Source organism: Variovorax sp. Soil_C_33, from assembly GCF_057656935.1.
In genome coordinates this window covers 55929-112212 of record NZ_JBDGJK010000008.1, presented here as the reverse complement: position 1 = coordinate 112212, position 56284 = coordinate 55929, and the positions used below count along the sequence as shown (strand labels likewise).

Sequence of the window (56284 nt, the reverse complement as noted above, 5' to 3'; positions counted from 1 at the left end):
GTGCGCGCCGCGTCATCAAGGACCGGCTCGGTCGCGTGGTCGAGGGCGTGGGCGAGCAGATCCCGCCGGTCGACGGCCGCGACATCCAGCTCAGCGTCGACAGCAAGGTGCAGTTCTTCGCCTACCAGAAGCTGCGCGACGCCGTCACGGCCAACAAGGCCAAGGCCGGCAGCGTGGTGGTGCTCGATGCCGTCACCGGCGAAGTGCTGGCGTTGGCCAACTACCCGAGCTACGTGCCCGACAAGCGGCAGAACCTCACCGGCGAGCAGCTGCGCAACCGCGCCCTCACCGACACCTTCGAGCCCGGCTCGACGATGAAGCCGATCACCGTCGCGATGGCGCTCGAGGCCGGCCGCATCAAGCCGCAGACGCTGATCGAAACCGGGCCCGGGCGCTTCAGCATCGGCGGCTTCACCATCAGCGACACCCACAACTACGGCACGCTCACGGTCGAGGGCGTGATCCAGAAGTCGAGCAACGTCGGCGCGCTGAAGATCGCGCAGAAGATGAGCCCGCACGAGATGTGGGACACCTACACGGCGCTCGGCTATGGCCAGAAGCCGCAGTTGCAGTTTCCGGGCGCGGTGACGGGGCGCCTGCGGCCCTGGAAGAGCTGGCGTCCCGTAGAGCAGGCCACCATGTCCTACGGCTACGGCCTGTCGGCCTCGCTGTTCCAGATGGCGCATTCGTACACCTCCTTCGCGCACGACGGGCAGCTCATTCCGGCGACCATCCTCAAGAGCCCCGATCCGGCGGTGGGCGTGAAGGTGTTCTCGCCGCAGAACGCGCTCGCGGTGCGCAAGATGCTGCAGATGGCGGCCGGCCCCGGCGGCACCGGCCAGCGCGCGCAGACCATCGGCTACTCGGTGGGCGGCAAGTCCGGCACCGCGCACAAGCAGGTCGGCAAGGGTTATGCGAGCAACAAGTACCGCTCGTGGTTCACCGGCATGGCGCCGATCGAGAAGCCGCGCATCATCGTGGCGGTGATGATCGACGAGCCGAGCGCCGGCCAGTATTTCGGCGGCCTGGTGGCGGCGCCGGTGTTCAGCGAGGTCGTCCAGCAGACGCTGCGCATGATGAACGTCCCGCCCGACATGGCAGTCAAACCGCTGGTCGTGACCAACGGCGTGGAAGAGAGCTTCTGATGCTGACGCTCCATACCCCCCTCGAAGCCGCGGACTGGCTCAAGGCCCGCGTGCGCGGCGCGCTGCATGCCGACAGCCGGCCGATCGGCGCGGGCGACGGGTTCGTCGCCTGGCCCGGCGCGGCCACCGACGGCCGGCACCATGTCGCGGCCGCGCTGGCGCAGGGCGCCGCGGCCTGCCTGGTCGAGGCCGAGGGCGTCGAGGTCTTCGGCTTCGAAGGCGATGCCATCGCGCTCTACGCCGGCCTCAAGGCTGCGACCGGACCGATCGCGGCGGCCTATCACGACGATCCTTCGACGCGGCTCGACGTGCTCGCGGTCACCGGCACCAACGGCAAGACCTCCACCGCCTGGTGGCTGGCGCAGGCGCTCGCGGGGCGCTCGCCCTGCGCCGTGATGGGCACCCTCGGCATCGGCGTGCCGCCGGACCTGAGCTACACCGGTCTGACCACGCCCGACCCGGTGATGCTGCAGCGCGAGCTGCGCAACTACGCGGACCGCGGCTTCGGCGCCTGCGCGATCGAGGCCTCCTCGATCGGCATCGCGGAACGCCGGCTCGACGGCACCCGGATCGCTGTCGCGGTGTTCACCAACTTCACGCAGGACCATCTCGACTACCACGGCAGCATGGACGCCTACTGGCAGGCCAAGGCCGAGCTGTTCCGCTGGCCCGGCCTGCGAGCCGCGGTGGTCAACATCGACGACGTGCACGGCGCCAGCCTGGTCGCGAACCTGGTCGAGCGCGGCGTCGGCGCGCTGGACGTGTGGACCGTGTCGGCCGCCGGCGCGCCGGCTCGCCTGCGGGCCACGGAGATCGGCTACGACGCGCAGGGCCTGCAGTTCTCGGTGTTCGAGCAAGGCGTGCCGGCCGAACACCTGAAGACGCAGCTGATCGGCCAGTACAACGTCGCGAACCTGCTGGGCGTGCTGGGAACGCTGCGCGCACTCGGGCTGTCGCTGAAGGAGGCGGTGGCGGCCTGCGCGCGGCTCGACAGCGTGCCGGGCCGCATGGAGCGCGTCGCCGTCGACGGCCAGCCGCTGGCGGTGGTCGACTACGCGCACACGCCCGACGCGCTCGACAAGGCGCTCGCCGGCCTGCGCCCGCTGGCGCGGCAGCGCGGCGGGCAGCTCTGGTGCATGTTCGGGTGCGGCGGCGATCGCGACACCGCCAAGCGGCCCATGATGGCCGCGGTGGCCGAGAAGCAGGCCGACCGCGTGGTCGTGACCAGCGACAACCCGCGCAGCGAGAAGCCCAGCGCCATCATCAGCCAGATCCTGCTGGGCCTGGCGCGTCCCGAGGCGGCCCAGGTCGAGCCCGACCGCGCGAAGGCGATCCGGGAGACGCTGGCCCAGGCCGCGCCTGACGACGTGGTGCTCTTGGCCGGCCGCGGCCACGAGGCCTGGCAGGAGATCGCGGGCGAGCGCATAGCGTTTTCCGATCGAGCGCATGCGATCGATGCCTTGACGTTGAGGAGTGGCGCATGAGCGAGTCTCATCAGCCGGGAGCACCCATGATGTCCCTTGGCCAGGCGCAGGCCTGGATTCCGGGCGCGCGCCTGGTCGGCGATCCCGCCACGCCCATCTCGCGCGTGCACACCGATACGCGCACGCTGGCGGCCGGCGACCTGTTCGTCGCGCTGAAAGGCGAGCGCTTCGATGCCAACGATTTCCTGGCCGATGCGCGTGCGCGCGGCGCTGCCGCGGCGATCGCGCACCGCGGACTCGCGGCCGCCGGGCTGCCGGGGCTCGAGGTGCCCGACACGCTGGCCGCGCTCGGCGCCCTGGCCGCGGGCTGGCGTGCGCAGTTCGAGCTGCCGCTGATTGCGGTCACCGGCAGCAACGGCAAGACCACCGTCACGCAGATGATCGCGTCGATCCTGCGCGCCACCGGCGAAGGGCGCGCGCTCGCCACCGCCGGCAACTACAACAACGAGATCGGCGTGCCGCTGACGCTGCTGCGCCTGCGCGAACAGCACCAGCTCGCGGTGGTTGAGCTCGGCATGAATCATCCGGGCGAGATCGCTCGGCTGGCCGCGATCGCGCGCCCCACCATCGCGCTGGTCAACAACGCGCAGCGCGAGCACCTGGAATTCATGGCCAGCGTCGACGCGGTGGCGCGCGAGAACGGCGCCGCGATCAGCGCGCTGCCGGACAGCGGCACCGCCGTGTTCCCCTACGGCGACGCCTTCACCGCGCTGTGGAACGAAATGGCGCACGAGGGTGCCTCGCGCCGCTGCCTGAGCTTCGGCGAGCGCGCCGATGCGGACATCGCGCTGGCCGACGCGCAATGGCAGGGCGGTGCCTGGCGCTTCGAGGCGCGCACGCCGCTCGGCGACGTCAAGTCCACGTTGCGGATCGCCGGCCGGCACAACGTGGTGAACGCGCTGGCCGCAGTGGCCTGCTCGCTCGCCAGCGGCGTGTCGCTCGAGAAGATCGCCGAGGGGCTGGCCGCGTTCGAGCCGGTCAAGGGACGCTCGAAGGCCGCCGAACTGCGCTTTGCGGGCCGGCACGCGCTCACGCTGGTCGACGACAGCTACAACGCCAACCCCGACTCGGTGCGCGCCGCGATCGATGTGCTCGGCGGCCTGCCGGGCCCGCGGCTGCTGGTTCTGGGCGACATGGGCGAGGTCGGCGACCAGGGACCGCAGTTCCACGCCGAGGTCGGTGCCTGGGCGAGCCAGCGCGGCATCGAGACTTTTTTTGCGCTCGGCCGCGAATCGGCGCACGGCGTCGCGGCCTTCAAGGCCGCCGGCGGCGCCGAGGCCCGGCATTTCGACGACATCGCAGCCCTCAACGCGGCGGTGCTGGCGCGGTTGCCGCACACGGCCAGCGTGCTGGTCAAGGGTTCGCGCTTCATGAAGATGGAACGCGTGGTGCAGGCCGTCGCGGCGGCTGCCGAAGAACAACAAGACAAGGAGGGCAGCCAATGAACGCGGCCTGCACATCATGCTAGTGAGCCTCGCCCTGTGGCTGCAGACGCTCTCGCCGGAGTTCGGCTTCCTGCGCGTCTTCCAGTACCTGACCTTCCGCGCGCTGATGGCGGCGCTGACCGCGCTGCTGGTCGGCCTGTTGGCCGGGCCCTACGTGATCCGCCGCCTTGCCGCGCTCAAGATCGGCCAGCCGATACGCGGTTACGGCATGGAGACGCACCTGACCAAGAGCGGCACGCCCACCATGGGCGGCGTGCTGGTGCTGTTCTCGATCGCCCTCGCGACGCTGCTGTGGTTCGACCCGTCGAACCGCTTCGTCTGGATCGTGCTGTGGGTCACGCTGGGCTTTGGCGCCATCGGCTGGGTCGACGACTGGCGCAAGGTGGTGCGCAAGGACCCGGAAGGCATGCGTTCGCGCGAGAAGTACTTCTGGCAATCGGTGGTCGGGCTGGTCGCGGGCTTCTACCTGCTGTTCAGCATCTCCGAAAGCTCCAACTGGCGCGTGCTCGAACTGTTCTACAGCTGGGTCGGTTCGGGCTTCGATCTCGACTTCCCGCCCAAGATCAATCTGCTGGTGCCCTTCTTCAAGGAAGTGAGCTACCCGCTCGGTGGCATCGGCTTCGTGATCCTGACCTACCTCGTCATCGTCGGCGCCAGCAATGCGGTGAACCTGACCGACGGCCTCGACGGCCTGGCCATCATGCCGGTGGTGATGGTCGGCTCCGCGCTGGGCGTGTTCGCCTACGTGACCGGCAGCGCGGTCTATTCCAAGTACCTGCTGTTCCCGCACATCCCGGGCTCGGGCGAACTGCTGGTGTTCTGCTCGGCCATGGCCGGCGCCGGGCTCGCCTTCCTCTGGTTCAACACCCACCCGGCGCAGGTCTTCATGGGCGACGTGGGCGCGCTGGCGCTGGGCGGCGCGCTCGGCACCATCGCGGTCATCGTGCGCCAGGAGATCGTGTTCTTCGTCATGGGCGGCATCTTCGTGGTCGAGGCGATCTCGGTGATGGCGCAGGTGACCTACTTCAAGTACACCAAGAAGCGCTTCGGCGAGGGCCGCCGCGTGCTCAAGATGGCGCCCTTGCACCACCACTTCGAGAAGAGCGGCTGGCGCGAGACGCAGGTCGTGGTGCGTTTCTGGATCATCACCATGCTGTTGTGCCTGGTGGGCCTTTCCACATTGAAGCTGCGGTAGGACACATGCGGCATCTTCAAGACCAACACGTGCTGATCCTGGGCCTGGGCGCCTCGGGCCTGGCGATGGCGCGCTGGTGCGCGCGCCACGGCGCGACGGTCACCGTGGCCGACACGCGCGAGGTGCCGCCGCAGCGCGATGCGCTGCTTGCCGAACTGCCCGAGGCGGTTTTCGTCGGCGGCCCGTTCTCGGCCGCGTTGGTCGAGGGAACCTCGGTGCGTGCGGTCTACCGCTCGCCGGGGCTGTCGCCGGCCTCGATCGCGGTGGTGGTCGACGCGGCGCGCGCCATGGGCCTGCCCGTGGGCGGCGAGCTCGATCTGTTCGCGCGCGCGCTGGCAGACCTGCGCGCGGTCGAGACCGTCGAAGAAGTCGTCGACATGCCGGTCGAGGGGGCGGCGTCCCAGGACGTGCAGCCGGTCGACGAGGCGCCATCCGCTCCCATCGAGGAGGACGACGACGACGCCGAAGCGCCCACCCCCATCCTCGTGCCTGTCCCGCCGGCGCCCAAGGGCTACACCCCGGCGCTGCTGGCCGTGACCGGCACCAACGGCAAGACCACGGTCACCGCGCTCGCGGGCCAACTGGTGGAACGCGCCGGCAAGACGGTCGCGGTGGCCGGCAACATCGGCCCGACCCTGCTCGACACGCTGGCCGCGCACATCGACGCCGGCACGCTGCCCGAGGTGTGGGTGCTCGAGCTCTCGAGCTTCCAGCTCGACGGCGTGCAGGGCTTCGAGCCGACCGCGGCCGCGGTGCTCAACCTGACGCAGGACCACCTCGACTGGCATGGCGACATGGCTTCTTACGCCGCGGCCAAGGCGCGCATCTTCGGCACCAGCGGCACGATGGTGCTCAACCGCGAGGATGACGCGGTGATGGCGATGCGGCCGGCGCCGGTCAAGCTGGCCAAGGGGCAGGCGCCGCGCAGCATCGTCACCTTCGGCGCCGGCATGCCGCTGCGTCCCGGCGACTACGGGCTCGAACGGTTGAATGGAATGCCCTGGCTGGTGCGCGCGCTGGAAGCCGACGAGACGCAGAAGCGCAAGCGCGGCGCCGCGGCTGAAGAGGAAGAGATCCATATCCAGCGCCTGATGCCGGCCGATGCGCTGCGCATCCGCGGCCGGCACAACGCCCTCAACGCGCTGGCGGCGCTCGCGCTCGCCACCGCGGCCGGCTGCCAGCTCGCGCCCATGCTCTACGGCCTGCGCGAATACCGCGGCGAGCCGCACCGGGTCGAGCCGGTTGCGATCGTCGACGAGGTCGAGTACTTCGACGACAGCAAGGGCACCAACGTGGGCGCGACGGTCGCGGCCCTGATCGGGCTGGGCGAAGAGCGCCGTCTGGTCGTGATCCTCGGCGGCGAGGGCAAGGGCCAGGACTTCACGCCGCTCGCGGCGCCGGTGCGCCAGTACGCGCGCGCCGTGGTGCTGATCGGCCGCGACGCGCCGCTGATCGAAGCCGCGCTGGGATCGACCGGCGTGCCGCTGCTCGCGGCCGCCTCGCTGCCCGAAGCCGTGACGCTGGCTGCGGGCCGCGCGCACCCCGGCGATGCTGTGCTGCTGTCGCCGGCCTGTGCGAGCTTCGACATGTTCAAGGACTATGCGCACCGCGCGGCGGTGTTCTGCGACGCGGTGCAGGAGCTCGCCGAGTCGCCGCGCAGCGCGGAGGGCACGGAATGAGCACGTCCGCCGCAGCCACGCCGAACAAGACCAGCCGCTTCGCCGGCTGGTTCGGCCGCGCCACGAGCGGCGTCGACGCGCTGCCCATGCACCTGCCGGTGCGCCTCGGCAATGCCGGCATGACACAGACCAAGGCGGCGCCGGTGCGCGTGCTGGGCTTCGACCAGGCGCTGGTCTGGGTCACGGTCGCATTGCTGGCCTGGGGCCTGGTGATGGTCTACTCGGCCTCGATCGCGCTGCCGGACAACCCGCGCTTCGCGCGCCAGGGCTACGGGCCGGCCTTCTTCCTCACGCGCCATGCGGCTTCGGTGGCGATCGCCTTCATCGCCGCACTGCTGGCCTTCCAGATCCCGATGGCGGCCTGGGAGCGCGCGGCGCCCTGGCTCTTCGTGGCCTCGCTGCTGCTGCTGGTGGCGGTGCTGATTCCGCACATCGGCATCAACGTCAACGGCGCGCGCCGCTGGCTGCCGATGGGCTTCATGCGCTTCCAGCCCTCGGAGCTGGCCAAGCTCGCGATGATCCTCTACGCCGCCAGCTACATGGTGCGCAAGATGGAGATCAAGGAACGCTTCTTCCGCGCCGTGCTGCCGATGGGCATCGCGGTGGTGGTGGTCGGCATGCTGGTGATGGCGGAGCCCGACATGGGCGCTTTCATGGTGATCGCGGTGATCGCGATGGGCATCCTGTTCCTCGGCGGCGTCAACGCGCGCATGTTCTTCGTGATCGCCGCGCTGGTGGTGGTCGCCTTCGGCGCCATCGTGGCCACCAGTCCGTGGCGGCGCGAGCGCATCTTCGCCTACCTCGATCCATGGAGCGAAGAGCACGCGCTGGGCAAGGGCTACCAGCTGTCGCACTCGCTGATCGCGATCGGGCGCGGCGAGATCTTCGGCGTCGGCCTGGGCGGCAGCGTCGAGAAGCTGCACTGGCTGCCCGAGGCGCACACCGACTTCCTGCTTGCGGTGATCGGCGAGGAGTTCGGCCTGGTCGGCGTCCTGCTGGCGATCGGCCTCTTCCTCTGGCTGACGCGTCGCATCATGCACATCGGCCGCCAGGCGATCGCGCTCGACCGCGTGTTCTCCGGCCTGGTGGCGCAGGGCGTCGGCATCTGGATCGGCTTCCAGGCCTTCATCAACATGGGCGTGAACCTCGGCGCGCTGCCGACCAAGGGACTGACCTTGCCGCTGATGAGCTTCGGCGGCTCGGCCATCCTGATGAACGTGGTCGCGCTCGCGATCGTGCTGCGCATCGACTACGAGAACAGAGTTCTCATGCGCGGAGGCCGCGTATGAGCCGCACCGCGCTCGTGATGGCCGGCGGCACCGGCGGGCACATCTTCCCGGGGCTGGCCGTCGCCGAAGCCCTGCGCGATCGCGGCTGGCGCGTGCACTGGCTGGGCGCGCCCGGCAGCATGGAAGAGAAGCTCGTGCCGCCGCGCGGCTTCGCCTTCGAGCCGGTGCAGTTCGGCGGCGTGCGCGGCAAGGGGCCGGTCACGCTGTTCCTGCTGCCGATGCGCCTCTTGCGCGCCTTCCTGCAGAGCATCGCCGTCGTTCGCCGCGTCAAGCCCGATGTGGTCGTCGGCCTCGGCGGCTACATCACCTTTCCCGGCGGCATGATGAGCGTGCTGCTCAACAAGCCGCTGGTGCTGCACGAGCAGAACTCGGTCGCCGGGCTTGCCAACAAGGTGCTTGCCAGCGTGGCGGACCGCGTCTTCACCGCTTTCCCGAACGTGATGAAGAAGGCCCAGTGGATCGGCAACCCGCTGCGCGCGGCCTTCACCTCGCAGCCGCATCCGGCCGTGCGCTTCAACGGGCGCAGCGGTCCGCTCAAGCTGCTGGTGGTCGGCGGCAGCCTGGGCGCGAAGGCGCTCAACGCCGTGGTGCCGAAGGCGCTTGCGCGCATCGCAGCCGAGCAGCGCCCGACGGTCACGCACCAGAGCGGCGCCAAGCAGATCGACGAACTGCGCGCCAACTATGCGGCCGCCGGCGTCGAGGGCGAGCTCACCCCTTTCATCGAAGACACCGCCAGCGCCTACGCCGATGCCGACCTGATCGTCGCGCGCGCCGGCGCGAGCACCGTCACCGAAATCGCGGCCGTCGGCGCAGCTGCGCTGTTCGTGCCTTTCCCATCCGCCGTGGACGACCACCAGACCACCAATGCCCGCTTCCTTGTCGACGCGGGCGGCGGCTGGCTCGTTCAACAAACCGAATTGACTCCCGAATTGCTGGCCGATTTGCTACAGAAAACCGGGCGCCCTGCGCTCATGGAACGCGCCGTGAAGGCCAAGACGATGCAGAAAACCGAGGCGGTCGACGTGCTCGTGCAGGCCTGTGAGGAGCTTGTCAAATGAAGCACGCGATCCGTCATATCCACTTCGTCGGTATCGGCGGCTCGGGCATGAGCGGCATCGCCGAGGTGCTGTTCAATCTGGGCTACAGGATCACCGGTTCCGACCTGGCCGACAGCGCGACGCTCAAGCGGCTCGCGGGCCTGGGCATCGCCACCTTCGTGGGCCACGACGCGGCGAACATCGCGGGCGCCGACGCGGTCGTGACTTCCACCGCCGTGCATGCCGACAACCCCGAGGTCGTCGCCGCGCGCGAGAAGCGCATCCCGGTGGTGCCGCGCGCGCTGATGCTGGCCGAGCTGATGCGGCTCAAGCAGGGCATCGCGATCGCCGGCACGCACGGCAAGACCACGACCACCAGCCTGGTCGCCAGCGTGCTCGCGGCAGCCGGGCTCGACCCCACCTTCGTCATCGGCGGCCGGCTCAACAGCGCCGGCGCCAATGCGCAGCTCGGCAGTGGCGACTACATCGTGGTGGAGGCCGACGAGTCGGACGCCTCCTTCCTGAACCTGCTGCCGGTGATGGCGGTGGTCACGAACATCGATGCCGACCACATGGAGACCTACGGGCACGATTTCGCGAAGCTCAAGAAGGCCTTCGTCGATTTCCTGCACCGCATGCCTTTCTACGGCACGGCGATCCTCTGCACCGACGATCCGGCGGTGCGCGAGATCGTGACCGAGGTGTCCTGCCCGGTCACCAGCTACGGCTTCGGCGAGGACGCCCAGGTGCGCGCGGTCAACGTGCGCGCGGTCGGCGCGCAGATGCACTTCACCGCGCAGCGGCGCAACGGCGTCACCTTACCGGACCTGGACATCGTGCTGAACCTGCCCGGCGAGCACAACGTGCGCAATGCGCTCGCGGTGATCGCGGTCGCGGTCGAGCTCAACGTGCCCGACGAGGCGGTGCAGCGCGGCCTGGCCGACTTCAAGGGCGTGGGCCGGCGCTTCCAGCGCTACGGCGAGGTCAAGCTGCCGCGCGCGCACGGGCCGGGCAGCTTCACGCTGATCGACGACTACGGCCACCACCCGGTCGAGATGGCGGCCACCATCGCCGCCGCGCGCGGCGCCTTTCCGGCGCGGCGCCTGGTGCTGGCTTTCCAGCCGCACCGCTTCACCCGCACGCGCGACTGCTTCGAGGATTTCATCAAGGTCATCGGTGCGGCAGACGCGGTGCTGCTGGGCGAGGTCTATGCGGCCGGCGAAGCGCCGATCGTGGCCGCCGACGGCCGCTCGCTGGCACGCGCGCTGCGCGTGGCGGGCAAGGTGGAGCCGGTGTTCGTCGACGAGATCGCCGCGATGCCGCAGGCGATCCTCGACAACGCGCGCGAGGGCGACGTGGTGATCTGCATGGGCGCGGGCTCGATCGGCGCCGTGCCCGCCAAGGTGGTCGAGCTCGGCGGCGCGGCCTCTTCCAAAAAATCGGAGCGCTTCACGCGCGAAGGGAGGGCACTGTGAACCCGCAAGACTTCGGCAAGGTGGCCGTGCTTTTCGGCGGCACGTCGGCCGAACGCGAAATTTCCATCATGTCGGGCACCGGCGTGCTGGAGGCGCTGCGCTCGCGCGGCGTCGACGCCCATGCCTTCGATCCGGCCGAGCGCGAGCTGGTCGAGCTCAAGCACGAAGGCTTCGCGCGCTGCTTCGTCGTGCTGCACGGCCGCCACGGCGAAGACGGCACGGTGCAGGGCGCGCTGGAGCTGCTGGGCATTCCCTACACCGGCTCGGGCGTGATGGCCTCGAGCGTGGCAATGGACAAGGTCATGACCAAGCGCATCTGGCAGGCCGACGGCCTGCCGACGCCGCGCTATGTGCGCCTGGCCTTCGACCAGCAGAGCCGCGAACAGGTGCTGGCCGTGCCCGACGTGCTGGGCCTGCCGCTGATCGTGAAGCCGCCGCGCGAGGGCTCCTCCATCGGCGTGACCAAGGTCGAGGGCTACTCGCAGATGCAGGACGCCGTGACGCTGGCCGTCGGCTACGACACCGACGTGCTCTGCGAGGAGTTCATCGAGGGCGAGGAAGTCACCTGCGCCGTGCTCGGCGGCGGCCTCGGCGCCGAGGCGCTGCCGGTGGTGCGCATCGCCGCGCCCGAAGGCGCCTACGACTACCAGAACAAGTACTTCACCGACGACGTGAAGTACCACTGCCCGAGCGGCCTGCCCGATGCGGAAGAGCAGGAGATCCGGCGCATCACGCTGGCGGCCTACCACCAGCTCGGCTGCCGCGGCTGGGGCCGCGCCGACCTGATGATCCGCGCCAGCGATCGCAAGCCCTTCCTGCTCGAGATGAACACCTCGCCGGGCATGACCAGCCATTCGCTGGTGCCCATGTCGGCGCGCGCGGCCGGCATCTCCTACGAAGACCTGTGCCTGCGCGTGCTGGCATCGGCCACCCTCGACTCGAAGGCGGAGATGTGATGAGCACTGCATGGCCGCCCGAAAGTGCTCGTCCCCTCGCTTGCGAGGGGGGTGGCGAATCCGCGCAGCGGCGCAGCCTGGGGGAGATCTAAATGGCCACCAGCAGCATTCCCGTGCCCTTCGACGTCAAGCTCATGAACGTGACCGCGACCCTGGTGTACGCGTTGTTCGCGCTCGTGCTGCTGGCGGCGGGCGCATGGTGGGTGCTGCGCCAACCCTTCTTCCCGCTGGCCGGCATCAAGGTCGACGGCGAGGTCACGCACAACAACGCGGTCACGCTGCGCGCCAACGTCGCACCCCAGCTCGCGGGCAACTTCTTCACGGTCGACCTGGCGCGTGCGCGTGCCGCCTTCGAGGCCGTGCCCTGGGTGCGCAAGGCGGTGGTGCGGCGCGAGTTCCCGAACAAGCTGCGCGCCACGCTCACCGAGCATGTGCCGGTCGCGCATTGGGGCGACGAGGCGCAGTCGCGGCTCGTCAACGGCTTCGGCGAAGTGTTCGAGGCCAACGTGGCCGAGGTCGACGACAGCCTGCCGCGGCTGGACGGCCCGACCGGGCAGGCCGGCCAGGTGCTGGGCATGTACCGCGTGCTGCAGCCGCTGTTCGCGCCCTACGAGCTGTCGATCGACGCGCTCACGCTGTCGGGCCGCGGCAGCTGGCGGGCGGTGCTGGATACGGGGGCGGCGATCGAGCTCGGCCGCGGGCAGAGCGAAGAAGTGGCGGCGCGCACGCAGCGTTTTCTGGTCACGGTGGCGCCGGTTGCGCGGCAGTACGGGCGCACCGTCGCTTCGGTCGAGGGTGCCGACTTGCGGCACAACGAGGGCTACGCGCTGCGCCTGCGCGGTGTCACCACGGTCGTCACCGACCCCAAGAAGAAATAGGAACTGAGGAAACTTCATGTCCAAGGAATACAAAGACCTGGTTGTCGGACTCGACATCGGCACCGCCAAGGTGATGGCGGTGGTGGCCGAGGTGCTGGCCAACGGCGAGCTCAAGCTGGCCGGACTCGGCATCGCGCCCAGCAACGGGCTCAAGCGCGGGGTGGTGGTGAACATCGACGCCACCGTGCAGAGCATCCAGCAGGCGCTCAAGGAAGCCGAGCTGATGGCCGACTGCAAGATCAGCCGCGTCTACACCGGCATCACCGGCAGCCACATCCGCGGCATCAACTCGAGCGGCATGGTCGCGGTCAAGGACAAGGAAGTCACGCAGGCCGATGTGGCCCGCGTGGTGGAGACGGCGCGCGCGATCAACATTTCGAGCGACCAGCGCCTGCTCCTGGTGGAGCCGCAGGAGTTCGTGATCGACGGCCAGGACGTGAAGGAGCCGATCGGAATGAGCGGCATGCGCCTCGAGGCCAAGGTGCACATCGTCACCGGCGCCCAGAGCGCGGCCGAGAACATCATCAAGTGCGTGCGCCGCTGCGGCCTGGAGGTCGACCAGCTGATGCTGAATCCGCTGGCCTCCAGCCAGGCGGTGCTGACCGAGGACGAGCGCGAGCTGGGCGTGGTGCTGGTCGACATCGGCGCCGGCACCACCGACGTCGCGATCTTCACCAATGGTGCGATCCGCCACACGGCGGTGATCCCGATCGCCGGCGACCTCATCACCAGCGACATCGCGATGGCGTTGCGCACGCCGACCAAGGACGCCGAGGACATCAAGGTCGAGAACGGCTACGCCAAGCAGCTCCTGGCCGATCCGGACACGCAGGTCGAAGTGCCCGGCCTGGGCGACCGCGGGCCGCGCATGCTGAGCAAGCAGGCGCTGGCCGGCGTGATTGAGCCGCGGGTGGAAGAGATTTTTTCGCTGGTGCAGCAGGTGGTGCGCGAGTCGGGCTATGAAGAGGTGCTCTCCTCGGGCGTGGTGCTGACCGGCGGCAGCGCCGTGATGCCCGGCATGGTCGAGCTCGGCGAGGACATCTTCCTGAAGCCGGTGCGGCGCGGCATCCCGAAGTATTCGAGCGCACTGTCGGACATGGTCGCGCAGCCGCGCGCCGCGACCGTGATGGGCCTGCTCGAAGAGGCGCGCTACGCACGGCTGCGCGGCTTCAAGGTCGCGCAGAAGAACGGTTCCGTAAAGACAGCTTTCGGACGCTTCAAAGACTTCATCGTGGGGAACTTCTGATCATGAACTTCTACCCACTCTGGCTAGCGCGAGGAAGTCCGCAGCGTCACTTCAACGAGCGATGGCGACGAACCGGCCCACCGCTCGAACCTTGACGGTTCCCAAAAAAATTCATTCATACACACGGCAACTGCAAATATTCAAGGAGTCAGAAATGGCCATCGAAATGATCGAAATCGAAGAGTTCAACCAGGGCACGCAGATCAAGGTGATCGGCGTCGGCGGCGGCGGCGGCAATGCGGTCGCGCACATGATGGAGCGCGGCGTACAGGGCGTTCAGTTCGTCTGCGCCAACACCGATGCGCAGGCGCTCTCGCGCAGCAACGCGCACAAGACCATCCAGCTCGGCACCAACGGGCTGGGCGCCGGCAGCAAGCCCGAGAAGGGACGCGACGCCGCCGAGGCTGCGATCGACGACATCCGCGAAGCCATCGCGGGTGCGCACATGCTGTTCATCACGGCCGGCATGGGCGGCGGCACCGGCACCGGCGCGGCACCGGTGATCGCGCGGGTGGCCAAGGAAATGGGCATTCTCACGGTGGGCGTGGTGACCAAGCCCTTCGACTGGGAGGGCGGGCGCCGCATGACCAACGCCGACGCCGGCCTGGCCGAGCTCGAGGCGAATGTCGATTCGCTGATCGTGGTGCTGAACGAGAAGCTGCTCGACGTGCTGGGCGAGGATGTCACGCAGGACGAGGCCTTCGCGCATGCCAACGACGTGCTCAAGAACGCGGTCGGCGGCATCTCGGAAATCATCAACGAGTACGGCGGCGTCAACGTCGACTTCGAGGACGTGCGCACCGTGATGGGAGAGCCCGGCAAGGCCATGATGGGCACCGCCGCGGCCGCCGGTCCGGACCGCGCGCGCATCGCCGCCGAACAGGCCGTGGCCTGCCCGCTGCTCGAAGGCATCGACCTGTCGGGCGCCAAGGGCGTGTTGGTGCTGGTGACGGCGTCGAAGTCCTCGTTGAAGCTGAGCGAATCGAAGCTCGCGATGAACACCATCCGCGCCTACGCTTCGCCCGACGCGCACGTGATCTACGGTGCCGCCTACGACGACAACCTGGGCGACGAGATGCGCGTGACCGTGGTCGCGACCGGCCTGTCGCGCGCGGATGCGCGCCGCCAGGCGCCGACGCTGGAAGTGATCCGCACCGGCACCGACAACATCCCGTTCAACGTGCCGACGCTGGGCGGCGCGGGCCACGGACATGCCGGCGGCCAGCCCAACTACGACGGCATGGCGGTGCCCAGCGTGTGGCGCACCAACCGCACCATGGCCGCGGCCAAGGTGGATGCGCTGTCGTCGGGTGGGATGGACGATTTCGAGATTCCCGCCTTCCTGCGCCGGCAAGCCGACTGACTGATGTTGCCCCCACGCTCGGCGCTTCGTGTCCTCGCTGCCCCCCTAGGGGGCCGCGTCCGCCTTGGGGCGGCCCGGCGGCGGACGGCATGACGGCTATTGCGGAGATAGCGAGGCGCACGGCACGCCGGGCGCCTCGCCCTCCTAAAATCGCTGCCGTGCTCCAACAACGTACCCTCAAATCCATCACCCGTGCCGTCGGCATGGGGCTGCACAGCGGCCACCGCGTGGAACTCACCCTCAGGCCAGCGCCGATCGATGCCGGCATCGTGTTCCGCCGCGTCGACCTGCCCGAGCCGGTGGAGATCCCGATTCGAGCTGAATCCGTCACTGACACGCGTCTGGCATCCACCGTGTCGTCCAAGGGCGCCAAGGTCCAGACGATCGAGCACCTGATGTCGGCCTGCGCGGGCCTGGGCATCGACAACCTCCTGATCGACATCACGGCCGACGAGGTGCCGATCCTCGACGGTTCGGCATCGTCCTTCGTGTTCCTGCTGCAAAGCGCAGGCATCGAGCTGCAGAACGCGCCGCGCCGCTTCATCCGCGTCACCCGGCCAGTCGAGGTGCGCGAGGGCGAGGGGGCCGATACGAAGTGGGCGCGGCTTTCGCCCTACCACGGCTACAAGCTCAGCTTCGAGATCGATTTCGATCACCGCGTGGTCAATTCGACCGGCCAGCGCGTCGAGTTCGATCTGGGCTCGGGCTCCTACAGCCGCGACATCGCGCGCGCACGCACCTTCGGCTTCACCAAGGAATTCGAGTACATGCGCTCCAAGGGCCTGGCGCTCGGCGGCGGGCTCGACAACGCGATCGTGATGGACGACACCAAGGTGCTCAATGCGGGCGGACTGCGCTACGACGACGAGTTTGTCAAGCACAAGATCCTCGACGCCATGGGCGACCTCTACGTCATCGGCCGGCCGCTGCTCGCGGCCTACAGCGCCTTCCGCTCGGGCCATGCGCTCAACAACAAGCTGCTGCGCGAACTGCTCGCGCACGAAGACGCCTACGAGATCGTCACTTTCGACGACCAGAGCCACGCGCCCGCCGGCTTCGCCGAAGTCGCCCGCGCCTGGTAGCCCCGAGCTCCCAACAGATGCTGCTGTTCCGCTGGGCCATCCTGCTGCTTTTGCTGGTGGCCGGCATTTCCTTCGCTTTCTATGCCGGTACCGGCCAGCCCAAGTACAAGCGCTTCGGCTGGATCGTGCTCAAGTGGACGCTGCTGGCGGCCTTCGGTTTCTTTGCGGTGCTGATCGCCGAACGCGCGGTCTGATTCCGGCCCCCGCAGCGACGGCCTAACGCGTCCGCCCCTGCCGATACATCCCGCTGGTGCTGCGTGCGAGCACCGCGGCCTGGCCGAGCCGGGCCATCGAGCTGCCGACATGGGCATGCGTGATCGCGATGCCGAGCGCATCGGCCGCATCGCTGCCGGGCAGGCCGGGCAGATGCAGCAGGCGCTTGACCATCTCCTGCACTTGCGCCTTCGCGGCCTTGCCGTGGCCCGCGACGGCCTGCTTCATCTGCAGCGCCGTGTATTCGGCCACCGACAGGTTGCTCGTCACCAGCGCCGTGAGGCAGGCGCCGCGCGCCTGTCCGAGCAGCAGCGTCGATTGCGGGTTGACGTTGACGAACACGATCTCCACCGCGGCGGCGTCGGGCTTGTAGCGCTCGACGATCTCGCCGATGCCGTCGAACAGCACCTTGAGCCGGGCCGGCAACTCGCCCTGCGCCACGCGCTTGGTGCTGATGGTGCCGCTCGCGACGTAGCGCAGCGCATGGCCGTCCATGTCCACCACGCCGAAGCCGGTGGTCTGCAGGCCGGGGTCGACGCCGAGGATTCTCATAAGTCGGCCGCCGCCGGGCCGCCCCAAGGCGGCCGAGCCTCCCCCTCGGGGGGTGGCGAAGCACACGCAGTGGCAAGCCGGGGGGCTGTCATAGATTGAAATACCAGCGCACCGAATGGAAGAACACCGGCGCCGCGAAGCACAGCGCATCGACGCGGTCCAGCAGGCCGTTCGCGCCGGTCACGCCGACGCCGCGCTGGCCCCAGTTGGGAATGCCGCGGTCGCGCTTGAGCGCCTTCATCACGAGGTGGCCCATCGAGCCGGCGACGCAGGCGATCAGCGACACCGCGAGCGCCTGGCCGAACCTGAAGGGCGTGATGAAAGAGAACAGCGCGCCGACCAGGCTCGCGATGCCCATGCCGATCGCCCAGCTGGTCCAGTTGAAGCTGCGGCTCACGTGGGGTGCGACGGGCTCCTGCCGGAACAGCCGGCGCCCGAGCTTGCCGAGCCAGCCCGTGGGCTGCTCCTCGGATGCCGGCGCGGAGGCATCCGCGGGCATGGTGCTGCGCCGCGAGATCAGATGCTGCGTCAGCACGCAGGTCTGCACCACGAACACCAAGAAGAACACAAGGAAGGCGCTCTTGCCTTCGTAGCCCGGGAAGGAGAGCAGGAGCAGCGCCGGCACGTGGCTCATGCCGTAGACGCAGACCATGATGCCCCACTGCAGCTTGGCGTTGCGCTCCAGGAAGTGGTGGGGATCGTCGGCCAGCGCGCTCACCACGGGAATCGCGATGAACACGTAGACCGGGATGAACACGGTGAACAGGTCGAAGTGCGCGGTCGCGACCAGCCAGAACTGGATCGGCAGCACGAGGAAGAAGGCCAGGATCAGGCTGCGGTGGTCGCCGCGCCGCGTCGGCGACAGCGTGATGAACTCGCGCAGCGCGAAGAAAGAGATCAGCGCGAACAGCACAGTCGCGACCGTTTCGCCCAGCGCCCAGCCGATCCAGAAGATCACCACCATGATCCAGGTGGTGCGCAGCAGGGTGAGGAAGTGCAGCAGCTCGCGCTGCCAGGTCTCGTCGTGCACCGGGTTGCGGCGCTCCCTGAAGGTGAGCAGGAAGGCCACGGTGCTGACGACGACAAGCAGGCCGAAGACGATCAGGAACAGGGCCGCGACCTGGTGGTTCGGGGCGAGATGGCGCAGGTATTCGTTCATACGTAGCGCAGCGCGACGACCGCCTCGCGCGCCCGGTCGAGGAAAGGCCGGCGCTCTTCGGCTTCTTCGAGGCGGACCGGCTCGCCGAAGGTGACCGAACACAGAATGGGCACCGGCACGACCTCGCCCTTGGGCATCACGCGCTGCACGTTGTCGATCCAGGCAGGCACCAGCACCACCTCCGGGAACATCTGGGCCAGCGTGAAGAGTCCCGACTTGAACTTCTGCGGCTCGCCGGTGTGGCCGCGCGTGCCCTCGGGGAAGATGATGATCGAATCGCCGCTCTGCAGCGCTTCGATCAGGGGCTGGAGCGGCGCCAGGGCTTCGGCGCTGCCGGGCGCCACCGGCGCTGCCGGTTCCATGGTTTCCGCCACGGGCGGCGCGAGCGGCAATTCGGTTTGCACGACGGCGTCGAACGAGGGCTCGATGCGCTCCGCGGGTGCGGGCGGTGCGGCCGTCGCGGCGGGCGGCGGAACCGGCGCACTGCCGCCGCGCTCCACGTAGATCGCATTGAACACCTCGGTCGTGATCCAGCGCCTGAAGGGCGTCGTGGCCCAGTAATCGCGCGCCGCGATCGGCCGCGTGATGCTGCGCAGTTCCTCGGGCAGCGCGGCCCAGATCATCACCAGGTCGAGATGGCTCTGGTGGTTGGCGAAATAGATGCGCTGCTCGGCCTTGGGCGGGCAGCCCCACCAGCGCGCCTGGGCGCCGGTGAGGAGCCGGATTACGACCAGCAGGGCCCACCCCGTGAACTTTGCAAGCATGGCGGCGATGATACGGGCCGCGCGCCGGAGTTCAGGGCAGTTCCGCCGACGGCATGCGCGCCGCGATCGTGGCCGCGCGGCCCGAGAGATAGGCCGAGCCGGAGCGGCGTTCGTAGAACTTGGGACTGGGCAGCATCACCGCGAGCCGCGCCGCTTCGCCGGCGCTGAGCCGCGCGGCCGGCTTCCTGAAGTAGTGCTGCGCGGCCGCCTCGGCGCCGAACACGCCTTCTCCCCATTCCACGCTGTTGAGGTAGATCTCGAGGATGCGTTCCTTGTCGAGCAGCAGCTCCAGGGCCGTGGCCAGCACCAGCTCCTGGCCCTTGCGCAGCAGCGTGCGCTCGCCGGAGAGCAGCAGGTTCTTTGCGAGCTGCTGGGTGATGGTCGAACCGCCGCGCAGCTGGGGCGGGCGCGGCTCCCTGCCGCGTGCGCGCATCTTCGCCGCGCGCCGGGCGGCGCTGCGCTCGGCCTGGGCGTTGCGCTGGCGCGCACGCTCGATGGCCTCCCACTCGACGCCCTGGTGGTAGATGAACTGGTCGTCCTCGCTCGCGATCACGGCGCGTTTGAGCGTGTCGGAGATCTGGGAGTAAGGCACCCAGCGCTGCTTCCAATCCCGCTCCCCGTTGCTACGGCCCTGGGTTGCGAGCTGCCAGGCCTCGGAGCGCTGGAAGGCGGTGGACTGCGGATCGATCGCCGCCATCGCGGCGATGCGCGCGATGAAGAAGACTTCGAGCGCGAAGCCCGCGAAGATCAGGCACAACGCCCAGCGCAGGATCGCCTTCACGTCGGGGTCACGTCCGATCGACGATGGCGCGCAGCTCGGCCAGCACCTGCGCCGCCGGCGGGCGCACCCCGCGCCAGAGCGCGAAGGCCTCGGCCGCCTGCTCGACCAGCATGCCGAGGCCGTCGCGCGGCACCGCGCCGTGGCCGCGCGCCCAGTTCATGAAGCCTGCCGCGGCCGGGCCGTACATCATGTCGACCGCCAGTGCGCCGGGCTTCAGCACGCTCGCCGAGACCGGCACCTCGCCGCCCGCCAGGCTCGAGGCAGTGGCGTTCACCACGATGTCGAAGTTGCCGGGCACCGCATGCAGCTCCTGCGCTTCCAGCGTGACGTGGCGCGCCAGCGCGAGCGCCGCATGGCGCTGCACCAGCGCGATCGCCTTGGCCAGCGTGCGATTGGCCACCACCACACGGCGCGGGCCGGCTTCCAGCAGCGGGCCCAGCACGCCGGCCGCGGCGCCGCCGGCGCCGAGCAGCAGCAGTTCGCTGCCGGCGATCGCCACGCCCGCATGCAGCGTGATGTCGTTCACGAGGCCGGCGCCGTCGCTGTTGTCGCCATGAATGCCGTCTTCCTTGAAGCGGAGCACATTGACGGCGCGCGCCAGCGCTGCGCGCGGGCTCAGGTGCTGGGCCAGCGCCGCGGCGTCGAACTTGAAGGGCACGGTGATGTTGCAGCCGCGCGCGGTGCCGGCCGGCTCGGCGCGAAAGGCGGCCACCGCTTCATCGAAGCCGTCGATCGGCACCAGCCGGCGGCCGTAGTCCAGCGTCTGTCCGGTCAGTTCGGCAAAGCGCGCATGGATCCATGGCGATCGGCTGTGCTCGACCGGATTGCCCATCACGCAGTACAGGTCCATGCTCATTGCCTCGATGAGGAAGACACCTGAGTTTCGAGCGTCTCGTCGCGGGTGAACTTGAAGCGCGAGGGCAGCACGATCTGGTCGGTCTGCCGGCGCATCGCATCGGTGAACTTGCCGAAGTTGCCGATGCTGCGCACGATCGCCTGCGCGCGCCGGTCCAGGGACTGGTTGCCCGAACCTTCGACGATCTCGGTGCCGAGGATCGAGCCGTCGAAGTTGACGGTCACCATCATCGTGAGCTCGCCGTACAGCTTCTTGCCGGCGAGCTCGGGGAAGTTCTCGGTGCCGCGCTGCTCGATGCGCCGGCGCAGCGCGTCGACGTAGACGGCATAGGTGGCCTCGCGGGTCGCCGGGCTCAGATAGCGCTTCTTGGGCCGTGCATTCTCTTCGTTCACGCGGCGTTCGATCTCGGCCAGCATCTTGATCAGCTGGCGGCGCTTTTCCTCGCGCGCCGCGTTCTCGCTCGGGCTGCCCTGGTTGCGCGGATCGGGCATCGGCATGGCGGCGAGCTGCTGCTTGATCTGCGCCAGGAGCAGCATCTGCTGCGCCTGCATCGCCTCCACCTGGCGCTGCGCGTCTTCCATCGAGTCGCCGACGGCGGTGAAGGTGGAGGGCGGCAGCGGGCTGGTGGCGCGGCCGCGTTCGAGATCGCCGCCGCCGGCCAGCGAGGTCTGGGCGATGGCTCGGGCCTTGTCGGGGCGCTCGTTGGTCTTGGCGTTGACCAGGATGACTTCGAGCGGCGTTTCGGTGAACACGCGGTTGAAAGTCTCGGGGTCGGCAAAGCGCAGCCCGAGCAACAGCGCGTGCGCCGCGACCGACAGGCCGAGCGCGATCTGCAGGCTGCTCAGGTCGCGCAGGTTCATACGGGCACGTTCTCCGGCGCGGCTTCGCTGTCGGCGAGGTCGACAGCGATGGCGATCGGCCCGGCCACTTCTTCCTCGTCCTCGTCGCTCTCCTCTTGCGCGGCGGCTTCGGCCGGCGCGGCATCGAGGCGCTCGATGACGGTGCCGTGCACGTCGAGCGCGATCTCGTCGATCTCGCCGAGCCTGACGCGCACGCGCGCACCGCGCGTCAAGCCTTGCGTGCCGGTGACCTGGAGCACCAGCGGCAGCGTGTCGGCGCGCACCAGGGCGCCGTTGCCCACGTCCTTGATCAGGGTCGCGTCGAGCTCGGCGATACCCTGCTGCTGGAGGTGCTTGAGCGTCCAGAAGCGCTCCATGCCGCCCTGGTGGGCGTTGTAGGCGGCGTAGGCCGCGTCGAAACCCGAGAGGATCGAGAACAGGTCGGCGTCCTTGGGCTTGAAGGGCGCAGCCAACGCCGCGGTCTTGCCGTGACGCGCGGCCGCGATGATCTGCCACTGGTTCACGAGGTCGGTGTAGCGGCGCAGCGGCGAGGTGCTCCAGGCATAGCTTTTCACGCCCAGGCCGGCATGCGGCAGGGCCCGCGTGCCCATGCGCACCTTGATGCCGGGCGCCAGGCTGGCCTGGCTGCGGTAGAGGCCCGGCACGCCGAGCTCGCCGAGCCAGCCGCCCCAGCTGCTGTTGGCCAGGATCATGGCCTCGGAGACGATCAGGTCCAGCGGCGCGCCGCGCTGGCGGGTGCTGATCTGCACCTGCTCATTGCCGGTGGGTTCGCCGTCGTTGCCGATCAGCCGGAAGTTGTAATCGGGCCGGTTGAAGCTCTCGGGCTTGCCGCGCACCACCTCGCGCTGCGCCTTCAACTGCTTCGCGAGGCGGAACAGGAAAGACAGCGGCGCGCGTGCGCGTTTCGCGACCTCGGGCGTGTTCTCGCCGTCCACCGAGGCATCTTCGAGCCAGGCCTGCGTGACGACGCCGTCGAGCTGGTCATGGCGCAGGTTGGCCACGATCGGCACGCGCTCGAGCTTGGTCTCGGTGCTTTTCAGTTCCAGCGTCGCTTCGTCGAAGCTGGCGTAGAGAGAGACGGCCGGGCAGTCGCGTCCTTCCTGCAGGGTGTAGGTTTCCACCACCTCGTCGGGCAGCATGGTGATCTTGTGGCCCGGCATGTAGACCGTCGACATGCGGGCGCGCGCCACCTGGTCGATCGGGCTGCCGGGCGCCAGCGCCAGGCCGGGCGCCGCGATGTGGATGCCCACCTGCACCGTGCCGCTGCCGAGGCCCGCGACCGAGAGCGCATCGTCGATCTCGGTGGTCTGCGAATCGTCGATCGAGAAAGCCTGCACGTCCGCGAGCGGCAGTTCGTCGGTGATGGCGGGCGCTTGCAGCGCCGGGAAGCCGGTGCCCTTGGGAAAGTTTTCGAACAGGAAGCGGCGCCAGTGGAACTGGTAGGGCGAATCGATCGCGCCGGCCTGCTTGAGCAGCTCGAGCGGCGGTCGTTGCGTCGCGCGCGCGGCTTCGACCACGGCCTTGTACTCGGGGGCGTTCTTGTCGGGCCTGAAGAGGATCTTGAAGAGCTGCTCGCGCACCGGCGCCGGGCAAACGCCTTCGGCCAACTGCGCGGACCATTCGGCGATCTGCGCCTGCACAGCCTTCTTTTTCTCGATCGCGGCCAGCGCCTGCTGCACGATCTCGGCCGGCGCCTTCTTGAAGCGGCCCTTGCCCGCGCGGCGGAAATAGTGCGGCGCCTCGAACAGCGCCAGCAACGCGGCAGCCTGCTGCGCCAACGTCGGATGCGCCTGGAAGTAGTCGACGGCGAGCTCGGCAAAGGCGAACTCGCCCTCGGGCGCGAATTCCCAGGCCAGGTCGAGGTCCATGCCGGCGGCCAGGGTGCGCGCTTCGGCCAGCAATTCGGCCGGGGCCGGCTTCTCGAAGCGCAGCACGATGTTGGCGCCCTTGACCTTGACGCGCTTGCCGGACTCGAGCTCGACCTGCGCCGAGGCCTCGGCCTCCGACAACACGCGGCCGCCGAGGTACTTGCCGGCTTCTTCGAACAAAACAAACATGGCGCGGATTGTCCCATGCGCGGCGATGGACGCCGGCCGCGGACGGCGTTCAGGCCGGGTCGATGAAGGCCATCACCTCGTCCAGGTGATGGCGCTCGAAATCGGACAGCGCATGGTCGCCACCCTCGATCAGCTTGATGCGGCTGCCGGGATAGCGGGCCGTCATCTCGCGCCAGTCCAGCAGCTCGTCGCCCTTGGCGATGACGGCGAAAACCTGCTCGGGCTGCGCCAGCGGCCCGAGTTCGAGCGCGCGCAGCTCGTCGATGTACTCGGGCCGGAAATAGAAGTGCTCGGCCGGGTCGTGCCAGGCAGTCTGCTCGCCGATGTAGTTCGAAAGGTCGCGTGCCGGATGGACCGCGGGGTTCAGCAGCACGGCGCGGCAGCCCGTCATGCCGGTCACATGGGTGGCGTAGAAGCCGCCCAGCGAAGAACCCACCACCGCCATCGAACTGCGCGGCCATTGCGCGATGCCGTTCAGCACGAGATCGATGGCCGCTCGGGGGGAGGGCGGGAGTTGCGGGCACCACCACTGCAGTTGCGGGTGCTGTTCGGCCACGCGCTGCGCCATCTGCCGCGCCTTGGTCGACAGCGGCGAGGAGCGAAAGCCATGGAGATACAACAAATGGGTGGTGGGCAACGGGTTCATGCGTTCGGATTGTTACGGAAGCGCGCCGGAACGCGGATAATCCGCGCCCATGTCCGCCGTGTTTCACCAGCCGTCGCTCGCGCGACGCATCGCCCCCGTGTTCCAGGGCTTCGACGGCTTTCTCGCTTTCGCCGTGCTGCTGCTGGCCTTTGCCGGCATGCTGACCATGTATTCGTCGGGCTTCGACCACGGCTCGCGTTTCGCGGACCACGGCCGCAACATGCTCCTGGCCGGCTTCATCATGTTCGTGGTGGCGCAGGTGCCGCCGCAGCGCCTGATGTTCTTTGCCGTGCCGCTCTACGCGCTGGGCGTGGGGCTGTTGATCGCGGTGGCGCTGTTCGGCATCACCAAGAAGGGCGCCACGCGCTGGATCAACGTCGGCATGGTGATCCAGCCGAGCGAAATCCTGAAGATCGCGACGCCGCTGATGCTGGCCTGGTGGTTCCAGCGCCGCGAGGGCCAACTGCGCACGCTCGACTTCGTGGTTGCCACCGTGCTCCTGGCGGTGCCGGTGGGCCTGATCATGAAGCAGCCCGACCTGGGCACCTCGCTGCTGGTGCTGGCGGCCGGCCTGTCGGTGATCTTCTTCGCCGGGCTCTCGTGGAAGCTGATCGTGCCGCCGGTGGTGATCGGGCTGGTCGCGGTGGCGCTGATCGTCGGCTTCGAGTCGCAGCTGTGCGCCGACGGCGTCGATTGGCGCGTGCTGCACGACTACCAGAAGCAGCGCATCTGCACGCTGCTCGACCCGACCAAGGACCCGCTGGGCAAGGGCTTCCACATCATCCAGGGCATGATCGCGATCGGCTCCGGCGGCGTCGGCGGCAAAGGCTTCATGCAGGGCACGCAGACGCACCTGGAGTTCATTCCCGAGCGCACCACCGACTTCATCTTCGCGGCCTACTCAGAGGAATTCGGTCTCATCGGCAACCTGGCGCTGATCGCGGCCTTCATCTTCCTGATCTTTCGCGGCCTGGCGATCGCGCTGGACGCGCCGACGCTCTTCTCGCGCCTGCTGGCCGGCGCGATGACGATGATCTTCTTCACCTACGCCTTCGTGAACATGGGCATGGTGAGCGGCATCCTCCCCGTGGTCGGCGTGCCTTTGCCCTTCATCAGCTACGGTGGCACCGCGATGGTGACGCTGGGCCTGGGGCTGGGCATCCTGATGTCCATTTCGCGCGCCAAGCGCTTGATGCAGTCCTGAGCGCCATTCGGGGGGCGAGCCTAGAATCCCCCGATGATTTCACGCGAACCCACCATCGAGCGCCTCGCCACGGCGCAGCAGCTCCTGCTCACGCCCTTTGGCCTCGACGAGTCGCACCTGTCGCGTGCCCTGGCCGAAATCACCGCCCACAAGGTCGACGACGCCGATCTCTACTTCCAGTACACCCGCAGCGAGGGCTGGAGCCTGGAGGAGGGCATCGTCAAGACCGGCAGCTTCAGCATCGACCAGGGCGTGGGCGTTCGCGCGGTCAGCGGCGAGAAGACGGCTTTCGCCTATTCGGACGACATCTCCGAAGCCTCGCTGCTCGATGCGGCGCGCACCGTGCGCACCATTTCCGCCGCCGGGCGCAACGGGCGGGTGAAGGCCCCGGTGCGCAAGGTCGCGACCAGCCGTTCGCTCTACGGCGGCGTGGACCCGATCTCGACGCTCGACAGCACCGCCAAGGTCGAATTGCTCGGCAAGGTCGAGAAGCTCGCGCGTTCCAGGGATCCGCGGGTCGCGCAGGTGATGGCCGGCCTCGCGAGCGAATACGACGTGGTGCTGGTCGCGCGCGCCGACGGCACGCTGGCGGCCGACGTGCGGCCGCTGGTGCGCCTGTCGGTCACGGTGATCGCCGAGCAGAACGGCCGGCGCGAGATGGGTTCGGGCGGCGGCGGCGGCCGCTTCGGACTCGCCTACTTCGACGAGGCGCACATCGCCGAGTATGTTGACCAGGCCGTCCAGCAGGCGCTCACCAACCTGGAATCGCGTCCCGCGCCGGCGGGCGAGATGACCGTGGTGCTCGGCCCGGGCTGGCCCGGCATCCTGCTGCACGAGGCCATCGGCCACGGACTGGAAGGCGACTTCAACCGCAAGGGGTCGAGCGCCTTCTCGGGCCGCATCGGCGAGCGCGTGGCGGCCAAGGGCGTGACCGTGCTGGACGACGGCACCATCGCCGATCGCCGCGGCTCGCTCAACGTCGACGACGAAGGCAACGCGACGCAGCGCAACGTGCTGATCGAGGACGGCATCCTCAAGGGCTACATCCAGGACTCGCTCAATGCGCGCCTGATGAAGGTCCCGCCCACCGGCAACGGCCGCCGCGAGAGCTACGCGCACGTGCCGATGCCGCGCATGACCAATACCTACATGCTGGGCGGCGACCGGGTACCGGAAGAAATCGTCGCCAGCATCAAGAAAGGCCTCTATGCCACCAACTTCGGCGGCGGCCAGGTCGACATCACGAGCGGCAAGTTCGTCTTCTCGGCCAGCGAGGCCTACTGGGTGGAGAACGGCAAGATCCAGTACCCGGTGAAGGGCGCGACCCTGGTCGGCAACGGTCCCGATGCGCTGACGCGCGTGACGATGATCGGCAACGACATGGCGCTCGATTCGGGCGTCGGCACCTGCGGCAAGGAAGGCCAGAGCGTGCCGGTCGGCGTCGGCCAGCCGACCTTGCGCATCGACGGCCTGACCGTCGGCGGCACCGCCTGAGGCCCGCAAACAACAGCCGAGATCAGAACCCTGTGCTACATTCGGCCCCTATGTCTTCGCGCGTCGCGTTTTTCTTTTCGTACTTTTGGTTCCCGGTTTCCGGCGGACGAGAGGCGAGCGCGTAAAGCACACTGACACACCCTCCCAGAACCGCCGGCGCCTCGAGCCCCGGCGGTTTTTTTATGCCCCGATGATTTTCAAAGTGAAGGAAGAAGCGATGAGCACGAGCACTGCCCCGGCCACCGAGAACTGGTATGCGAGCGTCGAGAAAACCAGCCGAACCGACGACGAACGCATCAAGGACATCACCGTGCTGCCCCCACCCGAACATCTGATCCGCTTCTTCCCGATCCGCGGCACGCCGGTCGAATCGCTGATCACCGGCACCCGCCGCACCATCCACAACATCATGGCCGGCAAGGACGACCGGCTGCTGGTCGTGATGGGGCCGTGCTCGATCCACGACCCGGCCGCCGCGCTCGACTATGCGCGGCGGCTGAAGGCCGAGCGCGAGAAATACGCCGGCACGCTGGAGATCGTGATGCGGGTCTACTTCGAGAAGCCGCGCACCACGGTCGGCTGGAAGGGGCTCATCAACGACCCCTACCTCGACGAGAGCTTCCGCATCGACGAAGGCCTGCGCATCGCGCGCCAATTGCTCATCGACATCAACCGGCTGGGCTTGCCGGCGGGCAGCGAATTCCTCGACGTGATCTCGCCGCAGTACATCGGGGACCTGATCTCCTGGGGCGCGATCGGCGCCCGCACCACCGAGAGCCAGGTGCATCGCGAGCTGGCTTCGGGCCTGTCGGCGCCGATCGGCTTCAAGAACGGCACCGACGGCAACATCCGCATTGCGACCGACGCCATCCAGGCGGCGGCGCGCGGCCATCACTTCCTATCGGTGCACAAGAACGGGCAGGTGGCGATCGTGCAGACCAACGGCAACAAGGACTGCCACGTGATCCTGCGCGGCGGCAAGGCGCCCAACTACGACGCCGAGAGCGTGGCCGCCGCCTGCAGGGACCTCGAAGCCGCAAAGCTGCCGCCGACACTGATGATCGACTGCAGCCACGCCAACAGCAGCAAGCAGCACCAGAAGCAGATCGACGTGGCCATGGACATCGCCGCGCAGATTGCGGGCGGCGGCAGGAGCGTGTTCGGCGTCATGGTCGAGAGCCACCTGAGCGCGGGCGCCCAGAAGTTCAGCGCCGGCAAGGACCGCGTGGCCGATCTGGAATACGGCAAGAGCATCACCGATGCCTGCTTGGGCTGGGACGATTCGGCCCGGGTGCTGGAGCTGCTGTCGCGGGCCGTCAAGCACCGCCGAGGCTGAAGCTCAAATCAGCTTCGCCAGCTCCGGCCAGTGGTGGCGCAGCAGCGAAGCTTCGTCGCCGTCGGGGCGCATGAACGAGAAATCGCTGAAGTCGAAGCCGGGTCCCACGGTGCAACTGACCAGCGTGTAGTCGTCGGTAGCCTGCGACACGATGGGGCGGGCCGCTTGCCACTGCCCGGCCGGGACGGTGTGCTGCGGTCGTGTGCCGTGGACGTCGACGGGGCCCAGCCGCAGGTGGACCGGCGGCGTGCGCAGCGCCCCATCGCTGGTCCAGAGCGCGAGCGGAGCCCCTTCGAGATGAATCCAGACTTCGTCGGAGGCCACACGGTGCCAGCGCGAATGCTGGTGGGCTTCGAGCAGGAAATAGATGGTGGTGAGCGCCTGGCGGGCGGGCCGCCCATCGGCGGGCATGACCTGCGCGGTCGAGCGGAACACCTCGCGGAACCAGCCGCCCTCGGGATGAGGCTGCAGATTCAGGGTGTCGATGAGCTCTTGTGCGCGCATGAGCCTATTCTGCCGCGCCCGTCGCGCGCAAGGCGGCAAGAAGCTTCTCGTGCACGGCGCCGAAACCGCCGTTGCTCATGCAGACGATGTGATCGCCGGGCCGCGCTGCCGCGACGATCTGCGCCACCAGCGGCTCGATCGCGCCGGCCACCTGTGCCCGGTCGCCCATCGGCGCGAGCGCGGCGGCGGCGTCCCATTCCAGCCCGCCGCTGTGGCAGAAGGCGAGGTCGGCCGCTTCCAGGCTCCAGGGCAGCTGGGCCGCCATGGTGCCCAGCTTCATGGTGTTGCTGCGCGGCTCGAAGGCGGCCAGGATGCGTTCGCCCCGGTGGCCGTCGGCGTCGAGCTTCTTTCGCAGGCCGTCGAGCGTGGTGCGGATCGCTGTCGGGTGGTGCGCGAAGTCGTCGTAGACCGTGATCGCTGCGCCCTCGCGCGCGACCGTGCCGCGCAGCTCCATGCGGCGGCGCACGTTGCGGAAGCTCGCCAGATACCCGGCCGCTTCGGCCGGCGCAACGCCCACATGCTCCGCAGCGGCAATCGCGGCGAGGGCATTCATCTGGTTGTGCAGGCCGGACAGCGCCCATTCGACGCGGCCGACCTGCTCGCCCTTGCGCAGCACGTCGAACGCATCGTGCGACCCGCGGGCCTGCCATTCGCCGCCGGCGCCGAAGCGGGCCAGCTCGCTCCAGCAGCCCTGGGCCAGCACGCGCTGCAGGCTCTCTTCGGTCGCGTTGACGACCACGCGGCCCGCCCCCGGCACCGTGCGCACGAGGTGGTGGAACTGCCGTTCGATTGCCCCCAGGTCATCGAAGATGTCGGCGTGGTCGAACTCCAGGTTGTTCAGGATCGCGGTGCGCGGGCGGTAGTGGACGAACTTGCTGCGCTTGTCGAAGAAAGCCGTGTCGTACTCGTCGGCTTCAATCACGAATGTGGCCCCCACGCCTGCCGCGTCGTGTGCTGCGCTGCCCCCCGGGGGGGCGCTCGCGTACTTGGGGCGGCCCGGCGCTGCGCTCGGGCGCCCCATGCTGCCTCCCAGCCGAGCCGAGACGCCGAAATCTAGCGGCACGCCACCGACCAGGAAACCCGGCACCAGGCCGGCCCGTTCGAGGATCCAGGCCAGCATCGAGGTGGTGGTGGTCTTGCCATGCGTACCGGCGACGGCCATCACGTGGCGGCCCTGCAGCACGTGCTCTGCCAGCCATTGCGGGCCGCTGGTGTAGCTGGCGCCGGCGTCGAGGATGGCTTCCATCAGCGGGAACTTGGGCGTGCCGTCGGCGAGCCGGGCGCGGGACACCACGTTGCCGATGACGAAGACATCGGGCCGCAGCGCCATCTGGTCGGCGCCGTAGCCCTCGATCAGTTCGATGCCGAGCGAACGCAGTTGGTCGCTCATCGGCGGATAGACGCCGGCATCGCAGCCGGTCACCCGGTGGCCGGCTTCGCGCGCCAATGCGGCGACACCGCCCATGAAGGTGCCGCAGATGCCGAGGATGTGAATATGCATCGGTCGATTCTAGGGACGCAGCGCGGCCGGTCTTCTGCCGGTGCCTTACTGCGGGCAAAATGGGCCGATGGACACGTCCAAGCAGGAAATTGCCGCCGCTGCGGCCCGCCTCGTCGTCGAGGAAGGGCTGGAGTACGGCCCCGCCAAGCGCCGCGCGCTGCGCGACCTGGGTCTGCCTGTGCGCACCCCGCTGCCGAACAACGACGAGATCGAGGCCGAGGTGCGGGATTACATCCAGCTCTATTGCGCGGATACCCAGCCCAAGGAACTGCACGCGCTGCGCCTGCTGGCGCTCGAATGGATGGAGCGGATGGCGCAGTTCCGGCCTCATATCGGCGGCGCCGTGTGGCACGGCACGGCGACGCGCCTGTCGGACATCTACATCCAGCTCTTCTGCGACGACCCGAAGTCCGCCGAGATCGCGCTCATCGACCACCATGTCGACTACGAGCCGCGCATGGTCACCGGTTTCCATGGCGAGCAGGTCGAAGCCCTCAGCGTCCACGTGGCGAGCCGCGCGTTGGGCGAAGAGATCGGCGTGCACCTGCTGGTGTACGACCTCGACGATCTGCGCGGCGCGCTCAAACCCGATGCGCAGGGCCGCGTCCCGCGCGGCAACCTGGCCGCGCTCAGGCGGCTGATAGAAAAGGACAACGGATGACTTCGAGCCCCACGCGTCGGGCCTGGCTTTATGGCGGCGTGGCCGCGGTGGCGGCCGCTGCCGGCCTGGGCGGCGCGCTCTGGCATCGCCGGGGCGGTGCGGCTGGCGGAGAGCAACTGGATGCCGCATTCTGGGGGCAGCGTTTCGATCGGCCGGAAGGCGGCGAATTGGTGTTCGAGAGCTTGCGCGGGAAGCCGCTGCTGCTCAACTTCTGGGCCACCTGGTGTCCGCCTTGCGTCGAAGAAATGCCCATGCTCGACGCCTTCTTTCGTGAAAACGGAGGCAACGGCTGGCAAGTTGTCGGTTTGGCGATCGACCAGCCCAGCGCGGTGCGCAAGTTCCTGGCCAAGACGCCCGTCAGTTATCCCATCGGCCTGGCCGGCTTGCAAGGCACGGAACTGGTCAAGAATCTGGGCAATACAGCGGGCGGACTGCCTTTCACCTTGGTTCTCGACGCCGGTGGCGCGGTCGCGGCGCGTAAAATGGGCAAGCTCGAGACGGGTGATCTCCAGGCATGGCGACGGGCCTAGTTCAAGGCTAGAATGCGCTCCCTCAATCGGGAGGTTGATGGCGGAACGCCGAAGTACATCGATTTTCACCGATCTTCAGGCGAGTTAAATCCCAAATAAGCCGGCAAAGCCGGCGCTGGAGTCCCATGGATCTGCGCAAGCTCAAGACACTGATCGATCTGGTGTCCGAATCGAATATTTCCGAATTGGAAATCACCGAGACCGAAGGCAAGGTCCGTATCGTCAAGGGCGGCGTCGCCGCGCCGGTTCAATACGTGCAAACCGTCGCCGCGCCGGCCGCCCCAGCCGTCGGTGCAGCGGCACCGGCGGGAGCGATCGCCGCGTCCGCCGCCCCGGCGCCGGCCCTCGAAGCCGCACCTGTCGGCCATGCCATCAAGTCGCCGATGGTCGGCACCTTCTACCGTTCCTCGAGCCCCGGCGCACCGGCATTCGTCGAGATTGGCAGCCAGGTCAAGGAAGGCGACACGGTCTGCATCATCGAGGCGATGAAGATTCTCAACGAGATCGAGGCCGACAAGGCCGGCACCATCACACAGATCCTCGGCGAAAACGGTCAGGCGGTCGAATACGGCCAGCCGCTGTTCATCATCGAGTGACCATGTTCAAGAAGATCCTGGTCGCCAACCGCGGCGAAATCGCGCTGCGCATCCAGCGCGCCTGCAGCGAGTTGGGTATCAAGGCCGTGATGGTCTATTCCGAGGCCGATCGCGATGCCAAATACGTGAAGCTGGCCGAGGAAGCGGTGTGCATTGGCCCCGCCCCTTCCTCGCAAAGCTATCTGAACATGCCGGCGATCATCTCGGCGGCCGAAGTGACGGACTCCGAGGCGATCCATCCGGGCTACGGCTTTCTGAGCGAAAACGCCAACTTCGCCGAGCGCGTGGAGCAGAGCGGTTTTCAGTTCATCGGCCCCACGCCCGAGTCGATCCGCATCATGGGCGACAAGGTGTCGGCCAAGCAGGCCATGATCAAGGCCGGCGTCCCCTGCGTGCCCGGGTCGGAGGGCGAGCTGTCGGACGACGCTGCCACCAACAAGCGCATCGCCCGGGCGATCGGCTATCCGGTCATCATCAAGGCCGCAGGCGGCGGCGGCGGGCGCGGCATGCGCGTGGTGCACACGGAGGCGGCGCTGGTCAATGCGATCCAGATGACCAAAGCGGAAGCCGGCGCGGCCTTCAACAATCCGTCGGTCTACATGGAGAAATTTCTCCAGAACCCGCGCCACATCGAGATCCAGATCCTCGCCGACAAGCACAAGAACGCGGTCTACCTGGGCGAGCGCGACTGCTCGATGCAGCGGCGCCACCAGAAGGTGATCGAGGAATCGCCCGCGCCGGGCATCCCGCGCAAGTTGATCGAGAAGATCGGAGAGCGTTGCGCGGCCGCCTGCAAGAAGATCGGCTACCGCGGCGCCGGAACCTTCGAATTTCTCTACGAAAACGGCGAGTTCTATTTCATCGAGATGAACACGCGCGTGCAGGTGGAGCACCCGGTCACCGAATTCACGACCGGCATAGACATCGTGAAGACGCAGATCATGGTCGCCGCCGGCGAAAGGCTGCCGTTCACGCAGCGCCAGATCGAGATGCGCGGCCACTCGATCGAGTGCCGCATCAATGCCGAAGACGCCTACAAGTTCACGCCTTCGCCGGGCCGCATCACGATGTGGCATCCGCCGGGCGGGCCGGGTGTGCGCGTGGATTCGCACGTCTACACCAACTACTTCGTGCCGCCGAACTACGACTCGATGGTCGGCAAGATCATCGTGCACGGCGATACCCGCGACCAGGCCCTGGCGCGCATGCGCACCGCGTTGAGCGAAACGGTGATCGAGGGTATCCAGACCAACATCCCGTTGCACCGTGAGTTGATGGTCGACGCCAAGTTCATGAGCGGCGGCACCAACATCCACTACCTCGAAGAGTGGCTCGCGGCCCACAAGCGCTGAGCGGGACCGCAGCGCCGTGTTCGAACTCCGCCTGCTCGCGCCGGAAGATCGCGTCGAAACCGTCAGCGACGCGCTCGAGGCGCTCGACGCGCTGAGCGTTTCGGTCGAGGACGCGGATGCCCAGACCGACGCCGAGCAGGCCCTGTTCGGCGAGCCGGGCATGCCGCCGCCCAAGGAAGGCTGGCAGCGCTCCCGCGTGATTGCATTGTTCGTCACCGAGGCGCAGGCACGGGAAGCCGCGGCGGTGTTGGCTGCGCAGGACTTCTTCGCGGATTGCCAGGTGCTCGGTCTGGCCGATGTGCCCGAGCAGGACTGGGTGCGGCTGACGCAGTCCCAGTTTGCGCCGGTCGAAATCACCCCAGAGTTCTGGATCGTGCCCACCTGGCACGAGCCGCCGGCGCAGGCGCGCCAGGTGATCCGCCTCGATCCGGGGCTGGCCTTCGGCACCGGCACGCACCCGACCACGCGCATGTGCCTGCGCTGGATCGCAACGCGCGGGGAGCTCGGTGGGAAGCGCGTGCTCGACTACGGTTGCGGCTCCGGCATCCTGGCGATCGGCGCGGCCAAGTTCGGCGCGACGGACATCGACGCCGTCGATATCGACGAAGCCGCGGTGGATTCGACGCGGCTCAACGCCGAGGCGAACAAGGTGCAGCTGAAGGCCGGGCTGTCTGACCTGGCGACCGGCCGCTACGACATCGTCCTCGCCAACATCCTCGCCACGCCGCTGAAGGTGCTGGCACCTTTGCTGTGCGAGCACGTCGCACAGGGCGGTTCGCTGGTGCTGGCCGGCATCCTCGAGCGCCAGGCCGAAGAGCTGAAGCTCGCATATGCGCCCTATGCGGCGCTGGAAGTGAGCGACAGCGAGGACGGCTGGATTCTGATGACCGCGGCCCTCTAGATCGTCCTCGACGCTGGAGGTCGACCCTACAATCGGCGCCTCATGAGCCTGGTCACTCGCTGCCCCGCCTGCGCCACCACTTTCAAGGTGGTCAAGGACCAGCTTCGCATCTCCGACGGGTGGGTGCGCTGCGGCCGGTGCAGCGAGGTGTTCGACGCGACCGTCGATCTGCATGAAGCGCCCGATGCGGCGCCCGGACCTGCGGCAGTCGCACCGACGTCGGCGACTGGTGAAGGCACCATCGAGCGGCCCGCCGCCGATCCGCCGACCGAAATCGAATCGGACGAATCAGACGAATCGGCGGAGCCGCCGGCAGACGAGGAGTCCGTGCGGAACCTCGAGGAAGCGGACTTTCTCGACGATGAACAAGAGACCGAACCACCGCTTGCCGAGCCGACCGTTGCTGCACCGCCGCCGCCTGCGCCCAAATCCTCGGCATTGTCCGATGCGCTGTCGCTCGCCGTCGGCGTCGTTGCCGATGAGCCCTGGCCTCAGCGTTCGCAGCCGATGCGCGCGGCCGAAGCGCAAGTGATTCCGCCATATCCGTCGCTCCCGCCATTCCCGAACATCGACCTGAGCTTGCCGGCCGCCCCGCCCATCGGCCGCGAGCCGCCGCCGCCCCGGCCGCCGTCCCCACCTCCTCCGGTGGCCGAAGACGATACCGGCAATGCGCAACTGCAGAAGGCGCTGCGCCGTGCCCGAGCGAAGTCCGCCAAGATCGCCAGGGCGAAGGCACGCGGAGAAGAGCGGGCGGCGCGCGAATCGGCGCCCGTGGTGCTGGCCGCCAGCGAGCCTGAGCCTGCTGTCGAGCCCGCTCGGCGCAGCGCTCGGTTTTCGGGCGGCGCCGCCGAGGGATCGGCATTCTGGCAGCGGCCGGCGGTGCGGCGCTCGCTGATCGCCGCGGCCGTGCTGGCTGTGCTTCTTCTGCTCGTGCAGGTGCTGCATCAGGAGCGCGACCTCATCGCCGCTCGCCAGCCTGCACTGCGTCCCGCGCTCGTTGCACTGTGCAGCCTGACGGGCTGCGAGGTCTCGGCACTGCGCCAGATCGGCGCCATCACGATCGATGGCGCCTCTTTCGCGCGCGAGAAAAGCGGCGATGCCTACCGCCTCAGCTTCACCTTGCGCAATGCCGCCACCGTGCCCCTCGCGATGCCCGCTGTCGAGCTGTCATTGCTCGACATGCAGGAGCGCGCCGTGATCCGGCGCGTGCTCATGCCGGCCGAGTTCGGCGCGCCGACCGTCCTGCCGGCCCGTGCCGAGCGCGGGGCGTCGTTGCCGCTGGCACTGACCGGTCCCGAAGCCGCGGCACTGCCGCCGATCGCGGGCTACCGGGTGCTGGCCTTCTATCCTTGAGCCGCGCGCTCTTTGTTTTTTCAATCAACCAACCAACGGTTCATCCATGGCAGCAGTGATTTGCGGTTCCCTCGCGTTCGACACCATCATGACTTTCGAGGGGCGGTTTGCCGATCAGATCCTTCCGGACCAGTTGCACATCCTCAACGTGTCCTTTCTCGTGCCCGGCCTCCGGCGCGACTTCGGCGGTTGCGCGGGCAACATCGCCTACAGCCTCAACGCGCTCGGCGGCACCGCACTGCCGATGGCGACCGTCGGCAGCGACGGCAGCGGCTACGTGGAGCGGCTGCGAACGCTGGGCATCAGCACCGAGTTCGTGCGGCAGGTGGACGACAGCTTCACCGCGCAGGCCATGATCATGAACGACCGCGACAACAACCAGATCACGGCCTTCCATCCGGGCGCGATGCAGCAGGCGCACATCACGCGCATCGCGGCGCGCGAGGACATCGGGCTCGGCATCATCGCGCCCGACGGCCGCGAGGCGATGCTGCAGCATGCCGAACAGTTCAAGGCGGCGGACATTCCTTTCGTATTCGATCCCGGCCAGGGCCTGCCGATGTTCGACGGCAAGGAACTCGCGCATTTCGTCGACCTGTCCAGCTGGGTGGTGGTCAACGACTACGAAGGAAAGATGCTCTCGCAGCGCACGGGCTGGAGCCTTGCCGAGATCTCGAGGCGTGTGCGCGGACTGGTGGTGACCCTGGCCGCCGAAGGCTGCGAAGTGTGGACCGAGGGCGAGCGCGAGCACGTGCCGGGCGTGAAGCCGACGGCCGTGGTCGAGCCGACCGGCTGCGGCGATGCGTGGCGCGGCGCGCTGCTGTTCGGGTTGGAGCAGGGCTGGCCGCTCGCGCGTTGCGCAGCGTTGGGCAATCGCATCGGCGCGCTCAAGATCGCGCAGCGCGGGCCGCAGAACTACCGGGTGGATCGGAAAGCGCTAGGGCTGTAGACAAGAAAAGCCAGCACCTGTCTCGGTGCCGGGCCACAACAAAAAAAAGCCCAGCACCTTTCGGTGCCGGGCCACAATAGAAAAAAGCCCAGCACCTTTCGGCGCCGGGCTTTGTGCCTTCAAGGCCGCTGAAGGACTCAGGGCTTGCTGGCCGTCGGAAACGGCCAGGCTGCCTGCGGGTTCAGCGTCGTTTGCGCTGCAGGAGCAGGCGCTACGGCAGCCTTGGCGGGCGCTTTCGCGGCCTTCTTGGCAGCAGGCTTTTTCGCTGCTTTCTTGGCAGCAGGCTTCTTGGCTGCAGCCTTTTTCGCAGGCGCCTTCTTGGCAGGAGCCTTTTTCGCGGCGGCCTTCTTCGCCGGCGCCTTCTTGGCTGCTGCCTTCTTCGCAGGAGCCTTCTTGGCCGCGGCCTTCTTCGCCGGCGCCTTCTTGGCCGCTACCTTCTTGGCAGGAGCCTTCTTGGCGGCGGCCTTCTTCGCCGGCGCCTTCTTGGCTGCTACCTTCTTGGCAGGAGCCTTCTTCGCTACGACCTTCTTGGCCGGTGCCTTCTTGGCGGCGACCTTCTTAGCCGGAGCCTTCTTTGCAGCGGCTTTCTTGGCCGGCGCTTTCTTTGCAGTTGCCATTTCTATTTTCTCCTTGATCAAGTTGAAAAAATCAACCTTTTGAAGCACTCCACGCATGTTGGTAGCGTGAAGCGATTCATGGCGTTGGAGCAAGCCCCAGCACCATGAACACCTGAGCTTTTCACCGCCGCACTCTTCGGTGCGTGTAGCCGGCGAAAGCAATTCTTGAATTCACTTTATTGTCGGAACGATTCAATCCCAGGAGAGCGCACCACCCGACTGATACTCGATCACGCGGGTTTCGAAGAAGTTGCGCTCCTTCTTCAGGTCAATCATTTCGCTCATCCAGGGGAACGGGTTTTCCTCGTTCGGGAAGAGCGTTTCCAGGCCGATCTGCTGCGCGCGCCGGTTGGCGATGTAGCGCAGGTAGCCCTTGAACATGGAGGCATTCATGCCGAGCACGCCGCGAGGCATGGTGTCTTCGGCGTATCGGTACTCGAGCTCGACGGCCTTCAGGAAGAGGGCCTTGATCTCGGCCTTGAACTCCGCGGTCCAGAGGTGCGGGTTCTCGAGTTTCAGCTGGTTGATCAGGTCGATGCCGAAGTTGCAGTGCATCGACTCGTCGCGCAGGATGTACTGGTACTGCTCGGCGGCGCCGGTCATCTTGTTCTGGCGGCCCAGCGCGAGGATCTGGGTGAAGCCGACATAGAAGAACAGCCCCTCCATCAGGCAGGCGAAGACGATCAGCGACTTGAGTAGGGTCTGGTCGTTGTCGTGCGTGCCGGTGTGAAAGTGCGGGTCGCTGATGGCTTCGATGAAGGGGATCAGGAACTGGTCCTTCTCGCGGATCGACGGCACCTCGTTGTAGGCGTTGAAGATTTCGCTCTCGTCCAGGCCGAGCGACTCGACGATGTACTGGTAGGCGTGCGTGTGGATCGCTTCCTCGAAGGCCTGGCGCAGCAGGAACTGGCGGCACTCGGGGGCCGTGATGTGGCGGTAGGTGCCCAGCACGATGTTGTTGGCGGCCAGCGAATCGGCGGTCACGAAGAAGCCGAGGTTGCGCTTGACGATGCGGCGCTCGTCTTCGGTCAGGCCGTTCGGGTCTTTCCAGAGCGCGATATCGCGCGTCATGTTCACTTCCTGCGGCATCCAGTGGTTGGCGCAGGTGGCGAGGTACTTCTCCCAGGCCCACTTGTACTTGAACGGAACCAGCTGGTTGACGTCGGTCTGGCCGTTGATGATGCGCTTGTCGGCCGCTTTCACGCGGCGCGCGGCCTGCGCTTGCGGCACAGCTGCAGCGGGCCGTAGCGCGGCGCCATCATCGAGTGTGCGGAAAGTCGGGGCGACGGGAGCAATTTGCGAAGTCGGAAACTCCGACGAGCGACCAACGGTCGCGTCGTTGCTTGATGAGTGCCGCAATCCTTGTTGCAGATCCTTTGGCAAGGAGGGCTTGACTTCTTCGTCCCAGGTCAACATAGAAAAATCCAATGCTCAAATTATGTGAGCAACGATGTGAGTTGCAAAGTGCTGCTTCACATCGCGCTCCAATTATGTTGCCGTTATGTTGTTCGCATGCATCGTCATCTGTCAGGCGATGCCGCGAATCACGGCAACTTCACGCTGACATCACTGGCACGCTTCGCAGGTCGGATCGTCGACGCCGCAGAACGCGATGTCGGTTGCGGGCATCGCACTCAACTGCGCCTGCGCTGCGAGCGCGGCCGCTTCGAGCGCGCTCATGCCCGACGACGACGTGTCGTTCGAGCCCGAGGACACCGCGTTGAGCCGGCCCGATTGCACGGTCGATTTCTCGGCGTGCGTCGCGCTTTGCGTGCGCAGGTAGTAGGTGGTCTTCAGGCCGCGCAGCCAGGCGAGCTTGTAGGTGTCGTCGAGCTTCTTGCCCGATGCGCCAGCCATGTAGATGTTGAGCGACTGCGCCTGGTCGATCCACTTCTGGCGACGCGCAGCGGCCTCGACCAGCCAGGTGGTCTCGACTTCGAACGCGGTGGCGTAGAGCGCCTTCACGTCCTGCGGCACGCGGTCGATCGGGCGCAGCGAACCGTCGAAGTGCTTGAGGTCCATCACCATCACGTCGTCCCACAGGCCCAGGCGCTTGAGGTCGCGCACCAGGTAGTGGTTGATGACGGTGAACTCGCCGGAGAGATTCGACTTGACCGAGAGGTTGCCGAAGCACGGCTCGATCGAGGCGTCGACGCCGATGATGTTGGAGATGGTCGCGGTCGGCGCGATGGCGACGCAGTTCGAATTGCGCATGCCGTCGGCCTTGATCTTTTGGCGCAGCGCGTTCCAGTCGAGCGTGGACGAGCGGTCGACGTCGACGTAGCCGCCGCGCGCCTTCTCCAGCAGGTCGAGCGTGTCCAGCGGCAGGATGCCCTTGTCCCACAGCGAACCCTTGTAGCTCGAGTACTTGCCGCGCTCGCGCGCCAGCTCGGTCGAGGCCCAGTAGGCGTGGTAGCAGATCGCTTCCATGGATTCGTCGGCGAACTGCACGGCTTCTTGCGAGGCGTAGGGAATGCGCAGCTCGTACAGCGCGTCCTGGAAGCCCATCACGCCGAGGCCGACCGGGCGGTGGCGCAGGTTCGAGTCGCGCGCCTTCTTGACCGCGTAGTAGTTGATGTCGATCACGTTGTCCAGCATGCGCATCGCGGTCGCGATCGTGCGCTGGAGCTTCTCCTGGTCGACCTTGCCGTCCTTCAGGTGCTGCAGCAGGTTGACCGAGCCGAGGTTGCAGACCGCGGTTTCGGTGTCGCTGGTGTTGAGCGTGATCTCGGTGCACAGGTTCGAGGAATGGACCACGCCGGCGTGCTGCTGGGGCGAGCGCACGTTGCAGGCGTCCTTGAAGGTGATCCACGGATGCCCGGTCTCGAACAGCATCGTGAGCATCTTGCGCCAGAGGTCGGTGGCCTGGACCGTGCGGGTGGGCTTGATCTCGCCGCGCGCGGCCTTCTCTTCGTAGGCGACGTAGGCGGTTTCGAAGTCGGTGCCGAACTTGTCGTGCAGGTCGGGCACGTTGGAGGGCGAGAACAGCGTCCAGCTGCCCTTTTCCATCACGCGGCGCATGAACAGGTCGGGAATCCAGTTCGCCGTGTTCATGTCGTGCGTGCGGCGGCGGTCGTCGCCGGTGTTCTTGCGCAGCTCGAGGAATTCCTCGATGTCGAGGTGCCAGCTTTCCAGGTAGGTGCAGACCGCGCCCTTGCGCTTGCCGCCCTGGTTGACCGCCACCGCGGTGTCGTTCACCACCTTGAGGAAGGGCACCACGCCCTGCGACTCGCCGTTGGTGCCCTTGATGTGGCTGCCGAGCGCGCGCACGCGCGTCCAGTCGTTGCCCAGGCCGCCGGCGAACTTGGAGAGCAGGGCGTTTTCCTTGATCGACTCGTAGATACCGTCGAGGTCGTCGGGCACCGTGGTCAGGTAGCAGCTCGAGAGCTGCGAGCGCAGCGTGCCGCTGTTGAACAGCGTCGGCGTGCTCGACATGAAGTCGAAGGACGACAGCACTTCGTAGAACTCGATCGCGCGGGCTTCGCGATCGATTTCGTTGAGGGCCAGACCCATCGCCACGCGCATGAAGAAAGCCTGCGGCAGCTCGATGCGCGTCTTGCGCACGTGCAGGAAGTAGCGGTCGTACAGGGTCTGCAGGCCCAGGTAGTCGAACTGCAGGTCGCGCTGGGGCTTGAGCGCGGCGCCCAGGCGGTTCAGGTCGTACTGCAGCAGTTTTTCGTCGAGCAGTTCGTTGTCGACGCCCTTCTTCACGAACTGCGGGAAGTAGTCGGCGTAGGCCTGCGCACGTTCGGCCGGCATCACCTCGCGGCCGATGATCTCCTTGAAGATCGTGTGCAGCAGCAGGCGCGCGGTGGCGAAGGTGTAGTCCGGGTCTTTCTCGATCAGCGTGCGGGCCGCCAGGATCGAAGCCTTGTAGACCTCGTCGAGCGGCACGCCGTCGTACAGGTTGCGCATCGTTTCGGCCACGATCGGGCCGGCCGTGATGCTCTCGCCCAGCCCTTCGCAGGCCGATTCGATCAGGCCCTTGAGTTCATTGAGGTCGAGCGCGACGCGTTCGCCGCGGTCCAGCACGTGCAGCGTCGAAACGGCGATCTGCGCGTCCTGCTCGCCCGACTTCGAGCGTTCCTGCGCGCGGCGCTCGCGATACAGCACGTAGGCGCGCGCGATCTCGTGGTGGCCGCCGCGCATCAGGCCGAGTTCGACCTGGTCCTGCACGTCCTCGATGTGGAAGGTGCCGCCGCCGGGACGCGAGCGCACCATCGCGCGCACCACGCCCTGGGTCAGGTTGTCGACCGTTTCGCGCACGCTGGCGGAAGCCGCGCCCTGGGTGCCGTGCACCGCGAGAAAGGCTTTCATCATCGCGATCGCGATCTTGTTCGGCTCGAAGGGCACGACTGCGCCGTTGCGGCGAATGATCTGGTAGTTGGCGAGCGCGTTGCCGGCGGGGGCGCCTGCAACATCATTTTTTTGCGGCGTCGAGGGTACGGCGCGAGGGGTGGCGGGGGTGTTTAGAGCTGTTTGCATTCGATCCTCGGTTGGCAATTCTTGTTGGGGCGGCGGTGCCGCATGCGGCCGGTTGCTCGGCATGAAGCACGGGGCAGGGCACACTATATCTAGGGTCTCGTGGGTCTACAACCCACTAGATATAGTGTTTTACCAGTGATTCGAGGAACAAGTTCACACCGACGCTCCGCTGGACGAGGAGCTATGCCGCGCCGTTGCTGACCCACCTTAGCGCCTCCCGCTGGCCATGGGCTCTGCAAGCGCTTTTGGGCCTGAAAGGCGCATGGTTGCTGCACCGCCGGGGTTGCACGATCGGCGTTGTTGCGCTGCATCCGCCGCGCATCGCGGGATGCAGCGCGATTGAAAAATTTCAGCGCACTGCGACGCCGTCGGGGAACATCGCGCTGTCCCAGCCCAATTGCTCCTGCAGCAGGCGCCAGTCGAAGCCGCTGCCCGGGTCCGCCTTACGGCCCGGTGCGATGTGTTCATGCCCCGCGATGAACGCGATCGCATGGCGCTGCGCGAGCGCCGGGCAAAGGCTCGCGAGGGTCTCGTATTGGGCGGGCTCGAAAGCTTCACCCTCCAGGCCTTCGAGCTCGATGCCGATCGAGTCGTCGTTGCAGTTGGCGCGGCCGCGCCACGATGAGGGGCCGGCATGCCATGCGCGGTCGTCGCAGCTCACGAACTGCCACAATTCGCCGCTGCGGCGCACGTAGAAGTGGGCCGAGACCTCGATGCCGCGGATGGTTGCGAAGTAGGGATGCGCATCCCAGTCCAGCTGGTTCGTGAAAAGCTGCTGGACCTCGTCGCCGCCATAGCTGCCCGGCGGCAGGCTGATCGAATGCAGCACGATCAGATCGATCTGCGCGCCCTCGGGACGCGGCCCGAAATTCGGCGACCGCAGTTGCCGGGCAAAGCGGTACCAGCCGGCCTGCCAGAGGCTGGCGTTCCCTTCAGTCGTCGGCGCCGTTGCCATTCGCCTCGTCGCCGCTGGGCGTCGTGATGCCCAGGCGCGCGATCCGGTAGCGGATCTGCCTGAGGCTCAGGCCGAGCCGCGCCGCGGCCGCGGTCCGGTTGAAGCCACTTTCCTGCAGGGCACGCACGAGGATCTCGCGCTCCTGCTGGTCGAGGTAGCTTTGCAGGTCGCTCGGTACCGCGGGTACCGGCTTCGCGTCGGGAGCTGTTGCGGCCGTGCCGGCTGCCTGTGGTTCCGGCACTGCGGACGCCGGAGCCACAGGCAGCGCCATGCTGCTGCTGCTCACGAAATCGAGATGCAGCACATCGCCATCGCTCAACGCCACGGCGCGATGCAGGAGGTTTTCGAGCTCGCGCACGTTGCCGTGCAGCGGATGCTCCGCGAGGCTCTGCAGCACCTCGGGCGAAAGGACGGGCACCGGCATGCCGGCGTCGCGCGCGATGCGCGCGAGCAGGGCCTCGCAGAGCGCAGGCAGGTCCTCGCGGCGTTCGCGCAAGGCCGGCACCGCGATCTCGATCACGTTGAGGCGATAGAACAGATCCTGGCGGAAGCGGCCGGCCTGCACCTCGGCGTGCAGGTCCTTGTGGGTCGCGCTCACGATGCGCACGTCGACCGCGTCTTCTTGCGTCGAACCGATGGGACGCACGCTGCGCTCCTGGATTGCGCGCAGCAACTTGGATTGCATCGGAAGCGGCAGGTCGCCGATCTCGTCGAGGAACAGCGTGCCGCCGCGCGCGGCCTGGAAGTAGCCGTCGCGGTCCTGCGAGGAGCCGGTGTAGGAGCCTTTTCTCGCACCGAAGAACTCGGCCTCGAGCAGGTTCTCGGGGATTGCGCCGCAGTTGACGGCGACGAAAGGGCCCTCGCTGCGCTGGCTGCAGGCATGCACCGCGCGTGCCACCAGTTCCTTGCCGGTGCCGGACTCGCCGCGCACCAGCACCGGCGCCATGCCGCGCGCCACCTTGGCGATGCGCGACTTGACAACGCGCATCGGCTCGGAGGCACCGACCAGCCGCTCGAGCGCGGCCAGGCCGATATTGCTGGTGGTGGCCGCGATCTTGCTGCTGCTGTCGTCGGCCTGGCGCACGGGCCGCGCGGGTGCGGCCTGGGCCTGCACGGCAGAGGCTACGACGGCGCGGAACTGCTTGAGGTCCACCGGCTTGGTGAGGTAGTCGAAGGCACCGGCCTTGAGGGCCTCGACCGCGTTCTCGGCCGAGCCATAGGCCGTCATCACGACGCAACGCTCGCTGCGCTGGTCCTGCTGGATGCGCTGCAGGATCTCCATGCCGAGCCCGTCGGGCAGGCGCATGTCGGTGATCACGGCATCGAAGCGGCCGGCGTCCAGGTGCTCGCGGGCTTCCGACACGCTGCCGGCCGCCTCGACCCGATAGCCCTCGCGCAGGAGCGTGAGCTCGTAGAGCGTGCGCAGGTCGGGCTCGTCGTCGACAACCAGGATCTGGGCTGGGGGCCGGGGTGCTGGGGAGGTGGGGGTGCTCACGGCGCTATTGTGTCAGCCGGGTCTCGCCCGCAGCGAACGAGACGAAGAATTCGTTGCCCTCCGGACCCGCTTCGGAAAGGGCGCGGCGCTCGTAGCCGATCGTCGCGCCGTGCCGCTCGCACAGCTCCCGGCAGAGAAACAGGCCGAGGCCGCTGGAGCGGCTTTCGGAAGAGAAGAAGGGCTCGAACAGGTGGCGCTGCACCGCAGGTTCGAGCGGCGCGCCATCGCTCCATACCTGCAGGCTGGCGCGGCCGGCGGCGTTCCGGCGCGTCGTCACCTGGATCGAGCCTTCGCGATTGCCTGCATAGCGCGCGGCGTTGTCCAGCAGGTTCACGAGGATGCGCCGCAGGTGTTCGATGTCGAAGCGCACCACGCTGCCGGCCGCATCGAGCACCAACAGCACGCCCTGGCGCTGCGAGTGCCGCACCCATTCCTCGGCGAGCGTACGCACGGTCGAATCGAGCGCCAGTTGCTCGCCCAGCGGCAACACCCGCTGTTGGCGGGCCCGCGCGACATCGAGAACCTCGTCGACGATGCGCGAGAGGCGCTGCGCGTTCTGCTGCACCATCGTCGTCAGCTGGCGGTGCGCCGGGTCGACCAGGTCCTCGCCGAGCAGCGCGCTGGCCTGCGTGATGGCGGCCAGCGGATTGCGGATCTCGTGCGCGACGGCCGCGGACATGCGGCCCATCGCCGCCAGCTTCTCGGTGCGGATGCGCGCCTGGAGCTCGCGCAGGTCCTGCAGGAACATCACGCACAGGCTTTCGGTATGGCGGTCGGTGGCCGGTGTGAGCCGCGTGCGCACCCGCACTTCGCGCGGCGCGCCCTGCGCCTGCGCGACCGGGATTTCCTTCGATTGCGGCGTGCGCCGCGCGAAGGTCTGGCGCGCGATCGCGGCCAGCGCGGCCCAGGCCGGATAGGCGCTCAGCGCGAAGGGCAGCGCAAGTCCGGCCAGCCCCTGCCCGAGAATCGCGTCGGCCGCAGGGTTGGCGGCATGCACCTGTCCCCGCTCGTCGATCACGAGCACGCCTTCACTGAGGGTCTCGATCACGAGGTCGTTCACCAACGCGTGCATCTGGGCGCTGCTTCGATTGCGCTGCGCCAGCGCTTCTTCGCGCGTGAGCCGCCGCGCCAGCTCGTGCGCCAGCAGGGCCACCACGAACAGGCCGGTGCCGGTCAGCGCCGCCTGCACGAAACGCGGCGATGCGTCGCCCGGCTGCTGCAGCCAGTACCACCCCGCATGCACCAGCAGCAGCAGCGTGACGGCCGCGGTGGTGCCCAGGCCCACCATGCCCGAGCCCAGCACCGCACCCATCAGCACCGGCAAGGCAAAGAGCGGTGTGTAGTTGATGCTGCCTATCTGCAGCAATTGCAGTGTGGTGAAGGTAATCAGGTCGACGCCGATGGTCGAAAGCCAGGCGGCGCCGAAGCCGCGCACCGGCAACTGGAAGAGCGCATAGCGTGCCGCCAGCAAGGCCGCTGTCAGGTAGCCGACGGACAGCGCGATCGCCGCCGGCTCCAGCGGCTGCCCGAGTGCGAAGGTCACCGCCTGCAACAGCAGCAACACGACGGCGACGAAGCAGCGCGCGGTCATGAAGCCGCGCCAAAGGCGCAGCAGCGCCGAGCTTTCGCGGCCGAACTGATCGAGCAGGCTCCAGTCCGTCGCCGGCTCGCCGCCGCGCGACCAGAGGAAGGTGCTCATCAGCCCACCCCCAGGCTTGCTCGCTTCGCGTAGCTGCACACCCCCTTCGAGGGGGCGCTCCCAGCGGCCCGGCGAAGCCGGTTCCGCGGGAGCTCACGAACGGCAGCGCGCTGCGCGCGGCCACGCGAAGTGGAGAGCACAGCGAAATCGCTCATCCCGACCCGGCTTGTCGGTGCGCCGCGCTGCAGTAGACGGCGCCGTCGGGTCCGCTGATGGCATCCGCTGCCGGCAGGTGCAGCCCGCAATGGGCGCAGCGCACCATGGCCTGCGGGGCCCCGACGGCCGGCGTGGCGCGCGGCGGCGGCGGGCGCGAGCGCATCTCGTCGCGCCGATTCTTGCGCCAGAGCCAGATCGCCACGAAGACCACGGCAAGGACGAGCAGGTATTTCATGGTGTCGTGCGCGCCAGTACCACTTCGAGCACGAAGCGCGAGCCGACGTAGGCCAGCAGCAGCAGGGCGGAGCCCGCGTAGAGCACACGCCGGGCCGTGCGGCCGCGCCAGCCGAAGCGCGCGCGCCCGATCAGGAGCACCGCGAAACTGAGCCAGGCCAGCACCGAGAACACGGTCTTGTGGTCCCATTTCCAGGCGCGCGCGCTGGCGCCGTACAGCGTCTCGCTGAACAGCAGGCCGGCAAGCAGCGTGGCCGACAGCAGCACGAAGCCGGCGGTGACGAAGCGGAAGGTGAGACGCTCCATGGTCAAGAGCGGCACGCCGCCCTGCGGCTCGGCCGCGAGCCGGATCTGCTTCTCGGCGCGGGTCATGAGCCAGGCATGCACCACCGCCGCGGCGAACAGGCCGTACGAGGCGATGCCGAGCGCCAGGTGCAGCGGCAACCAGGGCGAGGCCGACACATGCAGCGGCGTGCCGGGGAACAGCACGGCCAGCAGCACCGCGGCCGCGCCCAGCGCCGCGAGCACGCGCCGCACCTTGAGTTGCGGGTACATGCGGCTTTCGATCGCGTAGACCGTCAGCACCAGCCAGGCCGTGACCGACAGCGCCGGCGCGAAGCCGAAGCGCGGATCGCCGCCGACCAGCCCGACGCCCAGTGCGCAGGCGTGCAGCAGCCAGGCCAATCCGAGCAGCCATTGCATGGAGGGACGGCCCAGCCAGGAAGAGGCAGCGGCGGTCGTGCCATAGGCGGCGGCAGTGGCGATGCCCAGCGCCACGCCGAGTGGGGAGGGGATCGCTAAAATCATCGGCTGGAGTTTAGCGTCTCGCCCTTGCCTGACGCCCTTCGCTCCCCACCTACCAATCCCGCCGAGCGGGAAGCACCATGGCCACCGCCCTCACCGAAAAATTCTCCCGCCTCGTCAAGCAGGTCAGCGGCCAGGCCCGCATCACCGAAAGCAATGTGCAGGACATGCTGCGCGAAGTGCGCATGGCCTTGCTCGAAGCCGACGTCGCCTTGCCGGTGGTGCGCGATTTCGTCGCGCGCGTGAAGGACAAGGCGCTCGGCCAGGAAGTGCTCGGCTCGCTGAAACCCGGCCAGGCGCTGATCGGTATCGTCAACCGCGAGCTGGCGGCGACCATGGGCGAAGGCGTGGCCGACATCAACCTGGTGGCCCAGCCGCCGGCCGTGATCCTGATGGCCGGCCTGCAGGGCGCCGGCAAGACCACGACGACTGCCAAGCTGGCCAAGCACCTGATCGAGAAGCGCAAGAAGAAGGTGCTGACCGTGTCGGGCGACGTCTACCGTCCTGCCGCCATCGAGCAGCTCAAGACGGTCACGAAGCAGGCCGGGGCCGAATGGTTCCCGAGCACGCCCGATCAGAAGCCGCTCGACATCGCGCGCGCCGCGCTCGACCATGCCAAGCGCCACTTCTTCGACGTACTGCTGGTCGACACGGCCGGCCGTCTTGCGATCGACGAGGTGCTGATGACCGAGATCCAGCAGCTGCACACGGCGCTGAACCCGGTCGAAACCCTGTTCGTGGTCGATGCGATGCAGGGCCAGGACGCGATCAATACCGCCAAGGCCTTCAAGGAAGCGCTGCCGCTGACCGGCATCATCCTGACCAAGACCGATGGCGACTCGCGTGGCGGTGCGGCGCTGTCGGTGCGCCAGGTGACGGGCGTGCCGATCAAGTTCGCCGGCGTGAGCGAAAAGATCGACGGGCTGGAGGTGTTCGACGCCGAGCGCCATGCGGGACGCATTCTCGGCATGGGCGACATCGTCGCGCTGGTCGAACAGGTCACGGCCGGCGTCGACGTCGCTGCCGCGCAGAAGCTGGCGGCCAAGGTCAAGAGCGGCGCCGGCTTCGACCTCAACGACTTCCTCGGCCAGCTGCAGCAGATGAAGCAGATGGGAGGCCTCTCCAGCATCATGGACAAGCTGCCCGCGCAGATGGCCGCCAAGGCCACAGAGGCCGACATGACCCGCGCTGAGCGCGACATCCGCCGCAAGGAAGGCATCATCAACAGCATGACGCCGCTGGAGCGCCGCAAGCCCGAGCTGCTCAAGGCCACGCGCAAGCGCCGCATCGCGGCCGGCGCCGGCGTGCAGGTTCAGGAGGTGAACCGGCTGCTCAACGAGTTCGAGCAGATGCAGGGGATGATGAAGAAGATGAAGGGCGGCGGCCTCATGAAGATGATGAAGCGCATGGGCGGCATGAAGGGCATGCCCGGGATGGGCGGGGGCGGCGGCATGCCGCGCTTCTGACGACCCCAAAGAAAAAGCCCGCTGTTCGCGGGCTTTTTTTCATGGGCGAGCGCGGGGGTGTGTCAAAGCCTCGCGAGACGCACCGCGTGCATCCATGCGCGGCGAAGCACGGCCGGCGAGCGCGACTCTTCGGGAATCACCAGGAAGCCGCGGTCGCGCAGCGAATTGCCCAGCGCGATCTGGCTGGTCAGCACGGTGAGCGGAATCGCCAGCAGCAGCGGCAGGCCGACCGGCATCAGCCAGGCCAGCGCGCCGGCATCGATCAGCGCGATGCCGACCGCCAGCGCTGCGATCACCAGCGTCATCGGCGCCAACTGGGTCGCAGCGATGCGCCACGGCACGGCAGCCGCTTCGCGCGGAGGCGACTTCCAGTCCAGCTTGAGGCCGGTGAGCGCCACGATCACGAACAGCGAGTGGGCCAGCATGCGGACCGGCGCCTGCACGATGGCCAGCGCGCTTTCAAGCGCGGCGCTCTTGAGCAGGCCGCCGACGCCGCCGTACTGGCGCTGCTCGCCGCGCATCAGCACGGCCGCGATGCCCAGGATGCGCGGGAGGAACAACAGGCAGAGCGTCCACAGCCAGAGGCCGGCCAGCTCCATCGGCATCACCAGCCAGTGCGCGACCACGCTCGAACCGGTGAGCCACAGGGCCGTGCCCAGCGTCAGGAAGGCGAGCCACAGCGGCGCCGAGACGTAGGCCATGGTGCCGGTGACGAACATCGCGCGGTGCACGGAATGCAGGCCCGGTTCGGCCATCAGGCGCGCGTTCTGCAGGTTGCCCTGGCACCAGCGGCGGTCGCGCTGCAGTTCGGCCAGCAGGTCCGGCGGCTGCTGCTCATAGCTGCCCACCAGATCGGCCACCAGCCACACGTGGTAGCCGGCGCGGCGCATCAGCGCGGCTTCGACGAAGTCGTGCGACATGATGCCGCCCGACATGCCGCCGGTGCCCTTGATCGGCGCCAGCGCGCAGTGTTCCATGAAGGGCTCGACGCGGATGATTGCGTTGTGGCCCCAGTAGTGCGATTCGCCGAGCTGCCAGAACTGCATGCCGAGCGTGAACAGGCGGCCCGTCATGCGCGATGCGAACTGCTGGGCGCGGGCATGCAGCGTGACGTGGCCGATGGCCTGCGTCGCGGTCTGGATGATGCCGGCCGTGGGGTTGGCTTCCATCAGCTTGACCATCGCTGTCAGGCAGTCGCCGCTCATCACGCTGTCGGCATCGAGCACCACCATGTAGCGGTAGTCCTTGCCCCAGCGGCGGCAGAAATCGGCCACGTTGCCGGCCTTGCGATGGGTGCGGCGCTTGCGCAGGCGGTAGTAGACCTCGACCTGCGGTTGGTTCGGGCTGTCGGCCAGGGCGGCGCGCAGCTCTTCCCAGGCAGCGCGCTCGGCGGCGGCGGTTTCGGGCGTGTAGCTGTCGGACAGCACGAACACGTCGAACTGCTTGGCGTGGCCGGTCGCGGCCACCGATTCGCAGGTCGCACGCAGGCCGGCGAACACCGTGGCCACGTCCTCGTTGCAGATCGGCATGATGATCGCCGTGCGCGCTTCCGGATTCATCGGGTGGTCGGCCACCTGCCTGGCCGACAGCGCATGCTTGTCGCCGCGTACCGAGACATAGAAGCCCATCAGCGCGGTCACGAAGCCGGTCACGACCCAGCCCGAGAGCAGGCCGTAGAGGGCGATCTGGCTGTATTCGAGCCAGAGGTTGTCGTAGTCGGGCTGCACGCGGGCGAACAGCGTCGAGGCGATCAGCGTGCTGAACACGGTGAGCGCCATGAACGCCAGGCGCCGCTGCGTGGCGGCACGCTGCCAGGGCTGCTTGGCCGCCGGGGCCGAGGCTGCATTGCGGGCCGCCTGGGCGGCGCCGCTGCCGGCGCCGAGCTTGACCAGGAGGGCCGTGCCGATGCTGTTCCAGAAGCCGCGCCAGGGGCGGGGCGCCATGGAACCGCGGTTGATCGGGGGCGCCGTCACCGAATTGGGATGGCGTTCTTCGCGGATCGGGCTGCGGTGCGAAAAATCCGCGGCCGTCAGCACCTTCAGTTGGGAGAAGTCGTTGGGCTTCATGTGCGACTCACCACCGTTGCTTCTGGACGGATGGCGTGTCGCCGATTGCCGGAAAGCGCTTGAAGACGCAATCCGGTGCGGCGCCGCCGGCATTTGCCAGCGCGGCCGCCGAATGACCCGCGGCACGGGGTCGCGAGAGGGAAAACTGCTTTTGACGCAGGCCGTCGCGCTGCGGGCGCAGTGCGAAAGATGGGCTGTTGAGTGCTGTCATGCCTCTACAGGGGCAAACCCTGTGCCAGCATGGAAAAACGCTTTCAGATCAAGCGCTTAGAGCGCTTCGGTGGTCTTTCGACTGACCGTGAACCCCGCCAGGGCTCCAAAACCCCCGAATTTGTCGCCGAATCCCGACAAGCCCTTGAGTCACCCTGGGGATGTTCAATCGAATCAATGACTTAGCTGCGTCGCTCGTCGGCGACAGGATCGTTGCCGGGCGACGCCGTGTCGGCCTTGAAGTGGCCGGGCGTGAGTTCGTGCTTCTGCAGCAGCCGGTAGAACTCGGTCCGGTTGCGGTCCGCCAGGCGCGCCGCGTCGGCCACGTTGCCATCGGTCAGCTTGAGCAGGCCGACCAGGTAATCGCGCTCGAAGCGCTGCTTGGCTTCGGCGTAGGTTTGGACCTCGACGCTCGGCACGCGCAGTGCGCGCTGTACGAGCGCCAGCGGGATCAGCGGCGAGCTCGACAGCGCGCAGACCTGCTCGACCACGTTGAACAGCTGCCGCACATTGCCCGGCCACGAGGCGGTGGTCAGCGCCTTCAGCGCTTCGGGCGCGAAGCCGGAGAGGCGCTTGCCGTACTTGGTCGAGAGCCGCTGGAGGAAATGGTTGGCCAGAAGCGGAATGTCTTCGCGCCGCGCCGCGAGCGTCGGCAGGTTCAGCGTGACCACGTTGAGCCGGTAATAGAGATCTTCCCGGAACTGCCCGGCTTCCATGGCCGCATCGAGATCGCGGTGGGTGGCGGAGATGATCCGCACGTCGACCGTGATCGACTGGGTCGCGCCCACCGGCCGCACAGCGCGCTCCTGCAGCACCCGCAGCAGCTTGACCTGCAGCGCCGGCGGCATGTCGCCGATCTCGTCGAGCAGCAGCGTGCCGCCGTCAGCCTGCTGGAACAGGCCCTTGTGGTTGGCGACCGCATCGGTGAAGGCGCCCTTCATGTGGCCGAAGAGCTCCGACTCCAGCAGCGCCTCGGGGATGGCGCCGCAATTGACCGCCACGAAGGGCTTGTCGGCGCGGGCACTGGCGCGGTGGATGGCACGCGCCAGCAGCTCCTTGCCGGCGCCGCTGTCGCCGCGCAGCAGCACGCTGGCGTCCGACTTGGCCACCATGCGCGCCTCGGCCAGGAGCTCGGACATGCGGTTGCTCCGGCTCACGATCTCCGAGCGCCAGCTCTCGTCTCCGCCCTTGCCGCTGCCGGTCACCGGCGCGCCCAGCGCCAGCGCCTGGGCGATCTTGTCGAGCAGCTCGCGCGCGTCGTAGGGCTTGGTCAGGTAGGTGAAGACGCCGCGCGCCGTGGCTTCAACCGCGTCGGGAATGGTGCCGTGCGCGGTCAGCAGGATCACCGGCAGCGTCGGATGGCGCTTGCGGATCTCGTCGAACAGCGCCAGGCCGTCGCGGCCCGGCAGCCGCACGTCGCTCAGGACCAGCTGCGGATGCTCGATCTCGAGCTGCGTCAGCGCCGATTCGGCCGAGGTCACGGCGGTGACCTGGTAGCCGGCTCCGGTGAGCCGCATCGACAGCAGGCGCAGCATGTCCGCATCGTCGTCGACGACGAGGAGGCGGGCGCCGCTGCTGCTGTTGCTCATGGCGCCGGCTTGTTGGGCGGGCTCGGCACCGGGGCCGCCGGTGGCGGGCTGTTGGGCCGCGAAAAGCTGCGTTCGATTGCGCGCAGCGCCTCGATGCGGTCGTTCAACTGGTCGATGCGTCGCTGGCTGTCGCGCAGCTGCTGGGCTTGCCGTTCGCGGTCGTCCTCGACGCGGCGCTGCTCCTGGTAGCGGGCAGCGAGCGCGCGGGCCAGCGGCTGCAAGGGCTGGGCATCGGGCGAGGGGTTGGCGGCCACGCGCTGCATCAGGCCGATGGCGCGTACGAGGTCGGCCGGAACGCGGGTCTGCGCAAGGACCAGCGCAATCTGCATCTGCGTCAGGGGCGCCTCGCCGGGGTCGCCGAGGCGCGCGAGTTCTGCCGCGAGTTCGTTGCCGCCGAGAGGCCGCACCCGGTCGGCGTAGGCGAGTATGGCGGCCACCGGGCCCTGCGTGAGCTGGGTGAACACCAGGGCCGGCTGCGTGGCCGGAGCCATCGGCTCGGCTTCGACGGGCGTGACGGGCGGCGGCGGCGGCGGAGCCGGCACCACGGCGACGGCTTGGGCCGGCGGCTTGCGAGGCGCGCTGCACGCGGCAAGCAGCATCGGCACGACGATCGTCATGACGAAAGCGGATCTGCGGGCGATCTGAGAAAAAAGCATGGGTCGGAAGTAGCGCGTGGAGCGGCGGAGTTCAGGCGGAGCGCGGCAGTTCGATGCGGAAGCGTGCGCCGGGTCCCTCCGGCAGCAGCATGATGCGGCCGCCATGAGCCGCAATGTACTCCTGCACGATCGACAGCCCGATGCCGCTGCCCTTGACCGAATGCTGGGGTTGCCGCTCGCCGCGGAAGAAAGGTTCGAAGATGCGGTCGCGATCGCCCTCGGCGATGCCGGGGCCGGCATCCTCGATGTCGATGCGCGCGGTGTCGGCCGTGCTCGAGACGGCGATCGCGATGGTGCCGCCGCGGGTCGAAAAACGGATCGCGTTCGACAGCAGATTGGCCAGCGCGGTGCCCAGCTTCACCGGGTCCACCACCACCGCGATCGGCTCGCCCTCCGCGCGCACGGTGAGGCCGCTGGCTTGCCACTGCAGGCGCTGGGCCTCGATCTGCTCCTCGATCAGCGGCAGCAGCGGCGTGCGCCGGCGGCGCAGCTCGCGCGCCTCGAAGGCTGCGGCATTGAAGCGCAGCAAGGCTTCGATCTGTCCCTGCAGCGCGATGGTGTTCTGCTGCAGGATCTGCGCGACCTCGCGCTGTGCCGGGTTGAGGGCGCCGGTCACGCCGTCTTCCAGCAGCGAGACGCCTTCGCGCAGCGCGGCCAGCGGGGTCTTGAGCTCATGCGATACGTGACGCAGGAAGCGTGCCTTGTCGGCGTCCAGCTCGGTGAGCCGCAACCGCAGCCATTCGAGCTGCTGCGACACGCGGCGCACGTCGGCCGGGCCGCGGATGTCGATCGGCTCGTCGAGCCGGTTCTCCCCGAGCCCGACGATGGCGCGCTCCAGCCGCTTGAAGGGCCGCGCCAGCCAGATGCCGAAGGCGAGCGCGAGCGACACCGCCAGCGCGCTGGCGGCCAGCACCTCGCGCATCAGGCGCCGGCGCGCGTTCTCGATGCGCTGCGCGAGCGCGTTGTTCTGCGTCTCGATCAGGAACTGGACCTGCTGCGCGATGTTGGTGTTCAGCGCATCGAGGTCTCGGAACTGCATCGCCATCGAACTCTCGCGCGCGAGCGCTGTTTCGGGCGCGCCGATCATCAGCCCCTCGATCACGCTCATCTGCGCTCGCCACTGGTCGGGGCCGGCGGACGGCAGCCCGTTGCGGCCGAGGCGATCGAGCACTTGGCGGGCGTCGCGTGCGGCCTCTTCGAAGCGGCGGCGCAGCACCGCATCGTTGAGCACCAGCGATTGGCGTCCCGCGCGCTCCATCGCGGCGCTGCGCTCGGCCAGCGATTGCACCGCACCCGACAGCGTGAGCGCGCGCGCCGCCGCGTCGCGGCTTTGCGTCATCAGCGCGTCGTACTGGAACACCGAACGCAGCGCGACGCCCACCAGCAGCGCCGTGATCAGCAGGAACGCGAACAGCAGCAGTTGCCGGAACGAACCGCGCGCCGATTTCAGCGCTGTCATCAGGCCGCCGGCACCGCGGCTTCGCGGGCCGATGCCTGGGGCGATTCGGCAGTCGGGATCTCTCCGCGCAGCGTGTAGGCCAGCGAGCGCGTGATGCGCACGTCGACCATGCGGCCGACCAGCCGCGCGTCGCCCTCGAAATTGACCACGCGGTTGCACTCGGTACGGCCCATGAGCTCGTGGGCATCCTTGCGTGAGGGCCCTTCGACCAGCACGCGCTGCACGGTGCCGACGCGGCTTTCCCCAAAGCGCTTGACGTTGCCGTCGATCGCGGCCTGCAGCCGCTGCAGCCGCGCGAGCTTGACCGCATGCGGCGTGTCGTCCGGCAGGGCCGCCGCCGGCGTGCCGGGGCGCGGGCTGAAGATGAAGCTGAAACTGTTGTCGAACTCGAGATCGTCGATCAGCTTCATCATCTTGTCGAAGTCGGCATCGGTCTCGCCCGGGAAGCCGACGATGAAATCGCTGCTGAGCGAAAGGCCGGGGCGGATGGCGCGCAGCTTGCGCACCGTGCTCTTGTATTCCATCGCCGTATAGCCGCGCTTCATCGCCATCAGGATGCGGTCGCTGCCGTGCTGCACCGGCAGGTGCAGGTGGCCGACGAGCTGCGGCACGCGGGCATAGGCGTCGATCAGGCGCTGCGTGAACTCGTTCGGGTGGCTGGTGGTGTAGCGGATGCGCTCGATGCCCGGAATCTCGGCGATGTACTCGATGAGGAGCGCGAAGTCGGCGATCTCCGCCGTGTCGCCCATCCGGCCGCGGTAGGCATTGACGTTCTGGCCCAGCAGCGTGACCTCGCGCACGCCCTGGTCGGCCAGGCCGGCGATCTCGACCAGCACGTCGTCGAGCGGGCGGTTCACTTCCTCGCCGCGCGTGTAGGGCACCACGCAGTAGCTGCAGTACTTGGAGCAGCCTTCCATGATCGAGACGAAGGCGGTCACGCCCTCGACGCGCGCCGGCGGCAGATGATCGAACTTCTCGATCTCGGGGAAGCTGATGTCGACCTGCGGCCGGCCCTCGCGCTCGCGCTGGTCCAGCATTTCGGGCAGGCGGTGCAGGGTCTGCGGGCCGAAGACCACGTCGACATAGGGCGCGCGCGCGATGATGGCCGCGCCCTCCTGGCTCGCCACGCAGCCGCCGACGCCGATCTTCACCCCGCGGGCCTTGAGGTGCTTGACGCGGCCCAGGTCGGAGAACACCTTCTCCTGCGCCTTCTCGCGTACCGAGCAGGTGTTGAAGAGGATCAGGTCGGCCTCCTCCACGTTGGCGGTCGGCTCGTAGCCCTGGGCGGCGTGCAGCACGTCGGCCATCTTGTCCGAGTCGTACTCGTTCATCTGGCAGCCGAAGGTCTTGATGAAAACTTTGGGGGTCATGGGTGCTCCCGGTGAGGTCCGGTTGGCTGGGCTCTGTCGTCATGGCGCGCCTGGCCGGCGGCGATGCGGCCGGGCCCTGGCGTCGAAGGCGGCCGCCTTATTGCCCGTAGCGGGGCAGCTGGTCGAACGGCGTCTTGCCGTCGTCGCGCGGGCCGGTGCCGGCCACGAAGGGCCAGAAGTTCAGGAGCGGCTTTTCCGCCGATTCGCGCTTGGCCTGCGCCTCCTCGGGCGTGAGGATCCAGACCTCGCGCACCAGGCCGGCGGCATCGCGCGTGTAGTTGACCAGCAGGTTCTGGCCGGTGATGGAAGCCGGCATCACCAGCATGTGCTGGGCGCTGCGGATGCGCGCGCCCGGCGAGAGCCGTTCGGGCTGGCCGTCGAGCTGGATCTCGGGCGGGTTCATCACCATGAACCGGCCGCGCAGCGTTCCGACGGGGAAATTGCGGCCGCCTGCGGCGGCTTCGTTCTGCGTTTGCGGCA

The 56284-nt window shown here is 68.0% G+C and carries 50 protein-coding genes (2 of these 50 only partly in view); 25 read left to right on the top strand and 25 right to left on the bottom strand.

Features of this window, described 5'->3' with window-relative positions; all coding sequences use genetic code 11:
- The 14 genes from AC3A6B_RS14340 to AC3A6B_RS14275 all read left to right on the top strand — a co-directional run.
- Positions 1–1145 carry the 3' portion of a peptidoglycan D,D-transpeptidase FtsI family protein gene (locus AC3A6B_RS14340; RefSeq protein WP_487837360.1) on the top strand. It extends 604 nt beyond the left edge of the window, so only the last 1145 of its 1749 coding nucleotides appear in the window; the start codon falls outside the window, past its left edge; it ends in the stop codon at positions 1143–1145.
- The gene (locus AC3A6B_RS14335; RefSeq protein ID WP_487837359.1) at positions 1145–2629 is read left to right on the top strand and encodes a UDP-N-acetylmuramoyl-L-alanyl-D-glutamate--2,6-diaminopimelate ligase; all 1485 of its coding nucleotides are present in this window, start codon (positions 1145–1147) and stop codon (positions 2627–2629) included. Before AC3A6B_RS14340 ends, AC3A6B_RS14335 begins: the two co-directional genes overlap by 1 nt.
- A 26-nt stretch (positions 2630–2655) precedes the next feature.
- The gene (locus AC3A6B_RS14330; protein ID WP_487837358.1) at positions 2656–4074 is read left to right on the top strand and encodes a UDP-N-acetylmuramoyl-tripeptide--D-alanyl-D-alanine ligase; all 1419 of its coding nucleotides are present in this window, start codon (positions 2656–2658) and stop codon (positions 4072–4074) included.
- Positions 4075–4090: 16 nt separating this feature from the next.
- Positions 4091–5269: a phospho-N-acetylmuramoyl-pentapeptide-transferase gene (gene mraY, locus AC3A6B_RS14325; protein WP_487837357.1), complete on the top strand. Its 1179-nt coding sequence runs from the start codon at positions 4091–4093 to the stop codon at positions 5267–5269.
- A gap of 5 nt (positions 5270–5274) precedes the next feature.
- The gene (gene murD, locus AC3A6B_RS14320) at positions 5275–6948 is read left to right on the top strand and encodes a UDP-N-acetylmuramoyl-L-alanine--D-glutamate ligase (protein ID WP_487837356.1); all 1674 of its coding nucleotides are present in this window, start codon (positions 5275–5277) and stop codon (positions 6946–6948) included.
- On the top strand, positions 6945–8237 hold the full coding sequence (ftsW, locus tag AC3A6B_RS14315) for a putative lipid II flippase FtsW (RefSeq protein WP_487837355.1): 1293 nt from the start codon (positions 6945–6947) through the stop codon (positions 8235–8237). The genes murD and ftsW overlap by 4 nt, the downstream gene beginning before the upstream one ends.
- Positions 8234–9295, top strand: a complete 1062-nt coding sequence (gene murG, locus AC3A6B_RS14310) for an undecaprenyldiphospho-muramoylpentapeptide beta-N-acetylglucosaminyltransferase (protein ID WP_487837354.1) — start codon at positions 8234–8236, stop codon at positions 9293–9295. The genes ftsW and murG overlap by 4 nt, the downstream gene beginning before the upstream one ends.
- Positions 9292–10749: a UDP-N-acetylmuramate--L-alanine ligase gene (gene murC / locus AC3A6B_RS14305; protein ID WP_487837353.1), complete on the top strand. Its 1458-nt coding sequence runs from the start codon at positions 9292–9294 to the stop codon at positions 10747–10749. The genes murG and murC overlap by 4 nt, the downstream gene beginning before the upstream one ends.
- The gene (locus tag AC3A6B_RS14300; protein WP_487837352.1) at positions 10746–11705 is read left to right on the top strand and encodes a D-alanine--D-alanine ligase; all 960 of its coding nucleotides are present in this window, start codon (positions 10746–10748) and stop codon (positions 11703–11705) included. Before murC ends, AC3A6B_RS14300 begins: the two co-directional genes overlap by 4 nt.
- Positions 11706–11797: 92 nt before the next feature.
- A complete protein-coding gene (locus tag AC3A6B_RS14295; RefSeq protein WP_487837351.1) occupies positions 11798–12583 on the top strand; it encodes a cell division protein FtsQ/DivIB in 786 nt (261 codons plus the stop codon).
- A 16-nt stretch (positions 12584–12599) separates the two neighbouring features.
- Positions 12600–13829, top strand: coding sequence for a cell division protein FtsA (gene ftsA, locus AC3A6B_RS14290; RefSeq protein ID WP_214682263.1), 1230 nt, complete (start codon positions 12600–12602; stop codon positions 13827–13829).
- A gap of 154 nt (positions 13830–13983) precedes the next feature.
- Positions 13984–15192: a cell division protein FtsZ gene (ftsZ, locus tag AC3A6B_RS14285; protein WP_487837350.1), complete on the top strand. Its 1209-nt coding sequence runs from the start codon at positions 13984–13986 to the stop codon at positions 15190–15192.
- Between the two features lie 158 nt (positions 15193–15350).
- A complete protein-coding gene (gene lpxC / locus AC3A6B_RS14280) occupies positions 15351–16274 on the top strand; it encodes a UDP-3-O-acyl-N-acetylglucosamine deacetylase (RefSeq protein ID WP_487837349.1) in 924 nt (307 codons plus the stop codon).
- Positions 16275–16291: 17 nt separating this feature from the next.
- Positions 16292–16468 (top strand): hypothetical protein, encoded by a 177-nt coding sequence (locus AC3A6B_RS14275; protein ID WP_487837348.1) that lies wholly within the window; start codon positions 16292–16294, stop codon positions 16466–16468.
- A 22-nt stretch (positions 16469–16490) separates the two neighbouring features.
- Here the strand turns inward: AC3A6B_RS14275 and ruvC are convergent, their stop codons facing one another.
- The 8 genes from ruvC to AC3A6B_RS14235 all read right to left on the bottom strand — a co-directional run bounded on the left by ruvC (position 16491) and on the right by AC3A6B_RS14235 (position 24162).
- Positions 16491–17039 (bottom strand): crossover junction endodeoxyribonuclease RuvC, encoded by a 549-nt coding sequence (ruvC, locus tag AC3A6B_RS14270; RefSeq protein ID WP_487837347.1) that lies wholly within the window; start codon positions 17037–17039, stop codon positions 16491–16493.
- Between the two features lie 88 nt (positions 17040–17127).
- A complete protein-coding gene (locus tag AC3A6B_RS14265) occupies positions 17128–18198 on the bottom strand; it encodes a phosphatidate cytidylyltransferase (RefSeq protein ID WP_487837346.1) in 1071 nt (356 codons plus the stop codon).
- Positions 18195–18962, bottom strand: a complete 768-nt coding sequence (locus AC3A6B_RS14260; RefSeq protein ID WP_487837345.1) for a lysophospholipid acyltransferase family protein — start codon at positions 18960–18962, stop codon at positions 18195–18197. Before AC3A6B_RS14260 ends, AC3A6B_RS14265 begins: the two co-directional genes overlap by 4 nt.
- Before the next feature lie 31 nt (positions 18963–18993).
- Positions 18994–19743: a monofunctional biosynthetic peptidoglycan transglycosylase gene (gene mtgA, locus AC3A6B_RS14255; protein ID WP_487837344.1), complete on the bottom strand. Its 750-nt coding sequence runs from the start codon at positions 19741–19743 to the stop codon at positions 18994–18996.
- A gap of 7 nt (positions 19744–19750) precedes the next feature.
- Positions 19751–20593: a shikimate dehydrogenase gene (gene aroE / locus AC3A6B_RS14250; protein ID WP_487837343.1), complete on the bottom strand. Its 843-nt coding sequence runs from the start codon at positions 20591–20593 to the stop codon at positions 19751–19753.
- Positions 20594–20595: 2 nt separating this feature from the next.
- Positions 20596–21459, bottom strand: a complete 864-nt coding sequence (locus tag AC3A6B_RS14245) for an energy transducer TonB (RefSeq protein ID WP_487837342.1) — start codon at positions 21457–21459, stop codon at positions 20596–20598.
- On the bottom strand, positions 21456–23516 hold the full coding sequence (locus AC3A6B_RS14240; RefSeq protein ID WP_487837341.1) for an RNB domain-containing ribonuclease: 2061 nt from the start codon (positions 23514–23516) through the stop codon (positions 21456–21458). The genes AC3A6B_RS14245 and AC3A6B_RS14240 overlap by 4 nt, the downstream gene beginning before the upstream one ends.
- 49 nt (positions 23517–23565) lie before the next feature.
- Complete coding sequence (locus tag AC3A6B_RS14235) at positions 23566–24162, bottom strand: YqiA/YcfP family alpha/beta fold hydrolase (protein WP_487837340.1); 597 nt, start codon at positions 24160–24162, stop codon at positions 23566–23568.
- Between the two features lie 49 nt (positions 24163–24211).
- Here AC3A6B_RS14235 and rodA point away from each other — a divergent pair, with 49 nt between their 5' ends.
- The 3 genes from rodA (at position 24212) to AC3A6B_RS14220 (ending at position 28196) form a co-directional block, all read left to right on the top strand.
- Positions 24212–25366, top strand: coding sequence for a rod shape-determining protein RodA (gene rodA / locus AC3A6B_RS14230; RefSeq protein WP_487837339.1), 1155 nt, complete (start codon positions 24212–24214; stop codon positions 25364–25366).
- 33 nt (positions 25367–25399) lie between these two features.
- Positions 25400–26860: a metalloprotease TldD gene (tldD, locus tag AC3A6B_RS14225; protein WP_487837338.1), complete on the top strand. Its 1461-nt coding sequence runs from the start codon at positions 25400–25402 to the stop codon at positions 26858–26860.
- A 217-nt stretch (positions 26861–27077) separates the two neighbouring features.
- Entirely contained in the window at positions 27078–28196 is a 1119-nt protein-coding gene (locus AC3A6B_RS14220; RefSeq protein WP_487837337.1) for a 3-deoxy-7-phosphoheptulonate synthase, read from the top strand.
- Between the two features lie 3 nt (positions 28197–28199).
- On the opposite strand, the gene AC3A6B_RS14215 is transcribed toward AC3A6B_RS14220, so the two are convergent.
- Positions 28200–28700, bottom strand: coding sequence for a cupin domain-containing protein (locus AC3A6B_RS14215; protein ID WP_487837336.1), 501 nt, complete (start codon positions 28698–28700; stop codon positions 28200–28202).
- 4 nt (positions 28701–28704) lie between these two features.
- Positions 28705–30201 carry a UDP-N-acetylmuramate:L-alanyl-gamma-D-glutamyl-meso-diaminopimelate ligase gene (gene mpl, locus AC3A6B_RS14210; RefSeq protein ID WP_487837335.1) on the bottom strand — a complete coding sequence of 499 codons (1497 nt, stop codon included), beginning with the start codon at positions 30199–30201 and terminating at the stop codon, positions 28705–28707.
- A 67-nt stretch (positions 30202–30268) separates the two neighbouring features.
- On the opposite strand from mpl, the gene AC3A6B_RS14205 reads away from it, so the two are divergent.
- From AC3A6B_RS14205 to AC3A6B_RS14175, 7 genes are all read left to right on the top strand, one after another.
- Complete coding sequence (locus tag AC3A6B_RS14205) at positions 30269–30862, top strand: hypothetical protein (RefSeq protein ID WP_487837334.1); 594 nt, start codon at positions 30269–30271, stop codon at positions 30860–30862.
- Entirely contained in the window at positions 30859–31392 is a 534-nt protein-coding gene (locus AC3A6B_RS14200) for a TlpA family protein disulfide reductase (RefSeq protein ID WP_487837333.1), read from the top strand. The genes AC3A6B_RS14205 and AC3A6B_RS14200 overlap by 4 nt, the downstream gene beginning before the upstream one ends.
- Positions 31393–31517: 125 nt before the next feature.
- Positions 31518–31988 (top strand): acetyl-CoA carboxylase biotin carboxyl carrier protein, encoded by a 471-nt coding sequence (gene accB, locus AC3A6B_RS14195; RefSeq protein ID WP_487837332.1) that lies wholly within the window; start codon positions 31518–31520, stop codon positions 31986–31988.
- Between the two features lie 2 nt (positions 31989–31990).
- Complete coding sequence (gene accC, locus AC3A6B_RS14190) at positions 31991–33340, top strand: acetyl-CoA carboxylase biotin carboxylase subunit (protein WP_487837331.1); 1350 nt, start codon at positions 31991–31993, stop codon at positions 33338–33340.
- Positions 33341–33356: 16 nt separating this feature from the next.
- The gene (prmA, locus tag AC3A6B_RS14185) at positions 33357–34241 is read left to right on the top strand and encodes a 50S ribosomal protein L11 methyltransferase (RefSeq protein ID WP_487837330.1); all 885 of its coding nucleotides are present in this window, start codon (positions 33357–33359) and stop codon (positions 34239–34241) included.
- Positions 34242–34283: 42 nt separating this feature from the next.
- On the top strand, positions 34284–35594 hold the full coding sequence (locus tag AC3A6B_RS14180) for a zinc-ribbon and DUF3426 domain-containing protein (protein WP_487837329.1): 1311 nt from the start codon (positions 34284–34286) through the stop codon (positions 35592–35594).
- A gap of 46 nt (positions 35595–35640) precedes the next feature.
- Positions 35641–36543: a carbohydrate kinase family protein gene (locus AC3A6B_RS14175; RefSeq protein WP_487837328.1), complete on the top strand. Its 903-nt coding sequence runs from the start codon at positions 35641–35643 to the stop codon at positions 36541–36543.
- A 137-nt stretch (positions 36544–36680) separates the two neighbouring features.
- On the opposite strand, the gene AC3A6B_RS14170 is transcribed toward AC3A6B_RS14175, so the two are convergent.
- The 8 genes from AC3A6B_RS14170 to AC3A6B_RS14135 all read right to left on the bottom strand — a co-directional run bounded on the left by AC3A6B_RS14170 (position 36681) and on the right by AC3A6B_RS14135 (position 46991).
- Positions 36681–37160: a histone H1-like DNA-binding protein gene (locus tag AC3A6B_RS14170; protein WP_093104058.1), complete on the bottom strand. Its 480-nt coding sequence runs from the start codon at positions 37158–37160 to the stop codon at positions 36681–36683.
- A 192-nt stretch (positions 37161–37352) separates the two neighbouring features.
- Complete coding sequence (locus AC3A6B_RS14165; RefSeq protein WP_487837327.1) at positions 37353–38576, bottom strand: ribonucleotide-diphosphate reductase subunit beta; 1224 nt, start codon at positions 38574–38576, stop codon at positions 37353–37355.
- A gap of 150 nt (positions 38577–38726) precedes the next feature.
- Positions 38727–41645 carry a ribonucleoside-diphosphate reductase subunit alpha gene (locus AC3A6B_RS14160; RefSeq protein ID WP_487837326.1) on the bottom strand — a complete coding sequence of 973 codons (2919 nt, stop codon included), beginning with the start codon at positions 41643–41645 and terminating at the stop codon, positions 38727–38729.
- Between the two features lie 349 nt (positions 41646–41994).
- Entirely contained in the window at positions 41995–42600 is a 606-nt protein-coding gene (ampD, locus tag AC3A6B_RS14155; RefSeq protein ID WP_487837325.1) for a 1,6-anhydro-N-acetylmuramyl-L-alanine amidase AmpD, read from the bottom strand.
- On the bottom strand, positions 42578–44095 hold the full coding sequence (locus tag AC3A6B_RS14150; RefSeq protein ID WP_487837324.1) for a sigma-54-dependent transcriptional regulator: 1518 nt from the start codon (positions 44093–44095) through the stop codon (positions 42578–42580). The genes ampD and AC3A6B_RS14150 overlap by 23 nt, the downstream gene beginning before the upstream one ends.
- A gap of 4 nt (positions 44096–44099) precedes the next feature.
- Positions 44100–45794, bottom strand: coding sequence for a two-component system sensor histidine kinase NtrB (locus tag AC3A6B_RS14145; RefSeq protein ID WP_487837323.1), 1695 nt, complete (start codon positions 45792–45794; stop codon positions 44100–44102).
- Between the two features lie 151 nt (positions 45795–45945).
- On the bottom strand, positions 45946–46185 hold the full coding sequence (locus tag AC3A6B_RS14140; RefSeq protein WP_487837322.1) for a PP0621 family protein: 240 nt from the start codon (positions 46183–46185) through the stop codon (positions 45946–45948).
- On the bottom strand, positions 46182–46991 hold the full coding sequence (locus tag AC3A6B_RS14135; protein ID WP_126837230.1) for a cytochrome C assembly family protein: 810 nt from the start codon (positions 46989–46991) through the stop codon (positions 46182–46184). The genes AC3A6B_RS14140 and AC3A6B_RS14135 overlap by 4 nt, the downstream gene beginning before the upstream one ends.
- 77 nt (positions 46992–47068) lie before the next feature.
- Between AC3A6B_RS14135 and ffh the strand changes: the two genes are divergently transcribed.
- Positions 47069–48454: a signal recognition particle protein gene (gene ffh / locus AC3A6B_RS14130; protein WP_214697715.1), complete on the top strand. Its 1386-nt coding sequence runs from the start codon at positions 47069–47071 to the stop codon at positions 48452–48454.
- Positions 48455–48516: 62 nt separating this feature from the next.
- On the opposite strand, the gene mdoH is transcribed toward ffh, so the two are convergent.
- The 7 genes from mdoH to AC3A6B_RS14095 form a co-directional block, all read right to left on the bottom strand.
- Positions 48517–50520 (bottom strand): glucans biosynthesis glucosyltransferase MdoH, encoded by a 2004-nt coding sequence (mdoH, locus tag AC3A6B_RS14125; RefSeq protein ID WP_487837321.1) that lies wholly within the window; start codon positions 50518–50520, stop codon positions 48517–48519.
- 7 nt (positions 50521–50527) lie between these two features.
- Positions 50528–50731, bottom strand: coding sequence for a hypothetical protein (locus AC3A6B_RS14120; protein WP_487837320.1), 204 nt, complete (start codon positions 50729–50731; stop codon positions 50528–50530).
- Between the two features lie 181 nt (positions 50732–50912).
- Positions 50913–52319: a sigma 54-interacting transcriptional regulator gene (locus AC3A6B_RS14115; RefSeq protein ID WP_487837319.1), complete on the bottom strand. Its 1407-nt coding sequence runs from the start codon at positions 52317–52319 to the stop codon at positions 50913–50915.
- Complete coding sequence (locus AC3A6B_RS14110; RefSeq protein ID WP_487837318.1) at positions 52316–52936, bottom strand: hypothetical protein; 621 nt, start codon at positions 52934–52936, stop codon at positions 52316–52318. The genes AC3A6B_RS14115 and AC3A6B_RS14110 overlap by 4 nt, the downstream gene beginning before the upstream one ends.
- 70 nt (positions 52937–53006) lie before the next feature.
- Complete coding sequence (locus AC3A6B_RS14105; protein WP_487837317.1) at positions 53007–54434, bottom strand: sensor histidine kinase; 1428 nt, start codon at positions 54432–54434, stop codon at positions 53007–53009.
- Positions 54434–55804, bottom strand: a complete 1371-nt coding sequence (miaB, locus tag AC3A6B_RS14100) for a tRNA (N6-isopentenyl adenosine(37)-C2)-methylthiotransferase MiaB (RefSeq protein ID WP_487837316.1) — start codon at positions 55802–55804, stop codon at positions 54434–54436. The genes AC3A6B_RS14105 and miaB overlap by 1 nt, the downstream gene beginning before the upstream one ends.
- Before the next feature lie 97 nt (positions 55805–55901).
- On the bottom strand, positions 55902–56284 hold the 3' portion of the coding sequence (locus tag AC3A6B_RS14095) for a hypothetical protein (RefSeq protein ID WP_487837315.1). The gene runs 88 nt beyond the window's last position; the window shows 383 of its 471 coding nt (coding positions 89–471); the start codon falls outside the window, past its right edge — the gene reads right to left on this strand; the stop codon is at positions 55902–55904.

What these genes read in the sequence shown, in the direction of transcription:
- AC3A6B_RS14220 (WP_487837337.1), top strand. Translation starts at nt 27,078, where the DNA reads ATGAGCACGAGCACTGCCCCGGCCACCGAGAACTGGTATGCGAGCGTC.
- miaB (WP_487837316.1), bottom strand. Translation starts at nt 55,804, where the DNA reads ATGACCCCCAAAGTTTTCATCAAGACCTTCGGCTGCCAGATGAACGAG.
- AC3A6B_RS14330 (WP_487837358.1), top strand. Translation starts at nt 2,656, where the DNA reads ATGATGTCCCTTGGCCAGGCGCAGGCCTGGATTCCGGGCGCGCGCCTG.
- mdoH (WP_487837321.1), bottom strand. Translation starts at nt 50,520, where the DNA reads ATGAAGCCCAACGACTTCTCCCAACTGAAGGTGCTGACGGCCGCGGAT.
- AC3A6B_RS14335 (WP_487837359.1), top strand. Translation starts at nt 1,145, where the DNA reads ATGCTGACGCTCCATACCCCCCTCGAAGCCGCGGACTGGCTCAAGGCC.
- accC (WP_487837331.1), top strand. Translation starts at nt 31,991, where the DNA reads ATGTTCAAGAAGATCCTGGTCGCCAACCGCGGCGAAATCGCGCTGCGC.
- AC3A6B_RS14165 (WP_487837327.1), bottom strand. Translation starts at nt 38,576, where the DNA reads ATGTTGACCTGGGACGAAGAAGTCAAGCCCTCCTTGCCAAAGGATCTG.
- ftsZ (WP_487837350.1), top strand. Translation starts at nt 13,984, where the DNA reads ATGGCCATCGAAATGATCGAAATCGAAGAGTTCAACCAGGGCACGCAG.
- murD (WP_487837356.1), top strand. Translation starts at nt 5,275, where the DNA reads ATGCGGCATCTTCAAGACCAACACGTGCTGATCCTGGGCCTGGGCGCC.
- AC3A6B_RS14200 (WP_487837333.1), top strand. Translation starts at nt 30,859, where the DNA reads ATGACTTCGAGCCCCACGCGTCGGGCCTGGCTTTATGGCGGCGTGGCC.
- AC3A6B_RS14245 (WP_487837342.1), bottom strand. Translation starts at nt 21,459, where the DNA reads ATGAACCTGCGCGACCTGAGCAGCCTGCAGATCGCGCTCGGCCTGTCG.
- AC3A6B_RS14110 (WP_487837318.1), bottom strand. Translation starts at nt 52,936, where the DNA reads ATGACGATCGTCGTGCCGATGCTGCTTGCCGCGTGCAGCGCGCCTCGC.
- AC3A6B_RS14240 (WP_487837341.1), bottom strand. Translation starts at nt 23,516, where the DNA reads ATGTTTGTTTTGTTCGAAGAAGCCGGCAAGTACCTCGGCGGCCGCGTG.
- mraY (WP_487837357.1), top strand. Translation starts at nt 4,091, where the DNA reads ATGCTAGTGAGCCTCGCCCTGTGGCTGCAGACGCTCTCGCCGGAGTTC.
- AC3A6B_RS14120 (WP_487837320.1), bottom strand. Translation starts at nt 50,731, where the DNA reads ATGACAGCACTCAACAGCCCATCTTTCGCACTGCGCCCGCAGCGCGAC.
- AC3A6B_RS14105 (WP_487837317.1), bottom strand. Translation starts at nt 54,434, where the DNA reads ATGACAGCGCTGAAATCGGCGCGCGGTTCGTTCCGGCAACTGCTGCTG.
- AC3A6B_RS14170 (WP_093104058.1), bottom strand. Translation starts at nt 37,160, where the DNA reads ATGGCAACTGCAAAGAAAGCGCCGGCCAAGAAAGCCGCTGCAAAGAAG.
- AC3A6B_RS14145 (WP_487837323.1), bottom strand. Translation starts at nt 45,794, where the DNA reads ATGAGCACCTTCCTCTGGTCGCGCGGCGGCGAGCCGGCGACGGACTGG.
- accB (WP_487837332.1), top strand. Translation starts at nt 31,518, where the DNA reads ATGGATCTGCGCAAGCTCAAGACACTGATCGATCTGGTGTCCGAATCG.
- ffh (WP_214697715.1), top strand. Translation starts at nt 47,069, where the DNA reads ATGGCCACCGCCCTCACCGAAAAATTCTCCCGCCTCGTCAAGCAGGTC.
- mpl (WP_487837335.1), bottom strand. Translation starts at nt 30,201, where the DNA reads ATGCATATTCACATCCTCGGCATCTGCGGCACCTTCATGGGCGGTGTC.
- ftsA (WP_214682263.1), top strand. Translation starts at nt 12,600, where the DNA reads ATGTCCAAGGAATACAAAGACCTGGTTGTCGGACTCGACATCGGCACC.
- AC3A6B_RS14260 (WP_487837345.1), bottom strand. Translation starts at nt 18,962, where the DNA reads ATGCTTGCAAAGTTCACGGGGTGGGCCCTGCTGGTCGTAATCCGGCTC.
- AC3A6B_RS14140 (WP_487837322.1), bottom strand. Translation starts at nt 46,185, where the DNA reads ATGAAATACCTGCTCGTCCTTGCCGTGGTCTTCGTGGCGATCTGGCTC.
- AC3A6B_RS14235 (WP_487837340.1), bottom strand. Translation starts at nt 24,162, where the DNA reads ATGAACCCGTTGCCCACCACCCATTTGTTGTATCTCCATGGCTTTCGC.
- murG (WP_487837354.1), top strand. Translation starts at nt 8,234, where the DNA reads ATGAGCCGCACCGCGCTCGTGATGGCCGGCGGCACCGGCGGGCACATC.
- murC (WP_487837353.1), top strand. Translation starts at nt 9,292, where the DNA reads ATGAAGCACGCGATCCGTCATATCCACTTCGTCGGTATCGGCGGCTCG.
- rodA (WP_487837339.1), top strand. Translation starts at nt 24,212, where the DNA reads ATGTCCGCCGTGTTTCACCAGCCGTCGCTCGCGCGACGCATCGCCCCC.
- ruvC (WP_487837347.1), bottom strand. Translation starts at nt 17,039, where the DNA reads ATGAGAATCCTCGGCGTCGACCCCGGCCTGCAGACCACCGGCTTCGGC.
- aroE (WP_487837343.1), bottom strand. Translation starts at nt 20,593, where the DNA reads ATGGACCTGTACTGCGTGATGGGCAATCCGGTCGAGCACAGCCGATCG.
- AC3A6B_RS14180 (WP_487837329.1), top strand. Translation starts at nt 34,284, where the DNA reads ATGAGCCTGGTCACTCGCTGCCCCGCCTGCGCCACCACTTTCAAGGTG.
- AC3A6B_RS14215 (WP_487837336.1), bottom strand. Translation starts at nt 28,700, where the DNA reads ATGCGCGCACAAGAGCTCATCGACACCCTGAATCTGCAGCCTCATCCC.
- ftsW (WP_487837355.1), top strand. Translation starts at nt 6,945, where the DNA reads ATGAGCACGTCCGCCGCAGCCACGCCGAACAAGACCAGCCGCTTCGCC.
- AC3A6B_RS14135 (WP_126837230.1), bottom strand. Translation starts at nt 46,991, where the DNA reads ATGATTTTAGCGATCCCCTCCCCACTCGGCGTGGCGCTGGGCATCGCC.
- AC3A6B_RS14265 (WP_487837346.1), bottom strand. Translation starts at nt 18,198, where the DNA reads ATGAACGAATACCTGCGCCATCTCGCCCCGAACCACCAGGTCGCGGCC.
- ampD (WP_487837325.1), bottom strand. Translation starts at nt 42,600, where the DNA reads ATGGCAACGGCGCCGACGACTGAAGGGAACGCCAGCCTCTGGCAGGCC.
- AC3A6B_RS14175 (WP_487837328.1), top strand. Translation starts at nt 35,641, where the DNA reads ATGGCAGCAGTGATTTGCGGTTCCCTCGCGTTCGACACCATCATGACT.
- tldD (WP_487837338.1), top strand. Translation starts at nt 25,400, where the DNA reads ATGATTTCACGCGAACCCACCATCGAGCGCCTCGCCACGGCGCAGCAG.
- AC3A6B_RS14160 (WP_487837326.1), bottom strand. Translation starts at nt 41,645, where the DNA reads ATGCAAACAGCTCTAAACACCCCCGCCACCCCTCGCGCCGTACCCTCG.
- AC3A6B_RS14295 (WP_487837351.1), top strand. Translation starts at nt 11,798, where the DNA reads ATGGCCACCAGCAGCATTCCCGTGCCCTTCGACGTCAAGCTCATGAAC.
- AC3A6B_RS14205 (WP_487837334.1), top strand. Translation starts at nt 30,269, where the DNA reads ATGGACACGTCCAAGCAGGAAATTGCCGCCGCTGCGGCCCGCCTCGTC.
- AC3A6B_RS14275 (WP_487837348.1), top strand. Translation starts at nt 16,292, where the DNA reads ATGCTGCTGTTCCGCTGGGCCATCCTGCTGCTTTTGCTGGTGGCCGGC.
- AC3A6B_RS14115 (WP_487837319.1), bottom strand. Translation starts at nt 52,319, where the DNA reads ATGAGCAACAGCAGCAGCGGCGCCCGCCTCCTCGTCGTCGACGACGAT.